We start from the raw sequence: 53,079 nt of genomic DNA on the forward strand, positions 1-53,079 counted from the left end.
CCGGCTGGAACGACATTTGCCGGAAGGGACTTTCACCCTCTCAAGAACCGCGCCTTTCCACGGCGCACCTTATACGCGATCTCCCCGGTGTTCGGCTTGATAGCCACCGTCGTCTCCGGGATCATCATCACCCAAAGACTTGGCGCCAGCATCGGGGCGCCAGGACCACGCGATTTCACGTCCGCAACCTGCCGTTCGTCCGCGTACATCGAGCACGCTGCGACACGATCGCGGCCACCGCATCCCATCCTCCACGTTCGTGACGATCGCGAAGCGCCCCTCTCATGAGGACGGGACCGTCATATAATTTCCGATTTTCATAAGAATAGCAAGCGAAATCTTGCGCCTCCCAAAGCGGTTTCGGTCATCCGACTGACATCGGTGCGAGACATGACGTTCGCTTGCTGTGGCGTTGAGGAGCACACGGCGACGGGACGTCGGTGTTGCAACCTGCCGCTCGTTCTTGCCAATTTGCCATCTTGGCGCACTGAGTCATCTTCGCGACGAGGGCGGCTGTCCGACAATGTGGGTGTTCGATGCAATGTCTGTCTGGTGTCTTCGTGGTGCTGTTGCTGTGCTTGCCGTGGGCGCATGCCGAACCGGGCCTGCACTGGCAGACAGCAAACCCCAGCGAAAAGCCTTGGACCGCGGCGATTTCGCAGGAGGTTCAGCAGTTCGCCGACGCGCAGAAGCCGACGGCGATCATGGTGGTCAGAGACGACGAGATCATTGCGTCGTCGGGTGACATCGGCGCCAAGGTCAATATCCGGTCCGAGCGCAAAAGCCTCATCAGCGCCCTGTACGGCTTGGCGGTCGAGGAGGGCCGGATCAACCTCGACAGCACCCTTGCCGAACTTGCGATTGACGATCGTCCCGACGCCCTGTCGCCGACCGAGAAGACCGCGACGGTTCGCCAATTGTTGATGGCTCGTTCCGGCGTCTATCATCTCGCGGCCTACGAGACGCCGCGGATGAAGGACCTCCGGCCTGCCCGCGGAAGCCATCCGCCTGGCAGCTTCTGGTACTACAACAATTGGGATTTCAATGCGCTCGGCACGATCTATCGGCAATCCCTGGGCGACGTGTTCAAAAGCTTCGAGACGCGGATCGCGCGGCCGCTCGGCATGGAGGATTTTTCGACGAAGGATGGTCACTACCAGAAGGAGGACTCGTCCTCTCATCCCGCCTACGTGTTTCACATGAGCGCACGCGACCTCGCGCGGTTCGGCGTGCTCTATCTCAACGGCGGACGCTGGAACGGGACCCAGCTGATCCCGGCTCATTGGGTGACGGAATCGACGACGCGGCTGTCGGATACCGAGCAGCCTGAACGCGGCTATGGCTATCTCTGGTGGACGTACACGAAGGGCAGTCCGGGCGTCAGCGCCTTCTTGGCCAATGGCTATGGTGGGCAATTGGTCGTCGTCGTTCCGTCGAAGCGCCTGGTGCTGGTCGAGCTGGTCGATCTCGCCGTCAACCCGCATGGCGTCCGAACCCAGCGCGTCCTCGATCTCGTGAGCAGGATCAGCGCGTCGGTGCCGTGAGGAGCATGCGATGGCGATCGCGCTCGATCTGAGATCGGATCACGTCTCAGCAGGTGAGATCGAGCGTCCGTGGGATCGGGTCGCAGCGCGCGACACAGGGCTCCTCGACAACCGCGACAGCTCAGCGCCAGGACGGCTTCGGCAGATGATCGGGACTGAATTTCGGCGTCGGCCGGGGCGTTTGCGGAGGTGCGGCGTCGTCGGACGCCGAGAACAGCAGCAGCGCCTCGAACGGCACGTCGGGAGCTTCCGCGGCATAGCCGGAGCACGTGACGGGCGTGCCTCTGCAGCACCCTTCGAGGCTGAGCGTCAGCTCGTCGGGGCCGAACAGCGACGGCTGTCCCGGCGCGTGACGCTTCGTCTTGATGATGGCGGTAAACCGATCGCCATGCGTCTCGTAGCTGCCGGCATAGCTCAGCACGGTATCGCCGCCGCAGACCTTGCCGCCCACCAGCTCGACGATGCCGGTTCCCTGGCCTTTGGGGGTCCTGAACCAGGCCGAATAGGTGCCTTCCTTCATCATCTGCCGCAGATCCCATCGTTGGGTCGTCCGCATCGTTGTGCGAGGCAAATTAAGAGAAGGTGAAAACAACCGTCAGAACAGGCCTGGAACCCAAATTTGTTCGTGTACGAACGGAGGGAGCGTCAGCGGCCGGTCTCCGCACACCCAGCCAGCCGTGCCGCGACTCGCGGAGTGCCTGGTTGCGCATCCCGTGGTCTTGCCATTCGTCTCAAGAAAATCATTCGGCTGGATGTCGGCCCGCGTATAAGGGCGCGTATAAGGGAATGAGAACTGGGCCAACTTTGAGGACTATCCGATGCCGTCCGAACCTCGCTCGCCGCGTCTTGCCGTTCTGATCGATGCCGACAATGCCTCGGCCAAGATCGTGGACGGGCTGTTCGAGGAGATCGCCAAGATCGGCGAGGCGAGCGTGCGCCGGATCTATGGCGATTTCTCCAGCCCGCGCTCCAGGCCCTGGGCCGACACGCTCGCCAGACACGCCATCGTGCCGCAGCAGCAGTTCGCCTACACCACGGGAAAGAACGCCTCCGACATCACGCTGGTGATCGACGCGATGGACCTGCTGCACAGCGGACGGTTCGACGGCTTCTGCCTGGTGTCCTCGGACAGCGACTTCACCCGGCTCGCGGCGCGCATCCGCGAGCAGGGCATCGACGTGTTCGGCTTCGGCGAGCAGAAGACGCCGGAGAGCTTTCGGCAGGCCTGCCGCCGGTTCATCTACACCGAGAATTTGCGCAGCGACGCCGCGACCAGCAAGGACGCCGATACGGCTGCGGCACCCAAATCTCTTTTGCCCATCACCGCGGCGACGCCGATGATCAAGAACGTCATCACGCAGATGGAGAGCGAGGACGGCTGGGTCGCGCTCGGCGAGGTCGGCAAGCAGCTCTCCAACCTGGTCTCCGACTTCGATCCGCGCACCTATGGCTGCCGCAAGCTGAGCGATCTCGTGCGCAAGACCGGCGCGTTCGAGATCGAGGAGCAGCCGAAAGGCGGCTCGGTGCGCATCCGCGTCAGGGCGTCGAGCGCGTCGCAGCCCAAGGCGAAGGCGCCGAGGGGACACCGCGAGGCGGCGGCCAAGGCGTGACGCAAGCTGAGCGTCGCCGTTGCTCGCAACATGACGGACACGTAGGGTGGGCAAAGCAGCCGCCGAAGGCGGCAGCGTGCCCACCGTCGGGCGGCGTGCTCAGCGGTGAGGTGGTGGGCACGGCGCCACTACCAGCTCTCCGGTGGCGAGAGCACGGCCGCGCCTTTGCCGACCCTACATTTCTTCGCTGCTAGCCGCCCTGCCTGAGCTTCGCCAGCACCTTCAAGCCGCCATAGCCGTCGGCCGGCTGGAGGCCGGCCTTGGCCTGGAAGTCGCGGATCGCCTTCATGGTGTCGTTGCCGACGCGGCCGTCGGTGCCGCCGGTGTCGAAGCCGGCGGCCGTCAGGCGCTTCTGCATCTCCTGCACCTCGGCAAGCGTCAGCGCGCGCTCGGAGCCGGGGAAGGGCTGCAGGAACGGCGGGGCGCCCAGGATGCGGTCGCCGAGATGGCAGATCGCGAGCGCGTAGCTCATCGCCGGATTGTAGGACTTCACCGAATAGAAGTTCGGGCCGAGCAGAAAGGCGGGGCCGCCCGCGACCGGAATCCAGAGCTGCGCGGTGGCATTGGGCTGTGGGAATGGCTGGCCGTCGGCGCGGGTGATGCCGGCTGCCTGCCAGGCCGCGTAGCTGCGGCTGCCCGACATGTTGCCGGACGCGCGCACCTCGTAGCCCCAATGCTCGCCGCGGTGATACTTGCCGCGGTTGACGAGATAGCGCGCGGTCGAGCCGAGCGCGTCGTCCGGCTTGCCGAACGGGTTGATCTTGCCGTCGCCGTCATAGTCGAAGCCGACATTGAGCCACACTTCAGGCATCCATTGCGTGTGGCCCATCGCGCCAGCCCAGGAGCCGCGCATCTCCTCCGGCGTGCTCCAGCCGCGGTCGACGATTTTCAACGCGTTGGTGAGCTCGGTCTCCCAATAGGCCTTGCGGCGTGGCTCATTCCAGGCGAGCGCGGCGAGCGCCGGAAACACCGGGCGCATGTGATTCTGCTGCACCAGGGGATCGCCGAACGCGGACTCGACGCCCCATAGTGCGAGCAGCGTGCCGCGCTCGACGCCAAAGTCCTTCTGGATGCGCGCGAACAGCGACTCGTTCTTCTGCAGCGCGATCTTGCCGTTGATGACGCGCCAGTCGGAGACGCGGCGGTTGATGTACTGCCAGAGCTGCTCCTTGAATTCCGGCTGGTTGCGCATCTCCTTGAACACGGTCATGTCGGGCTCGAGCCGCGCCATGACCCGGGTCCAGGTGGCCGGCGAGATGCCCTTGGCGAGCGCGCGGGCACGAAAGCCCTCGCGCCAGGCCTCGAACTCGGCCGGGGCAGCCGCTGCCGGCAGGGCGGGGCCGAGCAGCGCGACGGCACCGATGCCGGAGCGGAGCAGGGCGCGGCGGGTCATCGTATCGGGCTGTGAATCGGACTGGGTCATGGAGGGCAGTCTACCCGCTGATGCGGGCCGGCGGCAAAGGCCCGAACGGGCGGAACTTTCACGCTTGGTGGAGCTCGGCGGCGATGCGGGCCAGCCAACGGCGGATGGTCGCGAGGTCCCGCTTGCTCAGGTCGCCGGCGAGTCGCCGCTCCAGCGCGCTGGCGCGGCGCCGGGCCTTGGCGAGCAGAGCGAGGCCGTGCCGGGTCAGGGTCCATTGCAGCGCCCGGCCGTGCACGGGATGCGGCGCTCTCTGGATGGCGCCGTCGCGTTCGAGATTGCCGATGATGACGTTGACGGTCTGCGGCGTCAGCAGCGCGACGCGGGCGAGGTCGGCGCCGGACAGCCCGGGATAGGCCTTGAGCATCGTCAGCACCACGAATTGCGGATGGGTCAGTCCGGTGGCGATGAGCGCGCGGTCGAGCGACAGCCGCGCCGCGGCCTGTGCCTGGCGCAGCAAATAGGCGAGGTAGCCGTCCTCGCCGCGCTTGCCCTCGCCGGGCGATGGCGGGCGGGCCGCCGTCTTCGGCCGACGCGCGGGGCCGGCCTTTGCGGGGGCTGCCTTTCGCGACGCTCGCGAGGTCGTCAATTCCGGTGCCTTGCGCATATCATCAGAGCCCTGATAAGTTATCAGATATCTGATAACATGAGAGACAGACCATGTCACATGCGCGCAGCGAGTACACCACGTTCCGGAGGCAGGCGCCGGAGCTGTACGATGCCATCCTTGCGGTGAGTCAGCAGGCGGCCAAGGCCGGCCTCGACAAGCAGCTGCTCGAGCTCGTCAAGATCAGGGCGTCGCAGATCAACGGTTGCGCGTTCTGCGTGCAGCATCACGTGCTGCTGGCCGAGAAGCTCGGCGTCTCCGCCGACAAGATCAATCTCGTCGTGGTGTGGCGCGAGGCGCCGCAATTCTCGGCACGCGAGCGCGCGGCGCTGGCCTTCACCGAGGCGTTGACCACGCTGCAGGGCGGCGTCAGCGACGAGGTCTATGCCCAGGCCCGGGCGGAATTCTCGGAAACGGAGCTGGTGTTCCTGACGTCGGCGATCGGCGTGATCAATCTCTGGAATCGCTACGGCGTCGCGTTCCGCTGGACGCCGGCGGAGCGGCCGGCGCGGGCGGCGTCCTGAGTTGCCTGGAACCGCGGCACGGCCCGGCGGGTTATGCGCGGGAGGTAGAGGAGGCGCGCATGACCGGGACGGACGAACCGCTCAAGCCGGAGGATTTTCCGCTGGAAGCCGACAAGGAGCGCGTGCAGCGCCAGGACGGCAAGCCGATCGCCACGACCAAGAACGAGGCGATGGCGCAAGAGATTGCGGACCGCCTCAATGCCGAGGAGCATCGTCGCGAAGAGGACAAGTGGTCGGCGTGACTGTTGACTGTCTCCCCGTCTCGTATCTCGCTGAGAGTTGAGACAGATGCCGCTTGCAATCAGCTCGAACGAATAAGCGCGCGTGCCAGGCTCAAAACGGATTCGCCGGCTGCGCCGGCTTGGGGCCTTCCGGCTTCGGCTCGACCGCGAGGCTGGGGTCGGTCGGCATCACGCGCGCGCCGGCGGCGCGGGCGACCTGGCCGGTTGTCGAATGCCGTGCCGCCTCGGCGGACTTGATCTCCGGCGGATGCCAGCGGTCGCGCACCAGCATTGTCAGCGCCCCCACGCAGAGCAGCGCAATCGCGGCTGAAACGAGCGCCGGTCCGGCTCTGCGATGCGGGTTGGCTGTCATCATCTGCGATCCTCCGTGGCCAGACAACCCGGAGCGGTCGGCTCCGGTTCCGGGTCCGCCGGTGATCAGTTCCGGTCGCGCGCGGCGGCGGCGTCGGCCGCAGGTCCGAGCGGCGACGATCCGAGTGCCCCGGTGGTCGCCGGCGGCGACGCGGCGATCTCCTCCAGCCCGACCTCGCGGCCGCGGCCGCCGATCAGGCGCTCATAGGCTGTAATCAGCGTCACGTAGGGATTGACCCAGATCCAGCCATCGCGCGTGAACAGCTGGACGTCGAAATGCAGATGGCGCGTGGTGCCGTTGGGATGGTCGAGATAGTTCGAGACCACGCCGATCGGCTCGCCCTCGCGGAGGCTGCGGCCATTGAGCAGGCCGTCGGCATCCATCTCCGCGGGATTCATGTGCATGTAGCGGAAGCGGACGTGCTCGGTGCCGCTGTTGACCTGCACCGTCACGGCCTGCTGCCGGGTCGAGCGGATCACGACGCCGTCGCGCACGGCGAGCACGCGCTGCCGCCACGGGTTGCAGCCGTCGGCGCCGTCGCGGCGCACCGGGCAGGCGCCCGGCCTGAGATCCTGGCCCTGATGGCCGAAGCCGCTGGCGCATTGGCCGACGTTGAAGCTGCGCGCCTCGCAGAAATTGTCGCGCCAGGGATACTGGCTCCACGGCTGGTCGAATTTGTCGCTCGCGCGCCGGCGGCCGAACGACTGCGAATGCACATAGGCCGGCGCATCAAGAGGGTAGCGGATCTGGGAATAGACGGTGCGGTCGGCCCGCCCGCCCTGGCCGCGTCCGCCGCTGTTGGCGACGATGTCGCCAACGGGCCGATAGGTGAAATCGGCATCCAGCGTGACCGGGCGCTCGGCGGCGAGCGGCGCGATCTCCGGCGGGATGCGCGACGGCTGTCCGCCGGCGATGCGCAGTGCCTTGAGGAAGCGCTCGGCGATGGGATAGGCCTCGCGGCAGGCGAGCCGCCGCGGCCGCGGCGCGCTGTCGAGGCACTGGATCGAGATCACATAGGGCACGCCGAAGCGCGTGAAGGCGTAGCGGACATAGCCCTCGCGAATGAAGCGGCGCAGATCGGGATATTGCGCTGACAGCGCCTTGACGCCTTCGCCCTTGCCGCCGGCGGGATCGGCGACATCGTAGGTGAGGAGTGAGCCGGTGATCTGGATCTCGACCGGCTTTGCGAAGACGCGCGACGGCAGGCCGGAGGTCACCTCCGGCGGCAGCGAGAACACCGCGTCGTAGCCGGACGGGCCGGCATCGAACAGGTCGGTCTGGAAGTCGGCCTGATAGCGCGGCAGGCCGCGCGCCGCGATGGCGGCGCTGCGGCGCGCGGCGAGATAGGCGGTGGCGTCGAACGGCAGCAAAACGGGGACCGGACTGCGTCCGATCCCCGTGAAGATGGTTGAGGTCACGCCGTTGAGCTGGACCAGCGCGGGCCTGCGCCGCGCATCACCGGCCGAAACGCTGCTCCGGCGCGCCGGCGCGAAGTCGGCGGCGACCTCGGGCGCCGCGTTGAGCTCGGAGCGGAGCTGGTCCAGCGCCGCGCGCCAGTCGGCGCGATTGACGGTGACGGAGGGCGTCGTGAAACCATCCGCCGCGCGCGTTGGCGACGCGGCCAGCGCGATGACCGCCGCAAGGGCGGCGGCGATGATGGTGACCCGTGCCCCCAATTCCCCCCCCACGCCCCCCGGCGTCAGATCCTCGAGATGCCTCAGTCCTTGGCGCGCTCGCAGTAGGAGCCGTCCTCGGTCATGACGACGATGCGGGTGCCGACCGTGATGTGCGCCGGCACGCCGGTGCGAACGCCGTTGGAGAGCACCGCCGGCTTGTAGGACGACGATGCGGTCTGGCCCTTGGTGACCGGCTCGGTCTCGACCACCTCGAGCGTGACGCGCTGCGGCAGTGTGATCGCCACCGGGACCACGTCGTGCATCGACAGCTTGACCGTCATGTTCTCCTGGAGATAGGCGGCTTGGTTGCCGACCACGTCCTTCGGCACCTGGACCTGGTCGTAGGTCTCCGGGTTCATGAAGTGGAAGCCGTCGGCATCCTCGTAAAGATACGTGAAGTTGCGCTCCTCGATCGTCGCCTTCTCGACCTGGTCGGTGGTCTTGAAGCGCTCGGAGATCTTCACGCCGTCGCTGATTCGGCGCATTTCGATCTGGCTGACCGGAGTGCCCTTGCCGGGATGGATGTTCTCGGCAGTCACGACGACATAGAGCTTTCCATCTTGCTCAATGACGTTACCCTTGCGAATAGAGCTGGCGATGACTTTCAAAGCTGTTTTCCTGACACTGAAAAAGGGGCGCCGGACTGGGCCGGGGCGCCGCGCGACGCGGAATGCGGTTTCGGGCGGCAACATACTGATTTTGTCCGGGGTTGCCAGTCTTTTGCGGCCCGAACGGGCGATCCCCTGATGTCCCGGGAGCCAGAGCCTTCGCCCTGGTGGTCGCCGCAGCGGCACGCCGACATCAGGCCGTTCCTGCTCGCCCGGGCCGCCATCATCCGCGCGCTGCGGGCCTGGTTCGACGAGCAGGGCTTTATTGAGGTCGAGACCGGCATCCTGCAGGTGTCGCCGGGCAACGAGACCCATCTGCACGCGCCGGGCACCGACCTGACGAGGCCGGACGGAACCCGCCATCGGCGGTATTTCCGAACGTCGCCGGAATTCGCCTGCAAGAAGCTGCTGGCGGCCGGCGAGCGGCGGATCTTCGAGTTTGCCCGCGTGTTCCGCGACCGCGAGCGCGGCGGCCTGCATCTGCCGGAATTCACAATGCTGGAATGGTATCGGGCGGAGGCACCCTACGATGCGATCATGGCCGACACGGTCGTGGTGATCGCGCACGCGGCCCAGGCGAGCGGAATCCGGCAGTTCGCCTTTCGCGGCCGCACCGCCGATCCCTTCGCCGAGCCCGAGCTGTTGACGGTTGCCGGCGCGTTCGAGCGCCATGCCGGCATCGACCTGCTGGCGACCATCCGCGACGGCGCGGGCGACCGCGCCGCGCTGGCGCAGGCCGCCGCTGGCAAGATCCGGATCAGCGACGACGACACCTGGTCTGACCTGTTCAGCAAGGTGCTGGTCGAGCATGTCGAGCCGCATCTCGGGCAGGGACGCCTCACCGTGCTATATGAATATCCGGCGCCGGAGGCCGCGTTGGCGCGGGTGGCGGCGGACCCGCGCGTTGCCGAACGGTTCGAGGTCTACGCCTGCGGCGTCGAGCTCGCCAATGGCTTTGGCGAGCTCACCGACGCCGCCGAGCAGCGGCGCCGCTTCGAGCAGGAGATGGCCGAGAAGGAGCGGCGCTATGGCGACCGCTATCCGCTCGACGAGGACTTCCTCGCCGCCGTGGCCGCGATGCCGCAGGCGAGCGGCGTGGCGCTTGGCTTCGACCGCCTGGTGATGCTGGCGGCCGGCGCCACGAGGATCGACCAGGTGGTATGGACGCCGCCGGCAGGTGAGCGATGAACAGGGTCGAACGTCCGACGACATTGCGCAGCGCCGAGGATCTCGTCGCGCAGGGATTGGCTGACGCGGCGGACCAGCCGGCGCTGGCGCGCGTGGCGCAGCGCTATGCGGTGGCGGTGACGACGCATCTCGCCGACCTGATCGACGCTGACGATCCGAATGATCCGATCGCGCGCCAGTTCGTGCCCAGCATGGACGAGCTGAAGGCCGCGCCCGGCGAGCGCGGCGATCCGATCGGCGACGACGCGCATGCGCCGGTGCCCGGCATCGTGCATCGCTATCCCGATCGCGTGCTGCTCAAGCTGGTGCATGTCTGCGCGGTGTATTGCCGTTTCTGTTTCCGCCGCGAGATGGTCGGGCCCGGCAAGGACAACGCGCTGTCGGAGGAGGCCTATCGCGCGGCGCTGGACTACATCCGCGCACATGACGAGGTCTGGGAGGTGATCCTCACCGGCGGCGATCCGCTGATGCTGTCGCCGCGGCGGCTGAAGGAGATCATGGCCGATCTCGCCGGCATCGATCACGTCAGGATCATCCGTATCCACACCCGTTTGCCGGTCGCCGATCCCCAGCGCATCACGCCGGCGCTGGTCGAGGCGCTGAAGGTGCCGGGCGCGGCGACCTGGGTCGCGCTGCACGCCAATCATCCGCGCGAGCTCAGCCCTGCGGTTCAGGCGGCCTGCGCGCGGCTGATCGATGCCGGCATTCCCATGGTCAGCCAGTCGGTGCTGCTGCGCGGCGTCAATGACGATGCGGCGACCCTGGAGGCGCTGATGCGCGCCTTCGTCGAGATTCGCATCAAGCCGTATTACCTGCACCATGGCGACCTCGCGCCGGGCACGGCGCATCTGCGGACCACGCTGGCGCAAGGTCAGGCCCTGATCCGAACGCTGCGCGGCCGGGTGTCCGGCCTGTGCCAGCCCGACTACGTGCTCGACATTCCCGGCGGCTACGGCAAGGCGCCGGTGGGGCCGCAATACCTCACTGCCGATGAAACTGTTGAGCAGGATCATGCGGCAGGTGCGCAAACGCGCTATCGTGTGATTGACTATTGCGGCGAGGCGCACCTCTATCCGCCCGCCGCGGGATGAAGTGTCCTGCCGATTCCGCTGACACGGAGGAGCAACATGAAGAGACTTGCGATCGCGATGGGGCTCCTGATGGTCGTGACTGATGGCATCGCGCTGGCGCAGAGCGGCAGCGGCTCATCCGCCGGCACCGGATCGAAGAGCGGCATGCCGCCGCAGGCGCCGGTCGGTCACCGCCAGGTCCGCCCGAGCGATTTGCCCAAGGCCGAGCAGGCCGAAGAAAATTCATTCAGCGGCATGACCAAGGAAGACCGCGAGCTCGATCGCAAGATCAAGGGCATCTGCCGCGGCTGCTGAGCGCGACCTGCGGCGCGCCCGACGCGCGCCGCTCATCGGTCGTGAGTGCTACGCCGAGCGCTCACGCGGGGAGTTGCGATGCGCCGCACGCCGGGCGGCGACGGCTTCGGCGAGCTGCTCCAGCACCTCCACCGTCGTGTCCCAGCCGATACAGCCGTCGGTGATGCTCTGGCCGTAGGTCAGCGCCACGCCCGGCTTCACGTCCTGCCGACCCGCCACGAGATGGCTCTCGATCATCACGCCCATGATGCGCTGCTCGCCTGCGGCAAGCTGGCGTCCGACGTCGGCGGCGACCAGCGGCTGGTTCTCCGGCTTCTTGCTCGAATTGGCGTGGCTGGTGTCGATCATCAGCCGCGCCGGCAGTCCGGACTTGATCAGCTCGGCCGAGGCCTGCTCGACATGGGCGGCGTCGTAATTGGGGCCGCTGCCGCCGCGCAGGATGATGTGGCAGTCCTCGTTACCGGTGGTCGCCGCGATGCCCGAGCGGCCGCCCTTGGTCACTGCCATGAAATGATGCGGATGAGCGGCCGATTTCACCGCGTCGGCGGCGATGCGGATGTTGCCGTCGGTGCCGTTCTTGAAGCCGACCGGGCACGACAGGCCTGAGGCCAGCTCGCGGTGGATCTGGCTCTCGGTGGTGCGCGCGCCGATCGCGGCCCAGGCCACGAGGTCCGCGATGTATTGCGGCGTCGTCATGTCGAGGAATTCGCATCCCGCCGGCAGGCCGAGATTGTTGACGGCGGACAGCACGCTGCGCGCGAGCCGCAGGCCCTTGTTGATGTCGAAGGAATTGTCCAGGCCGGGATCGTTGATCAGGCCTTTCCAGCCAACGGTGGTGCGCGGCTTCTCGAAATAGACCCGCATCACGATTTCGAGGCGGTCGGCGAGGCGCTCGCGCAAGGTGGCGAGGCGGCCGGCGTAGTCGATCGCCGCGTCGGGATCGTGGATGGAGCAGGGGCCGACGATGACCAGCAGGCGGTCGTCGCTGCCGGTCAGGATGGCGTGGATCGCGTTGCGCGCCGCCATCACCACACGGGTCGCGGTGAGGGTGCGGGGGATTTCACCCATCACCTCCGCCGGCAGGCTCAATTCCTTGATTTCCTTGATACGAAGATCGTCTGTGGTGCTCAGCATGGCGGGCTCCTGGGTGTCTTGATGGGCACCTGCCGGCAACAAAAAAGCCGCCAGGTTCTGGCGGCTCGTTCGGATATCTTGCTGCAATGTGTCAGATTGAGCGCGATCCTCCCGCCGCCAGCGAGCTGTCGTAGCTAAAGTACCAATAGAAGCTGGTGGCGGCGTTGATCATGGCCATCCTATAGCGGCCGCGCGGCCGCTTGTCATCCCGAAAATCGAGCCCCCCGGCGTCAGCTGTTGCGCGCGGCGAGCGCCATGCCGATCATCGACAGCCCGCCGAACAGCAGGTTGATGCCGACCAGCAGACCGATCGCCCACATCGCCGTGCCCGGTAGCCCCGAAATGATGATGCCGGCGATCGCGATGTCGACGACGCCCGAGATTGCCAGCCACGACCAGCGCCCGGACAGCTCGCGGCGGTGCTCCAGCGCATACATGATGGTGGCGACGCCCTCGGCGAGGAAATAGACGCCGATTACGATGGTCAGCGTCACCGTCCCTTGAACCGGCTGCGCCACCAGAATGATTCCGGCGATGATGGCGAGAACCGCCGACAACAGCGACCACCAGAAGCCCGGCATGCCGCGGGCCCAGAAGGTGAGCGCGAGCCCCGTGATGCCCGAGATCAGGAACATCCAGCCGAGGAAGATCGTGACCGCAAGGCTTGCCAGCGGGGTGAGGATCATCGCAAGCAGGCCGAGCACGGCGAGCAGGATGCCCTCGATCAGGAAGGCCTTCCAATGCGTGCGCACGGCTGCGCCCATTTGCGACCTCATGCGCTCGAGCTCGGGCGGAATCGTATCCTGCGGAAGGGTCATGATCGTCACTCCGGGCAAGGTCACGGGCTGGATGCCGCGTCCGCCTTCCCACGCAGATGGTGAGGAACGACGGCCGGGACAAGCGCGTGATGCGCGTTTCGTTGCTCTGATGGCGCGGCGGGGCCGGGATTATGCCGTCGTCCGCATCCGGTTGCGGCCGAAAACATAGATCGTCGTCGTGACAATCAGAAGGGCCATCCCGACGATGATCGCGGTGAGGCCCAGCGGAACCAGAACGCCGGCGACGTTGCGGTCGGGGTTGAGCAGCCAATGCCGAATCGAGGTCAGCACGAATCCCAGCCCGACGAAGCCGGCGGCGCCGCCGAGCAGCAGCAGCGCCCACATCCTGCGCAGCTGGCTCAGTCTTGCCCGCGCCACCTCGGTGCGGGGCGTGTGGTGATGGGCGACCCGGCGCACCAGCCGTACGGCCAGGCCGATCGAGGAGAACCCGATCAGCACGCTGACGCCGCCGAGCCAGAGGCGCGCGGCGGTGTCGAGCGTCGACGCCCGCTGCAGCAACAGCAATGGATAGTCGAAGGCCGCATGCAGCATCACGGGAGCGGCCAGCACCAGCGCCCAGCTCGACAGCCGTGCCCCTTCGCGATTGTGGCGGTTGGCGCCGAGCGCCGTACTGGTGCGGGCGATCGCGAGATAGGCACCGGCAATGATGCCGAGCGCGCCGTGAAACGGCACGGTGAGCACGCTGCGCAGCACCGCGAGCGAGCGCCACATCTCGGCATGCTGGACGAGGTAAGCGAGATTTTCATAGGCAGCAAAGCCGAGGCCTACGGCCGCGCCATAGAACACCGTGTCCATGGCGTTGCCGACCTGCCGGCGCCGCGACCATAGCGCGGCGATCACCGCGACCTTGGCGAGCTCTTCCGGCAAGGCGACGCCGAACAGGGCCCGGACCGCCTGGGCGATCCAGGGATTCTCCAATGTCAGCCCGACATGCTGGAACGGCATCCTGACAATGCCGAGCAGCAGCACGCTGGCTGCCCCGAGCAGGAAGGCGGTCCAGATCTTGAGCGGGGGGCCTGAATTGTCACCGGCGGCGACCACCAGCCAGAGGATCAGCAGCGCGGGAGCGATCGCCGCGGTGCCGATCACGGTCGCGAGGGCTTCGAGCAGGTTCATTTGCGATGGCAAGTAAGCCATGGTCTCCGATCATCCAATGCGGCGGGGCCGAACCGGCCCTCCACCGCCCGCGCGGGGGTGGATTTGACATCGGTCCGTGGCCGCACGGCAAGATCTACATGTCGGCAGAATGAGCCGCCCTTCAAGGGAAAGAACCGCGCCCTGGCGCTCGATTGGGGAGAGACCGCCGCAGGGCCGAGTGCAGCCGCGGTCGGCTGCCGCCCGGCTGGCCTCAACGGGGCCGGGAGGTTCTCGGCGCCGTCGCATCGCCGCCGCGCACCGGGGCCTCCTGGCGCGGCTCGACCGGGGTCCAGGCGTCGGTGCGGGAGGTAGTTGGCGCCTGGGCGGTCGTCGGCGTTTCCACGCAGCTCAAGCGCGGCGTCGGGTCGGCCACACGCCGGCATTCCAGACCTTCAGCGAGAGCGGCCTGACTGATCGCGCACGCAACCAGAACAATCGAAAGAACTCTCATGGTGCCCCTCGGAGCAGGCGTGGGTCGCCCGTGATGCAGGCTCGACTCGGTCGTGCCGTTCGATGATGCCCAGCTTGGTCGCAAAAGCGTGCAAATATTTGACCATTCCCGCCGTCATTCAAAAGATTCTTCCGAAATTCACGCGTGCATTCCATGAGTTGCAAGCGATGCGAGCGTTTTCCGCTGATGCAAATGCGAAGCCGTTCGCTCCGTTGCGGCGCCAAGGCTCGCCGGCTGGCGCCGAACCGCTATTTGCCCCCAGCTTGCTCGGCATGGGCGGCCGGGCGGGCTTGATGTGGCGAAGGGATCATGGTCGGTTGCCGCGATGAATTCGCCGCCTTGGTCAGCTTCCGACAGAGCCCGTGGTCCACGCTATCGCCGTGGCTGGGTCGACGACGCCGTGGCGGCCATCGAGGCCGACCAGTGCCGGACCGCCGACACGCACTTGATCCGGCTGATCGTGCCCGCGCTCGCGGGCATCGACATCTACCTGAAGGACGAGTCGACCCATCCGACCGGGAGCCTCAAGCATCGGCTGGCCCGATCGCTGTTTCTCTATGCGTTGTGCAACGGCCACATCCGCGAAGGCACGCCCGTGGTCGAGGCCTCCTCCGGGTCGACAGCGGTATCGGAAGCCTATTTCGCGCAGATGATCGGCGTGCCGTTCTACGCGGTAATGCCGCGCACCACCTCGGCGGAGAAGATCGCCGCGATCACGCATTACGGCGGCAACTGCCATCTCATCGATGACGGCCGGTTTCTCTATGCCGAGGCGGCTGCGCTCGCGAGCCGGCTCGGCGGCCATTACATGGACCAGTTCACGTTCGCCGAACGTGCCACCGATTGGCGCGGCAACAACAACATCGCCGAGTCGATCTTCAACCAGCTGCAGGGCGAGCGCTGCCCGCTGCCGGAATGGATCGTGATGGGCGCGGGCACCGGCGGCACGTCGGCGACGATCGGCCGCTATCTGCGCTACCGCCGCCACCCGACGCGGCTGTGCGTCGCCGATGTCGAGCATTCCGCGTTCTTTGACGCCTTCTGCAACGGCGACAGCGCCCGGACGTGCGAACGGCCGTCGCTGATCGAGGGCGTCGGCCGTCCGCGCTGCGAGCCATCCTTCGTGCCGGGGGTCGTGGATCGCATGATGAAGGTGCCGGATGCCGCCTCCGTCGCGGCGATGAACGTGCTGACGCGGCGGCTGCGCCGGCCGGTCGGCGGCTCGACCGGGACCAATTTCCTGGCGCTGTGCCGGCTGGCGGCCGAGATGCGGCAGGATGGACAGAGCGGCTCACTGGTCACGCTGATCTGCGATTCCGGGGAGCGCTATCGCCAAACCTATTACGAGCCGCAATGGCTCTCCGCGCGCGGTCTCGACCCCGCGCCGTACGAGGCAGCTCTGTCTGCCTTCCTCGACACCGGTGCGCCGCTGCGGCTCGAGGTTGCCGATGCGGAGAACCCGCTGCGCGCCTGAACGCCTCCCGGGGGGCGTCGCGGACCGCGGCGAGCGGCATCCGGATGCCCGGCATCGTGCGCGATCCCTGATCTGGATCAACGAAGGACGCGCCGGATTGCGCTTTGGTCCGACCCCGAACAGGCCTCCAAGGGCGCGCCGGAACGCAGGTTCGGGACGCGGGCAGGGGAAGGACGGATCAGGTGATGAACTACGACAGCTATTTCGAGCGTGCCCTCGACCAGTTGCACCAGGAACGGCGCTATCGCGTCTTCGCCGATCTGGAGCGCCTCGCCGGCCGTTTCCCCCGCGCAATCTGGCATTCGCCGGAGGGGCCGAAGGACGTCGTGATCTGGTGCTCCAATGACTATCTCGGCATGGGCCAGCATCCGAAGGTGATCGGCGCCATGGTCGATGTCGCCGCGCGCATGGGCACCGGCGCCGGCGGCACCCGCAACATCGCCGGCACCAACCATCCGCTGATCGAGCTCGAGCGCGAGCTTGCCGATCTCCACGGCAAGGAAGCGGCGCTGGTGTTCACCTCGGGCTACGTCTCCAACGAGACCGGCATCTCGACCATCGCAAAACTGCTGCCGAACTGTCTGCTGCTGTCGGACGCGCTCAACCACAATTCGATGATCGAGGGCGTCCGCAAGGCCGGGAGCGAGAAGCAGGTCTGGCGGCATAACGACCTCGCCCATCTCGAGGAGCTGCTGCGGGCGGCCGATCCCGACCGGCCCAAGCTGATCGTCTGCGAGAGCCTGTATTCGATGGATGGGGATGTTGCGCCCTTGCACCGGATCTGCGATCTCGCCGAGCGTTATGGCGCGCTCACTTACGTCGACGAGGTCCATGCGGTCGGCATGTACGGCCCGCGCGGCGGCGGCATCGCCGAGCGCGACGGCGCGATGGCCCGCATCGACATCCTCGAAGGCACGCTCGCCAAGGCCTATGGCTGCCTCGGCGGCTACATCGCCGCCAATGCCAATCTGATCGACGCCGTCCGCTCCTATGCGCCGGGCTTCATCTTCACCACCGCCTTGCCGCCGCCGGTCTGCGCCGCCGCGACCGCCGCGATTCGCCACCTCAAGACCTCGCAGTGGGAGCGTGACCGGCACCAGGATCGGGCGGCCCGACTCAAGGCCGTGCTGAACGCCGCCGGGCTGCCGGTCATGCCGTCCGACACGCACATCGTGCCGGTGCATGTCGGCGATCCCGAGAAGTGCAAGACGGCGTCCGACCTGCTCTTGTCCGAGCACGGCATCTACATCCAGCCGATCAACTATCCGACCGTGCCGCGCGGCCTGGAGCGGCTGCGGATCACGCCATCGCCCTACCATGATGACGGCCTGATCGACGCCCTGGCCGAGGCGCTGGTCGACGTTTGGGACCGGCTCGGCCTTGCGCGGGCGCCGCAGGCGCTGGCCGCGGAGTGAGCCCGTCCCGCTGACCTGTCACATCGGCCAGTCAGTTTGATCTGCCGCAATGCCGCCCGCGCTCGCGCGGGCGTAGTCTTTTGTGTTCAGGGAAAATGCCGGTTCGGCAGGGCCCGGCCGGCGCACAGGCGAGGGCGGCCATGGCTAGGATCATCGAAGCGCTGCTGCAGGAGCACGAGAATCTCGAGAAGCTTCTGTCGGTGCTCGAGCACGAATTGGAGCTGTTCGATCACAATCGGCGGCCGGACTACGACATCCTGCAAAGCATCATCGCCTATTTCGAGGACTATCCGCAGCGCTGTCATCATCCCAAGGAGGAGATGATCTTCGACAAGCTGCGCGAGCGCGACCCTGCCGCGGCCGCAGCCTATGGCGACGTCGACGACGAGCACGAGACCGAGGCGCGGCGGCTGCGCGGCTTTGCCGACGCCGTGAACGCGGTGCTGTCGGACCAGGAGATCCTGCGCGAAAGCTTTCATGCCGCCGTGCACCAGTTCATCGACAGCCAGCGCGAGCATCTGCGCAAGGAGGAGACCCTGCTGTTTCCCGCGGCGCTGCGCACCCTGAGCGCGGAGGACTGGGCCGATATCGATGCCCGCATGTCCGACCGCAAGGACCCGCTGTTCGACGGCGACGTCGTCGAGAAATTCCACAATCTCGAGCGGACCATCCTGCGCTGGGAACAGGAGGCGGAGCAGGCGCGCGCCACCGCCGGCTGATGGCGTTTTGCCCAATTGCGCCCCGTGGCTGGTGGACTATAGTTCCAGCCGGGGCAGGCACTCTTTCGCGGAGCTGGCTATGGCCGCTTTGAACACTGGGCTCGATCCGGTCCGAGGTTCGTCGAATGCAGGGGGAGGGGCAGACGCGGCCCGGACGCCTGCGCAGGTCCCGATGGCGCAGCAGAGTGCCTTTGGCAGCCACGGCTACGACATGTATCCCCAGGAGCTCGTCCGGCTGTCGGGCTGCCAGGAGCAGGCGCTGCGCCGTGAGACGAAGCGCACCTTGCAACTGAGCTGACGGACTTGTCCGATCTCGCCGCTCGATGGTCCTCGCGCTGCTTCATGGCCGGAACGCAAACCCGGGATCATGGTTGTAGAGCTCAGGATCGTGGTTATTCCGGTATACGTGCGTTAACCTGTCATTAACCAGATCGCGCGACCCTGTTCGCATATTCCCCAGGAATGCGACGGAACCGGACGGCCGGAGCCGGCAGTCGCGACAAGAGGCCGGCGGCGTAACGCCCGCCGGCCTTTTTGCGTGGGCGGGTCAGCTGGAATTGACACCGCACCCTTGCGTCAGTTGCGCCGCGCCAGCGAGCGCAGGAACCCCTGATATTCCTCATTCAATTCCATATCGACCGCGGGCGCGAGCCTCAGCAGGACATTGGCGATGAACGCCTGGTCGTTTCGCGGCTCCTCCAGCACCTCGCGCAGCACCGGGACGTTGTCCTCGATGTGATGCAGAAAGGCGACGCCTTTCTCCGCCGTCTCGGTCCAGCGCGCCCGCGTCCATTTCGCCAGAGGATACATGATCTCGTGGACGAAGTTCGACTTGCGCGCCTTCTCGAAGAAGCGCAGTCCGGCGCTCCAATATTCCTTGGCGCGCAGTGGCGGTGGCGGCAGATCGCCCGTCAGCATCTTCTTGCCGGCCTGGCCGACGAAATCGTCGAGCGTGGTCGGTGCATCGATCGTGGCGCGAAAGTGCCACAGCGCGAACGAGCCGGGAAAATCCTTGCCCATGCCATCGAGCAAGGCGGTCTCGACCTTGTCGACCGCGGCCTTGTCGCCCTTCAGCGACGCCGTCATCGCGAAGGCGAACAGCGCGTCGTTGCCGACCTCGTGGACGCCGCCGTTCTGCAATTGCGCCGCCGACAATGCGGGTGTCTTGCCGTCTGCAGGCACCGTGGCCTCGCCGGCGCGCTGCGCCTTGATGAAGGCGGTGATCTCGAGCCAGCCCATGAGGTTGGCGATGAAGGCGTCGGGATCGACATGCACGATGGCGAGATTGAGCGGCTCCTTGCGTGTTCTCAGCTCGGTCATGTCGGTCATGTCGCACTCCGCCGCAACTCGCCGCCGAGCGGTCTGTCGCCTTTGCGACACGTCGGCTCGTTCGACCAGATCTGCAGGGCAGGCAGCAAGAAGGGTGCCACGGTCTTGTCGGGCTCGCGGGTACAGTGCGGTCCGCGGAACGAGTTTTGCTCGTGGTCCTTCGATTGCGATGGTCGCAATGGAGCACGAGGCCAGCGAATGTTCACCCGCGTCTGCAAGGCCGACACCATCGACGAAGGCGGCATGCGCCTCGTCATCGCCGACGCCCAGCTCATCATCCTTGCCTGGCCCGACGATGGCGAGCTCAAGGCGTTCCAGGGCGTCTGTCCGCACACGGCGGCGCCGATGGAGGAGGCCGGCTTCGACGGCCGCGTCCTCAGTTGCCCCGTGCACAATTGGACGTGGGATGCTTTCACCGGTACGCCGCTCCACCCGCCGGAGAGCGCGCTGGCGCAATATCCGGTCAAGGTCGAGGAGGGCGTGGTCTACATCGACACGGACGGCATCTCCCCGCTGTTTGCGGCGCGTTGAGCATGGCCGGAGGAGGCGCGGAAAGACCGCCGAGGGGTGGCTTGCCCGGCCGGCGAAACGCCTCTATACGTTCGGCGCGCGGCACGGAATCACCGTCGGTGGTTCAGCCGACCTCGCAGGTCACCGCCTCAAGCGACTGATTTGCTGAAGGTTTTACCGAAACGTGCAAGCGGCGATGGCACCGGGGCCTCGTGCCCTCTGGCATCGTGCGTATTGCTCCCTTCGTCTATCGGTTAGGACGCCACCCTTTCACGGTGGAGAGAGCGGTTCGATTCCGCTAGGGAGCGCCACTCCGCGCCGGCTTTCCTTACCCATCCCCCGATCTTGAAATCCACGGTCCGCGTCGAGATGCGGTCGGCGCGAGGTCTGCGCTCATGCACCGCAGGCGAGTACGTGGTCCGGTCAACCGTCCATTAGGGTCCTTGCCGTACTGCAGCGGGCGAAGCAGGAGCAGGATGATGGCCGCGCCCAAGAAGCGGGAAGCCCGCAAATCCATGAAGCAGCCGGCGTGGATCACGCTGGATGGCGGGTTCGCCGTGCGCCATTGCCTGGTTCAGGACATTTCCAGCGCCGGCGCCAAGCTGACCCTGCAGGACGCGGCGGCGCTGCCGGCGACCATCCGGCTCGCCTTCGCGCGCGACGCAAGAACGGGCCGCCAGTGCCAGGTGGTGTGGCGCCGCGGCGCCTCGGTCGGCGTCAAGTTCATCGGCAAGTAGACGTCGCTGTCGCATCCCTGCGGCAGACGCGCTAACAAGCGGCATGTGTCGATCTCTCATCCTGGGCGCCATCGCGGCGCTGGCCGCCGTGACCGTGGCAACCGCCGGCTCGCCGGGATCATCGCTTCTTGCGCCATCGCTTCCCGCGCCGAAGGCGGCTGGACCCAACAAGGCTGCACCCCGTTCAGGCGCCGCCAGCAACAATCCCTGCGCGTCTTACGGTGCCAACTTCGTACGCGTCGAGGGAACCGATACCTGCGTGAAGGTTGGCGGGGCCTTGCGCGTCGAGATGGGCACCTCGGCCAGCCGCTGAGGTGCTCACGACAGCGGCGGCGCGATGTGGCGGATGAAGGCCGGGCGTCGCGCGATCTCCCCGTACCAGCGCGCGAGACTCGGCAGCTCCGGCTTGACGACACCTTCAACTCCGAACCAGCGCCGGGCATAGGCGCCGAGCGCGATGTCGGCGAGCGTGAAGCGCTCGGCCTCGACATGGCTGCGCGTGGCCAGATGCGTGTCGAGGATGCGCCACATCGCCGCGGCGTCGTCGGCCGCCTTCTGCAAGGCGGCCATGTCGCGCTGCTCCGCCGGCGTTCGCACCAATCCCCAGAACAGCGGACGCTCGATCGGCTGCACCGTCGACAGCGTCCAGTCCAGCCAGCGCTCCACCGCGGCGCGGTGCCGCGGCGTCGTTGGATAAAGCGGCGTGCCATCGCCATAAGCGAGGCAGAGATAGCGCATGATCGCGTTGCTCTCCCACAGCACGAAATCGCCCTCGACCAGCGTCGGGATGCGGCCGTTCGGATTCATCGCGAGATAGTCCGCTTCGTTGTTGCGGCCAAACTGCATGCCCGCGTCGATACGGTCATAAGCGACATCGAGCTCGGCGAGACACCACAGCACCTTCTGCACGTTCACCGAATTGGGGCGGCCCCAGATCGTCAGTCTGTTGTCGGCGGACACGTCCGGCTCCTGTCTGGGCGAGCGGCATTGCTAGCGCATGTTACGCAAAAAGCCCCGCTCGAAGCGGGGCTTTTCCGTCGAACGCGTCGTTCGCGGCGATCAGTGGCCGAAGAACAGCCACAGCAGAATGATCACCGGAATCGGCACGCCCAACAACCACAGTAGAATTCCTCGACCCATCTCGGCCTCCTCGAATCCTCTCCATCAATCGGAGCGACAACGCGAGGATGGCCTCGATGTTCCGGCAGGTGGACGAGTGCGAACGGCTCACCAATGTCCGGTGTTCGGCATCGACAGCCAGGGCTCGGCCGGCGCCTTCGGCTCGCCCTTCTGCAACAGCTCGATCGAGTGCAGATCGGGCGAGCGGATGAAGGCCATGTTGCCGTCGCGCGGCGGCCGGTTGATGGTAATGCCGAGCTTCATCAGCCGGTCGCAGGTGGCGTAGATGTCGTCGACCTCATAGGCGAGATGGCCGAAGAAGCGGTCCTCGCCATAGCTCTCCTCGTCCCAATTGTAGGTGAGCTCGACCAGCGGGGCGCCGCGCGTCGGCGGCAGGCTCTTCAGCAGGTGTTCATCTTCGGGTGCGCAGAGAAACACCAGTGTGAAGCGACCCTTGTCGTTGTCGATCCGGCGCACCTCCTTGAGGCCGAGCGCATCGGAATAGAATTTGAGCGCGGCGTCGAGATTGCGCACGCGCAGCATGGTGTGGAGATAACGCATCGTTTCTTCTCTCCCTGAACTCGAAGCGGATGCTCAACGGCCGCCTGCGGACGCCGATCCATAGCAGCAATTCGTTCGCCCGTGTATCGAGCCTGATGCTGCGGCGATGCCGGCTCGCGCGGATGTGCAGTGCGCGTGGCGACGCATTCGACGGGGCCGCGCGGTGTTGCGAGAGCCTCTCCGTATGCCAGCGAATCGCTGTTTTGGCAGTGATTCGGGGCAGGGATGAACGGGCGCGATGCGACCGCATGCAGGGATTTCAGCGTGTTTCGCCTGCAATGTGAGGCCAAAATCACGCAGGACCATCGAAAATGCCTGGAAATATAGGGGAAAATGAATCGCATGCTCCGTTCGATCGCCATCGCTGCTTGACTTCTGCGCGCTCCGTTGGAATTTTGGCGCCGCTGTGGGTGCTTCGGGGCCCCTTGAAATGCAGGAGAATCCCGAAAAATCGCGGGGTGATACGCCACCAGACGACTGAAGTCCCGGCTGTGCAATGCAGCCAGAAAGCCCCGACCAGTCTGCGCAGCAATGCGCTGATAGCCGCGCAGTCGTCACGTCATTCACCGGTACCAATCACAAGGAGATACGATGGCTACCCAACTTTCCAAGTCGCAGCTGATCGAGAAGATTGCGACCTCGACCGAGCTGTCCAAGCGCGACGTCAAGAACGTCATGGAGACGCTCACCGACGTCGGCCACAAGGAGCTGAAGAAGAACGGCGTGTTCCTGGTGCCGGGCTTCGCCAAGTTCGTCGTCGTCAAGAAACCCGCCGTGAAGGCGCGCAAGGGCACCAACCCCTTCACCGGCGAAGAGATGATGTTCAAGGCCAAGCCGGCCCGCAAGATCGTGCGCGCGCGCCCGGTCAAGGCCGCCAAGGACGCGGTTGCCTGATCTGACCGTCAGTCACGGTCGTGATCACGTCAGAGGCCCCCTGAGAAGGGGGCCTCTTTCGTTGCGGAATGTGTAGGCTGCAGCGGGCCTGAGTGTCGCGTTCGCGGATCGCGAAGTCTCGCGCGGGGAGAGCGGAAAACGACAGCAGCGCCAGCGCGACGGAATATCTTCGTCGCGTGGCGCCACCCTCGAGCACTGGGCCCTGAAATCCCCAGTACTGATCTGTCTCGGCGTGCCGCAGGAAGGTTCAAGGGTTTTTCCGGGAAGATTGACCGGCCCGTGCGGCCTCCGCCCAAGCGGGCAGCGTCGTCGCGCGCGCCGGGGACAAGCTGGTGGATATTGCGCAGCAAGCCGTTGATCCGGGAGCCAAAAGACACAGGCTGGGAGCTGTGGACAGGCGTTGGATCGATTGTGGATGAGCCTCCGGCGTGATCGCCACGCGGCTCGGCGTCAGTCGCGGTCCAGATCCGCTCCGTCTTCCGTACCGGCCGCCTCGGTCCCGGGATGAAGGAACGCAAGCACGACGAAGCCGCCATAGCCGATGATGTTGAATAGAAGTTCCAGCCAGGATGCCATCGCGGGCTCCCCCTAGAGGGTTGAACGCATGACTAGCGTTACCGTTCCCGCCGCGCGCGGGGGCGACCAGCCTGCAACCAATTCCCCCGCATCTGCGTTGTTTGGACGCATCGGAATTGGAGGACAACGATCATGAGAAAGGCATTGGCAGTTCTGGCAACCGCAGGTGCCGTCGCCGTCACCGCATTGGCGGCACCCGCGCCGGCACAGGCGCGCGGTCTTGGTCCGGGTCTCGCATTCGGCCTCGCGGCGGGCGCGCTGACCGCCGGCGCGATCGCGGCGTCGCATCCCTATTATTATGGTCCGGGCTACGACTACTATGACTACGGCCCGCGTTACGTCTACGCGCCCGGCCCGTATGCCTATTACGGCGGACCGTACTATCATCGCTACCACCACTGGCGTCATCACTGGTAGACGTCAGTCGTGAGAAGGAGAGCCCGGATGGCGAAAGCCTCCGGGCTCTCGTTTCATCCCTGCTATTCCGCGGCCTCGCCGCGCTGCGCCTTCTTCCACGCCGAGCGGGCATATTCCTCGCGTTCGCGCGCGAACTTCTCCTGGGTCGACTTGAACCGTGCAATCCTTGCGGTGATGTCGGCGCGCTCCTTCGCGCGGCGGTCGTCCTGCGTCTCGTTCTGCCTCACGGATCCTCTCTGCTCCGGTTGCTATCCGGCGAGCCTCGCCGTGAGACGCGTGACAAACTTCCTGGCGAATCGCTGGCGCGATGTGGATGTCCGATTGAGGCGTGATTGCGGACGCACGGCCCGGCTGCAGGCGGGCCGCGCGTTTTGCCGGGGACAGACCGCGGGAGGCGAGCAGCGCCAACGTCTTCAGGTAGACACGGAACAATCCGACTCGTTTTGCTTGTAGCCGCGTCGTTCACGGCCGGTTCCGGTGGAGACGGAGTGGCACGACGACGCAGCCGGGCCGGACACGCTTGGAGGCGGGAGCCAGTTTGTCGTGCTATGAAGGGAGGACAATGATGATGCGAGGTCTCATGGTTCGGGGCAGCCGCTGATGATTGCATCCGATCTGCACGACGGGGTGAATCGCCTGGGAGACATGATCGCTGCGGCGCGTGCGATCGTGCCCTTCACCGGCGCTGGACTATCGACCGAGACGGGCATTCCGGATTTCCGTTCTCCCGGCGGTCTATGGACGCGCAACCGGCCGATCCATTTCGACGAATTCGTCGCTAGCCAGGAGGCGCGGGACGAGGCTTGGCGGCGGCGCTTCGCGATGCAGGAGACGTTTGCCGCGGCGCGGCCCGGCCGCGGCCACCTGGCGCTTTCGTCGCTCTACCGTGCGGGGAAAATTCCGGCCGTCATCACTCAGAACATCGACAACCTGCACCAGGACTCCGGTTTCGCCCCGGATCACGTCATCGAACTGCACGGCAACACCACCTACGCGCGATGCATCGGATGCGGGCAGCGCTATGAGCTCAACTGGGTGCGCGAGCGCTTCGAGGCCGACGGTGCCGCGCCGGATTGTCCCGAATGCGCGGAGCCGGTGAAGACGGCGACGGTATCCTTTGGTCAGTCGATGCCCGAGCATGAAATGCAGCGTGCCACCGAACTCGCGCAGCACTGCGATCTGTTCGTCGCGATCGGCTCATCGCTGGTTGTGTGGCCGGCCGCGGGCTTTCCATTGATGGCAAAGCGGGCTGGCGCGCAACTCGTGATCATCAACCGGGAACCGACCGATCAGGACGACGTTGCAGACCTTGTTATCCACCACGACATCGGCGAAGTACTCGGATCGTTCGTCCGTAATTGAACGGAAATTGATGCATTTTTGTCGGCATCTCTGTTCATATGCCTCACTGAAACCGATTTTTATCTATGCGCGGCACGAGGGAATGTTATCTTTGATTCGAGAGATTCGCGTGACTCATCGTGGGTATAGGTGGTGAGCACGTGTATGAGGGCGCCGTTGCAGGGGTGGCGGCTCACAATTCATATGTGAGGTCCGGGGTTATGGGGTCGGACGGATTTGAGTCCAAGAAGCTTGGGATGCCGGTCGTTGGTGTATCGACACCAACCCGGCTCGGGGCGGAATATCAAACCGGCGTCGCGCGCGACTCGGCAATCGATGCGATGACCGGTCTTGGCGAGAACCTCGTCGAAATCAGCGGTGTCATCAAATGGTTCGACGCCTCGAAGGGATACGGTTTCATCGTTCCCGACAATGGCTGGCCGGACGTGCTGCTGCACGTCACGGTGCTCAGGCGCGACGGCTACCAGACCGCCTATGAAGGTGCTCGCCTGGTGGTGGAGTGCGTGCAGCGCTCCAAGGGCTACCAGGCGTTCCGCATCGTCTCGATGGACGAGTCGACGGCGATCCATCCGGCGCAGATGCTGCCGCCGCGGACCCATGTGACGGTGACGCCGACCAGCGGGCTGGAGCGAGCCCAGGTCAAGTGGTTCAACCGGCTGCGCGGCTTTGGCTTCGTGACCTGCGGGGAAGGGAGCCCGGACATTTTCGTCCACATGGAGACCCTGCGCCGCTATGGCATGACCGAGCTGCGCCCCGGCCAATGGGTGCTGGTCCGCTACGGGCCCGGCTCCAAGGGCATGATGGCGGCCGAGATCCACCCCGAGACGGGCTCGCCGGCATTGTCCTCGCACTGAGCGGATGCTTCCTGCGACCACGGTATTTGACGGCCCCCGGAACGGCGCTTCCTGGGGCCGTTTTCATGTCGGCTCCGCTTCACGGACCGGGCCGCGGTCTTGCTGCGGAGGCCGCGACCGTGTAGTGACGGGTCCTCCAGGACAATGGTCCTTGAGAACATCGGGGTATAGCGCAGCCTGGTAGCGCGGCAGTTTTGGGTACTGCAGGTCGTTGGTTCGAATCCAGCTGCCCCGACCATCTCCGCAGCGGCGCGGCTTTCTCAGGCGGGGCCTGATAGCTGGCGCGATACTCACGATAGCGAGAAAGATTTCGGCTAGGCCGAGAAAGATTTCGGCCAGGCCGCCAGCGGTCAATCGGCCGAGCGAGCGCGGCTGGGCCGATAAAAAAATTCGGATGCTCCCGCAGCGGCAAAACCCGGGAGCATCCGAAGTGTGCGGGTGAATCCGGGGAAGGAACATCCGCTGGTCGTCAGCATCCTCTGAATCGAAATCTCGCGTCTTTGCGCTAAATCAAATCAGGCGCAGGAGGCCCTCGGCCGTGCCCGAGGTCGCGGCGGGCGGATCAGCGCGCCAGCTCGTCCTGCGCCAGGCGGCCGTCGATGATGTGCACGCGCCGGTGCATCTGAGCGGCGAGGTTGAGATCGTGCGTGACCGCGACGACGGTCTTGCCGCGCAGCGTGACGAGATCGCGCAGGATGCCGAACACCTGCGCGGTCGCGGCGGTGTCAAGGCTGCCGGTCGGCTCATCGGCGAGGATCACCGGCGGATCGTTGGCGAGCGCGCGCGCCACCGCAACGCGCTGACGCTGGCCGCCGGACAATTTGTCCGGCGTCTTGCGCAGATGATCGGCGAGGCCGAGCGACGCCAGCAGCTCCTCGGCGCGCTGGGTGACGGCGCGCGGCGACAGCCGGGCCAGCGCGCGCATCGGCAGCGCGACGTTCTCGGTGATCGAGAATTCCGGCAGCAGGAAATGAAACTGGAAGACGAAGCCGAGCCGCGACAGTCGCACCTCGGCGCGCTCATCCTCGTTCATGCCCGTCGTCGAGCGGCCGTCGATCAGCACGTCCCCCTGGCTCGGCAGGTCGAGCAGGCCAAGCAGATAGAGCAGGGAGGATTTTCCCGAGCCCGACGGTCCGGTGATGGCGATGAGCTCGCGCGGATGGATCACGAGATCGATGTCGGCCACCAGCGTCACCGGCACCTCGCCGGGCAGCACCTTGGTCACTTGCCGCGCCTCGATCAGGGGCGGGCTCACGTCGCGCCCCGGATGATGTCGACCGGATGCAACCGCGCCGCGGCCCGGGCCGGAAAGTAGCCGGCGACGGCGCTGGAGACCAGCGCGACCGCGCCCGCCAGCAGATAGTGCTTCAGCGAATACAGCACGGGCAGATGATTGTAGTCGGAAAACGGCGTCTTGAACTCGAGCGAGGCGAGCCCGCGGGTAAGCAGGTAGCCGAGCGCCCAGCCGAGGGCGGCACCGGTGAGGCCGATGAACAGCGCCTCGACGATGAAGATGGCGCGGACCGTGCGGTCGCGGAAGCCGAGCGACTTGAGGATGGCGATGTCGCGGGTCTTCTCGTGGGTGATGGTCGAGATGATGTTGTAGGTGCCGAAGCTCGCGACCAGCAGGATGGCGCCGACGATGGTGTACATCAGCACGTTGCGCAGCGTGATCGCCGCCAGCAGATCCTCCTGCGCCTCCTGCCAGGAGACCGCCTTGTAGCCGGTCTGCTCGCCGATGCGCTCGCTGATCAGGCGCGCCTGCATCGGATCGTTGGTGCGGACGCGGATCTCGTTGATGATCCCGGTCTGGCGCTCCAGGATCTGCGCGGTGCGCAGCAGCACGTAGCCGGTGGTCTCGTCGGTGCCGCGGAAGCCGGAATGGAAGGTGCCGACGACGGTCGCGTTCATGCTGATGCCCTGGGCCGAGGCGAGCGTGATGTTGGAGTTCACCCGCGCGCCGATCTTGGCCGCGAGCCGGTCGCCGAGCAGGATCGCGTGCGAGGACCGGTACAGCGAATTGAGATTGCCCTGCCGCATGTGGCTCGGCAGCGTCGAGACTTGGCCCTCCGTGCGCGGATCGATGCCGATGATCGCGACCGTCAGGTTGCGGCCGGCGAAGCGCAGCACGGCCTTTGACTGCACCGACGCCGTCAGCGCGCCCGGCACCCAGCCCTGCAGCGAGGCAATGGTGGCCATCGGGTTCTTGATGCCGGGGCGGCGGACGTTCGGGGTCAACCGGTGGAATTCGGCCGCCGCATAGACCAGGTCGGCCGGCTGGCGGGTCGGCTGGCGCAGCTCGTCGGTGATCGAAATGTGCGGCAGCGCGTCGACTAGCGTGCGGATGAAGTCGTCCTGGGAGCCCTCCATCATCGCCGCCATCATCACCGAAAACGCCACGCCAGTCATCACGCCGGCGATTGCGACCAGCGTCTGGCGGGCGCGATGGCGCACATGGGTCCAGGCGATGGTTAGGACGAGGCTCATGGCGCGGACGTCTCGGGCTCGATCACGCGGATCCGCTCGCCGTCCGTGATGTCGGCGGTCGCGGGCGCCGCGACCAGCTCGCCTTCGCGGGCGCCGTCGAGGATCTCGACCGCCGCGGAGCCGCGGATGCCGATCCGCACCGCGCGCCGGTGCACACGGCCGCCTTCGATCACCATGAGGCTGTTGTTGACGACGGCATTGGCCGGCGCGAGCAGCGTGTCTGCCGTCTCGCGGCTGACGATGTTGGCCTCGACGCTCATGCCGACGCGCAGCGGCGTGTTGTCGGGCAAGCCGATCCGCACGCGGAACGTCTTCGCCACGGGATCGCCCGCCGGCGTGATCTGCTTCACCGTCCCGGGCAGCGCCTGGTTGCCGAACGCATCGGCGCGCAGCAGCGCCTTCTGGCCGACCTGGACACGGGGGATGTCCTCTTCGTTGACGTCGGCGACGACCCAGAGCGGCTTCTCCAGGCCGACGCGGTAGAGGATGGTGCCGGGATCGACCATGTCGCCGACCTCGCCGTCCTCCTTGAGGACGACGCCGTCCATCGGCGCCACCAGCTTGAAGTAGTCGAGGCGCTGGGTCTGGGCCGCGATCTGGGCGCGGATGCGGGCGAGATCGCTTTCGGAGCGCTGGTACGCTTGCGAGGTGGCCGCGCCGCGCGCCAGTAGCTGCGTCTGCCGCTCGAATTCGAGGCGCTGGAATTCCTCCTGTGCGCGCAGATCGTTCAAGGTGGCCAGCGCCTCCTTGTCGTCGAGCCGCGCCAGCACGTCGCCGGCCTTGACCAGCTTGCCCTCGCAGCGGCAGCGCTCGACGATGCGGCCGCGAACCAGCGGCGTGCTCCGCGACCACGTCTCCGGCTCCACCGCGCCGGTTGCATAGACGATCTCGGCCGCCGTGCCGCGAGTGATGCGGGCGGTCGCGATGAGCGGTCCACGCGTCCACCATACGGCAAACCCAGCCAGTGCGCCGAACAGCAGGATGATCGAGAGCAGGCCGCGCCACGGAAAACGACGCCGGCCGCGATCGATGGCCGGCGTGGCAGCAATGGCATTGGATTGGTCCGGCGTCAGCATGTCCATGATCGAACGGACTCTGCGACGGGAGAAAGGCTATACTTAGCCCGCAGTGCCAGTCGCCACGCGGGGCGGAGCCATCTTGAAGTGCTGTTTGGCATAGGCGACGATCTGGCGATCGGTCGGGTGATCGGCAACCTCGACGCCGACGATGCGCTTTCCGACCGCAGGATGCTTCTCGTGCAGGTACTTGGCAAGCTCGGTCTTGGCGCTGGACGGGCCGATGATCAGGATCTCGCCGGCGTCATCGAGCGCGTGCGCGACCTCCTCTAGGAAATTCTTGTCGGGCGCCGCGTGGCCGCTGCCGATCTCGTTGGCCTTGTGGTGCAGATGCTTGGTCTGCAGGTGTGGATGCAGCGTCAGCTCGTCGGCACCGGTCAGTCCGATATGGAACACCTTGGCCTCGCTGTGATCGAGCCACACGACGGCATGGAAATGAGTCGGCATGTTCTGGTCCTTGTCAGCAAATTGCCGCGTGGCGGCCTTGTGCGTTCGCCAGGGAACGCGCACCGCGGAAGGCGGCACCCCTTGTGATGCAAACCTTAGCGAGCCCGATCGTGGCCGGCTTGATGCAGGTCAACGGACGCGGGAACCACCCCCGCGCCCCTGATGTGCGGGGGTTACTTCGGCGCAGGCGGCTTCGGCAGCGGCTTGTCCTGCCTCTTCGACCAGGAGATGTAGTAGGCCACGGTGGTCATGATCGCGATGCCCGCGGCGCTGACGAGGATCTGCGCCAGCAGCGAACCTGAACTCAGCATCAGGGTGAAGTGGCCGATGAAGGACAGGAACACGCCGACGCAGAACACCGCCAGCGACTGTTGGCCGCAGACGACGAGGGGATCGAGCGCCTTCCACTCCAGGCCCGGCCATTCCTTCGGCACGAAACGGATGACCAAAATGACGATCACCACGAAATGCAGGAAGCGGTACGGCGCGAGATTGGTCTTGTCGTTGGGATTGAAGGCCGAATAGAGCCAGTTCGGAAACATCGATCCGAGCTCAGGGAAGCGGCCGGCCATCGTCATGACCAGTGCGAGCACCATATAGGCGATGCAGAAATAGAGCGTGGCCGGCGCCATGATGATGCCCATCGAGCGGCGGGCGCCGCCGAGCGCGCACCATGAGCCGAACACGAACAGCACCTGCCAGCAATACGGATTGAAGTACCAGGTGCCGGCCGGGTAGGCCGCAAAATTCCAGCCCATCTGCCGCGCCACGAGCCAGAGCACGATCGAGGCGATCATGGTCAGGTCGGGCTGGCGCAGCATCATCCACAGCACCGGCGGGAAGAAGCCCATCAGCACGATGTAGAGCGGCAGCACGTCGAGATTGACCGGCTTGAACTTCAGGATCAGCCCCTGGGCCAGCGTATCGCTGGCGTGGTCGACGAGGCCCGCGACGTTGAACTCGTCGATGATCTCGGAGACGCCGAAGCGCGTCGCCAGATAGCTGATGGCCACAATATAAATCACGAACAGCACGATGTGGGCGACGTAGAGCTGCCACACCCGCTTGAACAGCCGGGTGGCGCCGACGATGAAGCCGCGGTCGATCATCATGCGCGCATAGACGAACGAGGCGGTATAGCCGGAGATGAAGACGAACAGGTCGGCGGCGTCGCTGAAGCCGTAATTCCGCGTGGTGATCCAGTTCACCACATTGTCCGGGATGTGATCGAGAAAGATCGCCCAGTTGGCGATTCCGCGAAACAGGTCGAGCCGAAGGTCGCGCCCTCGCTCGGGCAGCGTGGCATTGATTTTCATGGCCGCTTCAACGCACTGTTTTGAATGGAAAACGTCGGGGGGCAGAGGCGCCGTGGCAGTCGACCGAGATTGTCACGGGACGGCAGAATGACTATACGGAGCACGATAAACGGTCATGTCCAGGATGGGAATCACCGTTCCGTGCTGAAGCTTGCCTGTAACCCATCCCGGCCGTTTCCGCCAAACGCATGACGACCGCAGCTTCCAGGGGCTCTACCAGCCATGACCGCACGCATTTTCAAGCCCGCCAAGAACGCGATGCAATCGGGCAAGGCCAAGACCCGGGACTGGCAGTTGGATTATGAGCCGGAGCAGCCGCGTTCGGTCGAGCCGCTGATGGGCTGGACGTCGTCCTCGGACATGAAGCAGCAGGTCACCTTGCGCTTCGACACCAAGGACGAGGCGATCGCCTATTGCGAACGCAAGGGCATTCCCTATGAGGTGATCGAGCCGAAGGAGCCGGTGAAGCGGCAGATAGCCTATGCCGACAATTTCTCGTTCCGCCGCGGCGAGCCTTGGACGCATTGAGGGGCCGACACGGCCATCATCCGTTCAGCAGCCCGCCGGGGATGGGCAGCGGCGCGTCCTTGGACAGGCCAAGCACCGGGAAGCTCCTGATGGCCCGGACGCCGGGCAGGGCGGCGAACTGGCGGAGTTGGCGGCTCATGCCTTCGACCCCGGTCGACACGCATTTCAGCAGAAAATCCGCATCTCCCGACAGCCGCCAGCATTGCTGGACCCAGGGCAACGGCACGATCGCGGCCTCGAACGCCTCCAGCGCCGTCTGGTGCTGGCTGTCGAGCTGAATCGACACGAACGCTACCACCTCATAGCCCAGCGACCGCTCGTCGATGCTGGCGCGGATGGACTTGATCACGCCGCTATTGCGCAGCGTCCGCACGCGGCGCAGGCAGTTCGGATGCGAGATCCCCACCCGGCCGGCGAGCTCATTGATGCGGATCCGGCCGTCGGCCTGGAGCTCCGCCAGGATCCTGCGATCGATCGCGTCGAGCTCCGGGCTGCCAGCCATCGGCGCGGCCCGTTCAGCCGGTCGGGTGATCAGGCCGGCCGCCGCCGGCCTGCGCAGGCCCGGCGGTGCGCGGCATGACGCCGGAGAGGACGAGCTTCTCATGGGCCGCGATGATCGTCTCCTTGCTGAGCCGGCCGCCCGGACGGTACCAGCTGCACAGCCCGGTCAAGAGCGCGATGATGGCAAAGGTCGCGACCTGGATGTCGTCGACGTCGAACACGCCTTGCGCCACACCCTCGCTGAGGATGTCGGCCAGCCGGCGCTCATAGGCGCCGCGCAGCGCCACCACCGCCTCATAGTTGCGGGAATCGAGACTGCGCAGCTCCGAGTTGGCGATGAAGACTTCGCGCTTTCGGGTCATGTGATAGCCGACGTGGAAGGCGACGAACGCCCTGAGACGTTCGACCGGACCCTGGGTGTCGCGCAGCGCCTGTTCGAGCTCGCGCAGGAGGTTGTTGATGTGGTCCTGGATCAGCTCCGCCAGCAGCTCCTGTTTGGTGCTGATGTGATTGTAGAGCGAGCCTGGCTGGATGCCGACCTCGGCGGCGAGCTGGCGCAGGCTCATGGCCTCATAGCCGTGCTGGAAGATCAGCCGCAGGCCGGCCTTGCGGATCGCCTCCATCGTCGTCGGACCATGTGACCCGATCGTGCGCGCCATCTCGTCCTCGCTGGACCGTCCCGGTGCCGATCGCGGCGGATCTGCCACGGTAGGGGGTCCCGTAGTGAAGTCTGAAAATTCCGTGGTCTCAAGCAAATGCTGCTCGCCCCGGACCCTACAACAATCCGCTTGAGAATAGAATTTAAAAACGTATGATCGTTTAATTCGAGAGGGACGGATGGCCGCAAACCGGGCCGCCGGCGGGCAGGGAGGACAGCATGCGGGCAAAGATGGTACACCCGGGCTCGCAGCGGCCGGGACGGCCGCGACCGCTCTGACGCGTGCTCCCACGGCTTCCCCCTCCAGCCTCGCAACGAAGACGCCGGTCATGACGCTTCATTCCACGATCGATCCATCGTCCTCCGATTTCGCCCGTAATGCCGACGCCATGCGCGCGCTGGTCGCCGACCTCAGAACAAGGCTGGCGCAGGTCGCCGAGGGCGGCGGCGAAGCCTCGCGCAACCGGCACCTGTCGCGCGGCAAGATGCTGGCGCGCCAGCGCGTCGACCTGCTGCTCGATCCCGGAACGGCGTTCCTCGAACTGTCGCCATTGGCCGCACACGGGCTCTATGGCGGCGACGTCCACTCGGCCAGCATCGTCACCGGCATCGGCCGCATTGCCGGCCGCGAATGCGTCGTCGTTGCCAACGACGCCACCATCAAGGGCGGCACCTACTACCCGATGACGGTGAAGAAGCATCTGCGTGCCCAGGACATCGCCCGGCAGAACAATCTGCCCTGCGTCTACATGGTCGACTCGGGTGGCGCGTTCCTGCCGCTGCAGGATGAGATCTTCCCCGACGAGCGGCATTTCGGCCGCATCTTCTACAACCAGGCGCAGATGTCGGCGGCCGGCATTCCGCAGATCGCGATCGTGATGGGCTCGTGCACGGCGGGCGGCGCCTATGTGCCGGCGATGTCGGACGAGAGCATCATCGTGCGCAACCAGGGCACAATTTTTCTGGGCGGCCCGCCGCTGGTGAAGGCGGCAACCGGCGAGGTGGTCAGCGCCGAGGAGCTGGGCGGCGCCGACGTGCATTCGCGGCAGTCGGGCGTCACCGACCACTATGCGCAGAACGACGCGCACGCGATCGGCATCGCGCGGCGCATCGTCGGCACGCTGAAGCCGCCGGGCGCGCGCAGCGCGCTGAACATGCGCGAGGTGCGCGAGCCGCGCTATGCGGCGGAAGAGATCTACGGCGTCGTGCCGGTCGACGGCCGCAAGCCGTTCGACGTGCGCGACATCATCGCGCGGGTGGTCGACGGCTCGGAGTTCGACGAGTTCAAGAAGCTCTACGGCCAGACGCTGGTGTGCGGCTTCGCGCATATCTGGGGCCATCCGGTCGGCATCATCGCCAACAACGGCATCCTGTTCAGCGAGAGCTCGCTGAAGGGGGCGCACTTCATCGAGCTGTGCTGCCAGCGCAACATCCCGCTGGTGTTCCTGCAGAACATCACCGGCTTCATGGTCGGCAAGAAATACGAGGCCGGCGGCATCGCACGCGACGGCGCCAAGCTGGTCACGGCGGTCGCGACCGCCGCGGTGCCGAAGTTTACCGTCGTGATCGGCGGCTCCTATGGCGCCGGAAACTACGGCATGTGCGGCCGCGCCTATGCGCCGCGTTTCCTCTGGATGTGGCCGAACGCGCGCATCTCGGTGATGGGCGGCGAGCAGGCGGCGATGGTGCTGAGCCAGGTCCGCCGCGATGGCATCGAGGCTAAGGGCGAGAGCTGGCCCACGGAGGAGGAAGAGAAATTCCGTAGCCCCATCCGTGCGCAATACGAGGCCCAGGGCAATCCTTACTACGCGACGGCGCGGCTGTGGGACGACGGCGTGATCGATCCCGCCGATACCCGCCTCGTGCTCGGGCTCGGATTGTCTGCCGCCGCCAATGGCCCGGTCGAGCCGACCAGGTTCGGCCTGTTCAGGATGTGATCATGGTTCGTCCCGGATTGTATCGCCGTTTCCGCAAGCTCCTGATCGCCAACCGCGGCGAGATCGCCGTGCGCGTCATCCGCACGGCGCGCGCGATGGGGTTGAAGACCGTCGCCGTCTATTCGGAGGCCGACCGCAACGCGCTGCATGTCGCGCTCGCCGACGAAGCCGTGCTGCTCGGCCCCGCGCGTGCCCGCGATTCCTATCTCAACATCGAGCGCTTGATCGAGGCTGCAAGGCAGACAGGCGCCGAGGCGGTTCATCCCGGCTATGGCTTCCTGTCCGAGAGCGCCGAATTCGCGCAGACCTGTCTCGACGCGGGCCTGGTGTTCGTCGGGCCGACGGCCGCGATGATCACCGCGATGGGCTCCAAGTCCGGCTCCAAATTCCTGATGGAGCAGGCCGGCGTGCCGCTGGTGCCCGGCTATCACGGCGAGGCGCAGGACGAGGCGACGCTCGCCAATGAAGCCGCGCGGATCGGCTTTCCCGTGCTGATCAAGGCCTCCGCCGGTGGCGGCGGCCGCGGCATGCGCGTGGTCAATGCAGCCGGCGATCTCGCTGATGCCGTCACCAGCGCCAAGCGCGAGGCCAAGGCGGCGTTTGGCGACGACCGTGTGCTGATCGAGAAATTCGTCCAGAACCCGCGCCACATCGAGGTGCAGATCATCGGCGACAGCCACGGCAATCTGGTGTCGCTGTTCGAGCGCGAATGCACCTTGCAGCGTCGGCATCAGAAGGTGATCGAGGAGGCGCCGTCGCCGACGCTGACGCCGGAGCAGCGGGAGACGGTCTGCGCGGCGGCGAGGCGCGCGGCGGGCGCGGTGAACTATGTCGGCGCCGGCACCATCGAGTTCGTCTCCGACGGCCGCGACGTGTTCTTCATCGAGATGAATACACGCCTGCAGGTCGAGCATCCCGTCACCGAGTTGATCACCGGCGTCGATCTCGTCGAATGGCAGTTGCGCGTCGCCTTCGGCGAAGAGCTGCCGCTGACGCAGGACCAGATCCGGTTGCATGGTCATGCCATTGAGGCCCGCGTCTACGCGGAAAATCCCGCCAAGAACTTCATGCCCTCAGTCGGCACGATCAAGACCTGGCGGCTTCCTGCTGAAACCGGCGGCCTGCGCATCGATGCCGGCTATCGCGAGGGCGATGCGGTCTCGCCCTATTACGACGCGATGCTCGCCAAGATGATTGCCTGGGCGCCGACCCGCGAGGTCGCGATCGAGCGGCTCAACCGCGGCCTGGAGGACACCGACGTCCGCGGCATCGTCAGCAACATCCCGTTCCTGTCGGCGCTGCTGACGCATCCCGACGTCGTGGCGAACGCGATCGACACCGGTTTCATCGAGCGCCATCTGACGCATCTGACCCAGTCGGGGGCGGTGGCCGGCGATGTCGAGCTCTGTGCCGCCGTCGCGGCCATTCTCATCGACGAGCAGACCGTGGCCGTGAAGGAGCAGGGATCGCCGTGGCGCGCATCCGGTTGGATGCCGGTGGGACTGCGGCAGCGCATGTTCTCGTTCCGTCAGGGCGCCGGAGCGGAGTCGCGGACGGTGACGCTGGCCTATGGTCCGGGCGTGCAGCGCCTGTCGATCGAGGGCCGCGAGAGCTCGTTCTCGGTCACTCCGACCGACGACGGCGGCTTCGACCTTGTGCGCGACGGCGTCAAATCCCATGTGGTGGCCGTCATCGAGGGCCACGAGCTGTACCTGCGAACCCGCAACGGCCGTTTCGATCTGCATTGGATCGATCCGTTCGGCGGTGACGACGAGGAGCAGGCCGGCGAGGACAAGATCGTGGCGCCGTTGCCGGGGACCGTGGTGGCGCTGCTCGCGCAGGAAGGTGCGGTCCTGGAGAAGGGCGCGGCGATCCTGACGCTCGAAGTCATGAAGATGGAGCAGACCCTGCGGGCGCCGTTCGCAGGCCGGCTCAAGGCGATCAAGTGCAAGGTCGGCGACATCGTGCAGGAAGGCGTCGAACTGGCGGACCTCGAACCGTCCGCCTGATCCTCGAACCCGAAGAGGTCGGCATGAGCGAAAGCGTGCGCATCATCGAAATGGGCCCGCGGGACGGCCTGCAGAACGAGAAGATGCCGATCAGCGTGGCCGATCGCATCGCCTTTGTCCGTGCGCTGGTGGACGCAGGGCTGACCACCGTCGAGGTCGGCGCCTTCGTCTCGCCCAAGGCAATCCCGCAGATGGTGGGATCGGACGAGGTGATGCGCAGTGTCGCCGCGTTGCCCGGCGAATTCCACGTGCTGGTGCCGAACGTGAAGGGCTATGAGGCGGCGCGCGCCGCGGGCGCCAAGGTGATCTCGGTCTTCACCGCGGCCTCCGAGAGCTTCTCCCGCGCCAACATCAATTGCTCGATCGAAGAGTCGCTGGAGCGCTTCAAGCCGGTGATCGCCCACGCCAAGGCCGACGGCATCCGGGTGCGCGGCTACGTCTCCTGCGCGCTGGGTTGCCCCTATGAAGGCGAGATCAGGTCGCAGGCCGTCGCCGATGTCGCCAAGGCGCTGTGGGACCTCGGCTGCTACGAGATATCGCTGGGCGATACGATCGGCGTCGGCACGCCGCTCAAGGCCAGGCAGATGCTGCGCGCTGTCTGCGACGACGTGCCGGTGACGCATCTGGCGATGCATTTCCACGACACCTACGGCCAGGCGCTGGCCAATCTCTATGCGGGCATGGAGGAGGGCGTCCGCGTCATCGATGCCGCGGCCGGAGGCCTCGGCGGCTGCCCGTTCGCGCCGGGCGCGACCGGCAATGTCGCGACCGAGGATGTCGTCTACATGCTCGAAGGCATGGGCATCCGCACCGGCGTCGACATGACGAAACTGCTGGCCGCCACCAACGAAATCAGCCGGCTGCTCGGCCGGCCACCGGTCAGCCGTGTTGCAGCGGCACTGAATGCGAAGAACAGGCGAGCAGCGAATGGCTGAAGGGACGAACAGCGAGTAGGGAATAGCGAATCGGGGAAGGGCAGAATCGCCGTATTCCCTATTCGCCACTCCCTATTCGCCATTCGCCGCCGCGTCAGCGGCTCAGATCCGGCCCCATCACGAGATCCGGCAGCGCCGTCGAGATCTGCGGCACGAAGCAGAGCAGCAGCACGGCGGCCATCATCAGCAGCACGAACGGCAGCGTGCCCCAGATCACCTCCCGCAGCGGGATGTCCGGCGCGACGTTTCTGATGACGAAGATGTTGAGACCCACCGGCGGATGGATCAGGCCCATCTCCATGACGATCGTCATCACCACGCCGAACCAGATGATGTCGAAGTTCGCCGCGCGCAGCGGCGGCAGGATGATCGGCGCCGTCATTAGGATGATCGACACCGGCGGCAGGAAGAAGCCGAGCACGATCACCATCAGCAGGATCGCGGCGAGCAGCTCCCAGCGTGGCAGATGCATCGCGACGATGTATTCCGCCACCGACTGCGAGATGTGCAGGTAGCTCATCACGTAGGAGTACAAGAGCGACATGCCGATGATCAGCATCAGCATGGTCGACTCGCGGAGCGTCGCCTTCATGATCGGCGCGAGATCGGTCGGGCTCCAGACCCGGTAGATGATCGCAATCAGCACCAGCGCCAGGATGCCGCCGAGACCTGCCGTCTCCGACGGCGTGGCCAATCCGCCGTAGAGCGCAACCATGACGCCGGTCAGCAGCAGCACGAACGGGATCACGCGGGGCAGCACGGAGAAGCGCTGCGCCATCGTGTATTCGTCCTTGATCAGGATGTCCGACCAGGTGCCCGACTTCTCATAGACCGTTTTTGCGCGCGCGTATTCCTGGCGGAAGCGCACGACGGCATAGACGCCGAACAGCGTGACCAGCAGCAAACCGGGGCCGATGCCGGCCAGGAACAGCCGTCCCAGCGATTTCTCCGCGGCGATCGCGAACAGGATCATCGTGATCGACGGCGGCAGCAGGATGCCGAGCGTGCCGCCGGCGGCGATGATGCCGGCTGCGAAGCCGCCGGAATAGCCGCGCTTGCGCATCTCGGGAATGCCGGCCGAGCCGATCGCCGAGCAGGTCGCGGGCGACGATCCCGCCATTGCCGCGAACAGCGCGCAGGCGAACACGTTGGCGACGCCCAATCCGCCGGGCACGCGATGCAGCCAGGCATGCAGCGCAGAATAGAGATCCTGTCCGGCGCGGGAACGGCCGATCGCGGCACCCTTGAGGATGAACAGCGGGATCGACAGCAGCGTGATCGACGCCATCTCCTCGTAGACGTTCTGCGTGACGGTATCGAGCGACGCGGCCGGCATGTAAATGGCCATGAATACGACGGCGACGGCGCCGAGCGCGAACGCGATCGGCATGCCCGCGAACATCGCAAACAGGGTCGAGAGTCCGTAGGCAACCCCAATTCCGAACACGCTCATCGACGCGCTCCGGTCAGCGGGGCCACGATCTGCAGCAGCATCTGCAGGCACAGCAGGGTCATCCCGGCGGCCATCAGGCCGTAAGGAATCGCCAGCGGCGGCGACCACATCGAATTCGAGACCTGGCCATCGACCCAGGCCTCGTGTGTCAGGGTCCAGGATTTCCAGGTGAAGAAGGCACAAAACAAGAAGCTCGCGACGTCGACCAGCCAGAGCCTGATCTTGTTGGCGAGCGGAGACATCAACCCAACGAAGGCTTCGATGCTGACGTGGCCGCGATGCTCCTGCACATAGGCCGCAGTCATGAAGGTGGCGCCGACGAGCAAGAATACGGCGGCTTCGTCCTGCCAGTAGTTGGCGGCCTTGAACAGTGCACGGCCCGCCACGCTGTAGCTCAGGATGACGCAGGCCGCGACCAGTGCAAACGCAGCCAGAACGACGATGATGCGATTGAGTAGCGAGACAACACGCTGGAGCGGCGCCAGCGGTCCGCTGGCGCCGATGGCTGTCGTGGCCTCGGTATCGATAACGGGCGCGTGCATCAATCAGGCCGCGACGTCGGAGGCGAGCTTGAGGAGCTTGGCGCAGTTCGCAGACTTGCCGCCATAGTCCTTCCAGGCCGTGTCACGGGCAATGTCGCGCCATTTGTTGACGGTCCCGACATCGAGTTCCACAACCTTGGCGCCCGCCTTTTCGTAGACCTTGGCAACTTCGATGTCGTCGTCCTGCGCGCCCTTGCGCCCGAACGCCTCCATCTCCGCGCCAACCGCGAGGAGGATGTCCTGCTGGTTCTTCGGCAGCTTGTCGAACGAGGCCTTGGACATCATCAGCGGCTCGAGCATGAACCAGTACGACGCCTTGGCTCCGGAGGTGAGGGCCTTCGACACCTCTTCCAGGCGGAACGAGATCAGGCTGGTCGACGAGGTGATGCCGGCATCGCAGGCACCGGTCTGCATCGCGGTGTAGATTTCGTTCGATGGAACCGACAGCACCGAGGCGCCGGCGGTCTGCAGCACCATGTCCATCTCGCGCGAGCCGCCGCGCACCTTCATGCCCTTGGCATCGTCGGGTGTCACCAGCGGCCGCGATCGGCTGGCGACTCCGCCCGCCTGCCAGACCCAGGTCAGCAGGATGATGCCCTTGTCGGCCAGAAAATCGCTCAGCGTCTTGCCGACCGGCTCGTTCTTCCAGCGCATGCCCTGGTCGTAGGTCGTGACCAGACCCGGCATCAGCGCGATGTTGGTCTCGGGAACTTCGCCGCCAGCATAGGGCATCGGATAGAGGCTGATGTCGAGCGCGCCCTTCCGCATGGCGGAGAACTGCGCGACGGTCTTGATGAGCGAGGAGTTCGGATAGATCTCGGTCGCGATCTCGCCGCCGGAGCGCTTCGCAACCTCCTCCGAGAACACCCGGCAGAGCCGGTCGCGGAAATCGCCCTTGTCGATGGTGCCGCCGGGAAACTGGTGGGAGATCTTCAGCGTCGTTGCCGCGTGGGCCGTACCGGTTCCAAAACGCAGAATGGCCGGCGCAGCGAGCGCGGATGCGATGACATGACGGCGTGATAGCATGAGATTTCCCCTGGACAACTTTTGGTTGGGTTCCCGACCCCGGTTCGTTGGCGTGACCTATACCAGCCAATTTACCGGACTTACCTCTAGCCGAACTAGACAGTTCGTTCGAGGCCAAATGCATGGGAAGCGACATAATGCTGCGGCGCACGTGCCGGCCTGTGAATCCCTTGCGCTGGTTGTACTAACATGGTTTTGCCGGGCAAAATTGTGTCGTTGATTCCAGAAGAGGGCGCATTCGAGTCAAATTTGATCGAACAAAGATTCTCGTCCGCGCTCGTAACAATCGCCTTCATCGGAACGTCGATGTCCAAGAACGGCGCGTCCGTCGCCGTCGAACCCGTCATACGAAGGAGCGATCATCATGACCAATCGTAGCCGCCTCATCCTCGGAATCTCCGCTGCCGCACTCGCGTTCAACGTGGCCGTCGCGCCGGCGGCATTCGCGGAGGACAAGATGAGCAAGGACGATGGGATGAAAAAGGGCGCGATGTCCCACGACGGCATGAAGAAGGACTCGATGGCGAAGGACGCCGTGAAGAAGGACGATGCCATGTCCAAGGACGGGATGAAGAAGGACGACGGCATGATGAAGAAGAACTGACGCGTTTCGCACGTCATCGTGCGATGGGACGACCGTATCAGTCCCATCGCCGATGAATGAGGAATCGCAGCGATGCCGGCTGCGACGACACGCAGGTCTCGTGGTGGCAGCGTCGCTGCTTACTTCTTCTTTCCACGGGCCTTGCGCGCGGCATAGCGCGCATCGCGCTTCGCCTTCTGCTCGGCTTCCATCTCGGCCAGGCGGGCGGCTTGTTCTTCCGCCTCGCGCGCAAGCCGGGCACTCTCGGCGGCCTTGGCCTCTTCCTCGAGACGCTTCTGCTCGGCCTTGGCGGCCTCGCGCTCCAATCGCTGCTGCTCGCGGCGGGCGGCGGCGGCTTCGCGCTCCTGCCGTCGCTTCACGACTTCGGGATCGTCCGGTCCCGGCTGCGATTTGAACTTCTGCACGATGCTCTGGCGGGCCTGCTGTGCGGCCTTCTGCCGATCGGCAAATCCAGGTTCCTTGAATCCTCTCATGGAGACGTCGTCACTTCGCTAGTTGGGTGTTCGGTCAGGGGCTGCACGCGCCGCCAGGCAATTCTTCCACGATGTCGTGAACACGAGCGGAGGCCGACGCGAGCCCGTGTGTATAGGATCGCATGCGTCGATGACAAATGCTTTATCGCCGCTCCTCCACATCCGACCTGCCCGGCGCTTGCATGGCATTCGCCGGAGGCTATGTAAGCAGCCCCGTCGCTGACGCAGGTCGGCGGGCTGTGAGTCGCTTCACGCCTCGCGGCACCAGCGCACCGCCCGGGTGCGACATCCAACGGAGTTGACCGGCATGACCTCTGTTCGCCGTGGGCGCATGGCGCTCGGCCTCGCGCTCGTCGCTCTCGTGGTCAGCGCATGCGTGATGACCGCGGTCCTCGCCCGCCCGAGGCCCGTTTCGGCCGGTGTGCTGGGTTCCGAATGGGAATGCGGGCAGCTGTTCTGGGTGACGAGCTGCACGCGGATCGAGTCGATCTCGCCGGCATCGCGCCAGCAGCAGCAGCAACCGCACGGTGAGGCCGCTGGCCTGCGGGCCGCCTAGGGCACCGATGAGTACGCAGGGGCCGGATAACGGGCGACGCGGCGCCGTGGCGGGACTCGTGTTCGCGGCGGTCGTGGTGGCCTTCGGCTTGTGGTTGGCCCGCAGCCTGACCTCCGCGAGCCGGATGCAGGATTGTCTGATGTCGGGACGAACCAACTGCAACGTGATCGTGCCCGACCGGTGACCGCCGATCAGCTCGAACCGGACCGGCAAGACCGCGCAAGCGAGGTTGCACGATCGGAGCGGCGAATCAGCGTGCGTCTCGGTTAACCTGACGCGGCAGGCTGACTTGGCCGCAAAATAGTCGGGATTTTACCCGTTTGTCGCGCAAATTATGGTGTGTCCGGACCGTACACGCGGAAGCCGGCGAGCCGGAGTCATCAGTCCGCATCGCACCCCGCCCTGTGCGGCAACCAACGCAGACGGCGGGCGATCAAAGGGGTAGGGGAGAATGACGTTGTCCAACCAGAGCACACGGTGGCTGCCCGCGATCGCAATCCTGACCGCGGTCGCGATCCCCGCCCAAGCCGGGGCGCAAACCCAGGACCAGGCTGGTCCTGGCGCCGGGCATTCGCCCCAGGCCCGCTCGCCGGGTGTCATCCGCCAAGCGCCAGCCCAGGGTGGGCAACCGGGCGGCCAGCCCCATGTCCCGATTCCGCGGCAAGCCGGCCCCATGGCCGGCCAGCCGCAGGGAGCACAGCCGGCCGCACCGCCGCGGGCTGCCGTTGCCCCCCAGGGACGTCCGCCGGGAGCCAGCCATGGCTACGCCGCAGGCCCGGGTCCGGCGGCGATCGGGCGGGGACCGGATGCGCGCTATGCGCACGGCCGGGTCGCCGTGCGCGACTATGGTGGGCAGTCTTATCGCGGCCGGGTCGGCTGGGAGGGTGGCCGATGGCGGCACGAGGTTCACAACGGCCGTCCCGGCTGGTGGTGGGACGTCGGTGGCGTCTGGTACTATTATCCGGAGCCCATGGAAGGACCGCCGACCTACGTGTCGGAGGACTATGCTGACGATGTGGTCTATGCACCGTCGGCGGCCTACGAGGAGCCCCCGCCGGTCGCCTACGAACCGGCGCCGCCGCCTCCGGCCGAAGTCGATCCGGGCGCCAGCGCGCTCGGGGGCGCGATCATCGGCGGGGTGCTCGGCGGCATCCTCACCGGCAAGGCGGGCGGTGCCGCTGCGGGCGCCGTGCTCGGTGGTGCCACCGGCGCTATCGCCGGCGCGACGGCTGCGGCGCGACCAGGCTATTATCTGTCGCAGGGCAATTGCTACTATCGCTATCCGTCGGGAGAGTATGTCGCGGTCGATCCGCGCTCCTGCTACTGAGCCACTGCCGACGGGGAGCGCTGCGGTCGAGCCTGCCCGGCGGACGCGCGGTCCTGGCCGAATCTCCGCAAAGCTCCGGAGCAGGAGTGGGAGCGAATCTTGATAGACTCCGCTTCATTGTTCGAGAGGTGAGAGCTTCGGGGCCATGACCAAGGCGTCCAAGCTGGTTGCCGCCAAGGGCGGAAGGGTTCTCCTGGTCCGACGCCGGGCCGACGGACGCTGGATGTTTCCGGGCGGCCGCAAACGCGCGCAGGAAACGGCGAAGGATTGCCTGAAGCGCGAGATCAAGGAGGAGCTTCCGAAGCTCAAGCTCGGGCGCCTGCGGCTGTGGAAGGAAGTCACCGCCAAGAACAAGCGCTCGGGCCGCAAGATGAGCGACGCCATCTTCATCGCCAAGCATGCCAAAGGGCGCCTGGAGATCGGAGACAAGAAGGAGATCGACCGCGCGGTGTGGCAGAAGCCCTACGGACTCAGCCTGACGCCGACGTCGCGCTACATCCGCGACCAGCTGTTTCCACGAAAGTCGGACTGAACCATCGTATGCTGGGAACATCCCGGCCGCTTGGGCGTTATCTGCCCATGCCTTACGATAGCACAGACAGACAGCCTCGCGTCCTCACGCCGGAAGAGCGTCGGGCGCGTGACGCCACCCGCAGGGCTGATGCCGAGCAGGCCATGCGCGATCACGAGGCGGCCCAGCGGGCCTTTTACGCCAACCGCGAGCGGCTCAGGGCCGAGCGTCTGGCGCGGGAGGCCGCCACCAAGTCGGACTGATGGGAGCTCCGGTCAGCTCGCCTGGCGGCTCCGGAATGCGTTCGCCATCCGCAGGAACGCTTGATCAAGCAATGCATACATGTCGCCGGTGATGTCGCAATCGAACATCGCGCGGCGCATGCATGTCATCCACTCGTCGCGCTCGGCATCGCCGATCGGATACGGACGGTGCGCCGACATGATGCAGCGATGCTCGGCCCGCTCGAAATAGAGCGCCGGCCCGCCGAGCCATCCGCTGAGAAATTCGAACAGCAACTGCTTGATCGGACCAAGATCGGCGTCGTGCATCGCCCGGATGCGGCTGGCGCCGGGCTCTTGGTCCATGATGGTGTAAAAGCGCTCCGCCAGACGGCGCACGCCAGCCTCGCCGCCCACGAGCTCATAGGGCGTCGCTTCGATCACAACTGCTTCTGCTTCGTTGGCTGAATTCGCTGCCGTCATCGCATCTCGTTTCCGCTCGTTCCTCTGCAGCCAACAAGCGGCAGAGGTATGGCGCCTTGATCTGGATCAAGCGGGAAAACGAGGGGGCGTTCGGGCTAGCGAATGCTCGCTTTGACGCGGCGCTGCCGGTCGGTATCGGCAGCGATCTGGCGCAGCGTCTGTCGGAGCAAAGCGAGGTCGACCGGCTTGGAGAACGGCGGATAGATGTTGAGGCCGAGGATCTTGCCGGCGCGGACCGTGACGTCCCGGGTCTGATCGTCGGAACCGCTGATGATCAGCACCGGCGTGCGGGATTTGATGTCCGCCAACAGCTGCAACACCTCCGTGCCGGAGCGCTCGCCCAGATTCAGGTCGAGCGTGATGCATTCGAAGCTGCGCCGGCGCAGCACGTTCATCGCGCCGTCGACCGAGTTCACGCCGGTCGTCGCAAAGCCCGCCTGCACGGCGATCTTGCGCAGGATCGATAGATGAACGTCGGCATCTTCGATCACGAGAAGTTCGTTGAGCATGGTCCCCGCGCGGCTGTGTGTCGGCTTCTGATGGACCGGCGGAGCTTAAGAGGGGGGTTCTGATTTCCTCGTAAACATCCAGTCCCGTAGAACAACGGGAGGATCAGCTGCACGCTATCCACCATTGCCGGCGCGGCTCAGAACGGCCGCCGGCCCGGCATCGCGTTGGAGGAGCCCGGCAGATTGGTCGTCGGCGCCGAAGCGGGCGGTGGCGACCGGCCGCTCGATTGGCGCCAGTGCTGAACGTGCAGGAGGATCCCGGCCACCAGCAGCGGCGCGACGGCGGCAACCGCCAGCAGCGGCGACAGCGGCTTGGGGGTGATCATCTCCATCGTCATCTCGCAGACCATCCAGATAGCTGCGGACGCCAGCACGAAGTCGCGGGAGGGGATGCGAAGCCAGTACAGGAAGCCGGTGATGATCGCGGCCGGCGCAATGATCGGGCCGATCATGTAGAAGTTCAGCTCGGGCGGCGTCACGGCGTCGAGGACCATCGATGCCAGCAGCCACAGACTGAGGAACATCACAGCGCCGTCGACGTATCTCATGGCCAATCTCCGCCGCGACATTTTGGCGCAATCTTTGTCCGGTTTATGGCTGTTCCGTCAAGGGCCATAGCGTCCCAGCCGATTTGCAGCCCGTTTTGGCGGATTTTCGCCCGCCATCCCGGCCGCCGACCAGCTCCTTGTTCCATTGCCGGCCCATGCTCAATCCGCCGAGAAGCCGAACGGAACCGACGACGTCCGGAAATCGTCCGGCAGGATCTCGCGCCCGATCGGCGGCGCCGAGCGCGCGGCGCATTTCGGGCGGTGGCAGACCCGGCAGGCGACGCCGATCGGCGTCGGCGCGTTGGCATCAGGCCCGTGGCCGTCGCGGGTGTAGATCAACTGGCCCGCGTGCTCGGCGGCGCAGCCAACCGCAATCGCCCGCTCGACGCGGACGGCGCCGTAGGAGCCGCCGCCGGCGGTCACGGTGCGCGCGATCGAGAAGAAGCGGCGCCCGTCCGGCAGCTCCAGCCATTGCGTCACGATCTGGCGCGGCGTCTTGAAGATGCCGTGCACCGACCACAGCGGGCAGGCGCCGCCGTGGCGCGCGAACGGGAAGCCGGCGCCGTCGAGCAGTTTTGAGACGTTGCCGGCGGGATCGACGCGGATCAGGAAGAACGGAATCCGCTCGGCGCCCGGCTTCTGCAGGGTCGTGACGCGATGCGCCGTCTGTTCGAAGCTGGTGCCGAACTGGCGCGCCAGCGCCTCGATATCATAGGCCCGCGCATCGACGGCCTTCGCGAAGATCGAATAGGGCATGATGATCGCGGCCGCCACGTAGGCCGCGAGCGCGCGGCGCGCCAGCAGCTCGGCGGTCTTGCTGGCGAACTTGCCGTCCTCGAGCGCTGCGCCGATCTCGGTATCGAGCTCGAGATAAGCGAGCTGCCGGGCGAGCTCGAATTTCAGGCTCGCGCTGTCCAGGGAGTCCTCGATCAGGAGCTGCCGCCGGTGCAGGTCGAGCCGCCGCAGCGAGCCGAGCATGACGTTCGGCGGCATGTAGCGGACCTGGAGATTGTGCCGCGCGCGAAAGCGCTCGATGAAGCCGGCCGGCCCCGCCGAGACCTGCGGGGACCCGGTCGGCGGCCCCTGGAAGATGGCCTGGGCGAGGCGCTCGGCGGCATCGTCGAGCTGGGCAAAGTTGTTGCGGCGGGCGGCCAGGAAGCGGCGGACGTCGGCAACGGGATCGTTGGCGTCGAAACCGTCGTTGCCCGGCCGCGGCGCAGTGCCGGCCAGCGCCGGCGCGCGCTGCTCGGCCAGCGCCAGCTGCTCCTCGCGATACGCGGTGTAGAGGCGCAGGAAGGCTTCGGTCATGCCGGGATAGCTGACGGCGAGGTCGGAAATCTCCAGCGCGGGGATGTCGATGTCGGAGAACATCGGGTCCTTCAGGACCGACTGCATCCGCGCGGTGTGGTCGGCACCGCCGTCGCCGGCGAGATCGGCCAGGTCGATCTTGTAGGTCCGGGCGAGGCGCAGCAGCATGTCGGCCGTCACCGGCCTCTGGTTCCGCTCCAAAAGCGCCACGTAAGGCGCTGAGATTTCGAGGTCGGCGGCCATATCGGCCTGGGTCAGGCCGAGCTCGCGCCGCAGGCGGCGCAGGCGCGGGCCCATGAAGATCGATCGTGCCGTGGCGGTGGTCATGGCCAAATCCCGGTCTTGTAATCTCCTTACAGCTATACACGAGATGTCTGTAAAGTGTGACAAGTTTTCCGCGCAATGTCTGGTCCGCGGGCCGGGCGTGCTTACAACAGGTCCCAGGTTGTCCTTAGCCAAGGGATCACGGACATGAATTTCCAACCGCGTGGATTGAGCGATCAGGCCATCCAGGGGCCGGCGTCCTATCAGGCCGAAGTCGAGGCGGCGCGTGCGCTGCTCGAGACCCAGCCGACCTGGAACGGCGTCACCGCCGAGGCCGTGGCGCGCATGCGCCTGCAGAACCGCTTCCGGACCGGCCTCGACGTCGCCCGCTACACCGCCGCGGTGATGCGCGCCGACATGGCCGCCTATGATGAGGACAGCACCAAGTACACCCAGTCGCTGGGCTGCTGGCACGGCTTCATCGCGCAGCAGAAGCTGATCTCGATCAAGAAGCATTTCGGCAAGACCGACCGCCGCTACCTCTATCTCTCGGGCTGGATGATCGCGGCGCTGCGCTCCGAGTTCGGCCCGCTGCCGGACCAGTCGATGCACGAGAAGACCTCGGTGCCCGCGCTGATCGAGGAGCTCTACACCTTCCTGCGCCAGGCCGACTCGCGCGAGCTCAATGATCTGTTCCGCACGCTGGACGCAGCCCGCAAGGCCGGCGACAAGGCGAAGGAGACGGAGATCATCGCCAAGATCGACGGCTTCCAGACCCACGTCGTCCCTGTCATCGCCGACATCGATGCCGGCTTCGGCAATGCGGAAGCGACCTATCTGCTCGCCAAGAAGATGATCGAGGCGGGCGCCTGCGCGCTGCAGATCGAGAACCAAGTCTCGGACGAGAAGCAGTGCGGCCACCAGGACGGCAAGGTCACCGTGCCGCATGACGTCTTCCTGGCCAAGATCCGCGCCTGCCGCCACGCCTTCCTGGAGCTCGGCGTCGAGGACGGCATCATCGTCACCCGCACCGACTCGCTCGGCGCCGGCCTGACGCAGCAGATCGCCTTCTCGAGCCAGCCCGGCGATCTCGGCGACCAGTACAACAGCTTCCTCGACTGCGAGGAGGTGACGCCCGCGAACGCCCGCAACGGTGACGTCATCATCAACCGTGACGGCAAGATGCTGCGTCCGAAGCGGCTGCCCTCCAACCTCTACCAGTTCCGTCCCGGCACCGGTGAGGACCGCTGCGTGCTCGACTGCATCACCTCGCTGCAGAACGGCGCCGACCTGCTGTGGATCGAGACCGAGAAGCCGCATATCGAGCAGATCGCCAAGATGGTCGACCGCATCCGCAAGGTGATCCCCAACGCCAAGCTCGCCTACAACAACTCGCCGTCGTTCAACTGGACCCTCAACTTCCGTTGGCAGGTCTACGACGCGATGAAGGAGGCGGGCCAGGACGTCAGCAAGTACAACCGCGCCGAGCTGATGAAGGCGGAGTACGACGACACCCCGCTGGCGAAGGAAGCCGACGAGCGCATCCGCACCTTCCAGGCGGATTCGGCCAAGCGCGCCGGCATCTTCCATCACCTGATCACGCTGCCGACCTACCACACGGCCGCGCTCTCGACCGACAACCTCGCCCGCGAGTACTTTGGCGAGCAGGGCATGCTGGGCTACGTCAAGAACGTCCAGCGCGCCGAGATCCGCCAGGGCATCGCCTGCGTCAAGCACCAGAACATGGCCGGCTCCGACATCGGCGACGACCACAAGGAATATTTCGCCGGCGACAAGGCCCTGAAGGCCGGCGGCGCGCACAACACGATGAACCAGTTCGGCTGATACAGTCCTGCTGAATTGTTGAACTAACACGACCCGTCTGGAGCGGCACCGCTCCGGGCGGGTCTTGTTTTTGCGCAGGCTTTCCAAGGCGCAACTCGATACTCCCATCATAAGCGCGCTACTCGTGGTCAACGTGCAGCGGCGGCCTCGGACCCCCACCCCTCATGGTGAGGAGCGCCGCCCTTGCGGCGCGTCTCGAACCATGAGGCCACAGCGCGGGCCTCGCCCTTCGAGACGCCCGCCTGCGGCGGGCTCCTCAGGGTGAGGAGCGAAGGTCGTATTCCCGTCGCCATGAGCCGTCAGCCCCCCTTGATCGGCCGCCCTCACCGCTCGCTCAGCGCCAGCCGGGCGCCAAGCAAAGCAAAGCCGCCGGCGAACGCCCGGCGCAGCCACGCCATCACCCGGGGGCGGCTGACGACCCGATCGCGCACCGCTGAGGCGAACAGCCCGTAGACAACGAACACCGCGAACGTCATCGCCATGAACGTGGCCGACAGCTCGAGCATGGCGGCGAGCGGATGCACTTCGTCCGCGGCGATGAATTGCGGCAGGAAGGCGAGGAAGAAGATCGACAGCTTGGGATTGAGGATGTTGATCAGAAACCCGGTCAGCACCACTCGCCCGGCCGAGCGCGCTGCGTCCTTCGCGTCATCCTTGGCCTCCACCGAGAGCGCGCCACGCTCCCCGAGCGTCTGCCAGGCCATGTACAAGAGATACGCAACGCCACACCATTTCAGCGCGGCAAATGCCAGCGCGCTGGTGTGCAGCACCGCGGCAAGCCCGATGATCGCGGCGAGCATCGCCGGGATGATGCCGAGCGTGCAGCCGAACGCCGCGGCGACGCTCATCCGCGACCCCTTCGTCAGCGCCACCGCGAGCGTGTAGAGCACGCCGGTGCCGGGCGAGGCCACCACGATCAGCGAGGTCAAGAGGAAGGCGTAGGACATCGGGAAAGCTCCTTGGGCGAGACGTGGCGCATCAGCCCGCAAGGCGCGGCAGCAGCCTCAGCGCGTCGCCGCGCTCGATCTCGGCGGGCTGCTGATCGCTGAACACGGGTGACGGCCACGATGTCAGGGAGCCTTCGCCATTTCAACCGGCTCGGGCGCCCGATGCGGCCGCCGCATCGCCTCGAGGTGAGGACCAGCGGCGTCGGCCTCGCCGCAGCCGGCGAGCATGACCGCGCCGATCGTGAGCCGTGGGCTCGTGCCGCAATGCGACGGCCAGGCGATGATGGCGGCGATGTTGCCGAGGAGGAGAACGGCGAGCAGGACGAGCATGGCCCGCCGTCCTGTTGGCGTGGGTGACGACATCGGGGCTTCCTCACGATACGGTTGACGCGATCGCGGCTGCACCGCGAGGAGCGCCATCGGTTCGATCGCGTGCGGCCACAGATGCGAACACACGCCGCGTCAGCGGCGCTTTTGCGCAGGTCTGATGTCGTCATGTAAGATCTTGTTGCTGTTCGTGCGCGCGCTCCCGGCAGCCGGTGATTGAAAGCCGCGTGCGTCCGCACCGCGGGGACGCAACGGGCGACTGCGCTCAGTCCCGTCGTAGGACGACCAATCGGCCGGGCCATCTGAACCTCATCACGACGCAGGCGGTTGCCGGGCAGGGGGCGCGTTCAACCATCGTCGCGACGCATCTCGCGCCCGAGCTTTGCTGGTCGTCTCGCCCCCATCAAACAGAGGGCGCGGGGAATGCCGGGCTGCAGGCCGCAACCCATGGCCCGCCTGCAGAAGAAAAAGCAGGCGGCAGTCACCACAGATCCTATGGGGCGGCGGGTGGTCAAGAAGGGTTAGGATTGGATTTCCGAACCATCCGGCCCTCGGAGGATCAAGATGATCAAGCTCGATCGCACTGACACACCCGCCGCGGCGGAGCATGCCACGGTTTACCTCGCGTTTGAACTGAGCAAAGCGAAATGGAAGCTCGGCGTGCTGCTTCCTGGCTCGCAGAAACTGAGCCGGTACACGATCGGCGGCGGTGACTTGGCCGCCTTGGCGGCCCGGCTTGCGGACATGCGCAAGAAGGCTGCGGCTGCCGCGGGCGGCCGGCCGGTGCGCATCCTGTCATGCTACGAAGCAGGCTTGGATGGCCACTGGCTGCACCGATGGCTGAGCGGACAAGGCATCGTCAATCATGAGGTCGACCCTTCCAGCATCGAGGTGAACCGTCGTGCCCGGCGCGCCAAGACCGACCGGATCGATCTGGAGAAGCTGATGCGGGCGTTCCTCGCCCATTTGCGGGGCGAGCCTCGGGTCTGCAGCATCGTCCACGTGCCAAGCGTCGAGGATGAGGATCGCAAGCGCCGTACCCGTGAACGTGATCGCCTGATCCAGGAGTGCACGGCTCACAGCAACCGCATCAAGGGACTGCTGCACGGCCAGGGCATTCGCGACGTCCACCCGCTCGATCGCTCGTTCCTGGAAAGCCTTGCCAGCCTGCGCACTGGCGACGGTCGTCCACTGCCGGTGCGGCTCAAGGAAGAGATCGTGCGCGAACACGAGCGACTGTGCCTGGTGGCACGGCAGCTCAAGGAGCTCGAGGCCAAAAGCAAAGCCGAGCTGTGCGCCGCTCGGCCCGGCTCGCCGGAAGCCAGGATCATGCAGCTCATGGATCTCAGGAGCATCGGCCCGGTCGGCGGCCAGAAGTTGGTCAACGAGGTGTTCTATCGCGACTTCGACAACCGTCGTCAGGTCGGCAGCTACTTTGGTCTCACCGGCACGCCCTATGACAGTGGCGAGCGCAGCCGTGAGCAGGGCATCAGCAAAGCCGGCAACCGGCGCGCCCGTGAGCTCGCGGTCGAGCTGGCGTGGCTATGGACCGTTCAT

At 66.0% G+C, this 53,079-nt stretch carries 61 protein-coding genes, 2 tRNA genes and 1 pseudogene (1 of these 64 only partly in view); 33 read left to right on the top strand and 31 right to left on the bottom strand.

Translation table 11 applies throughout. From position 1 onward, the window contains the following. Positions 1–288: pseudogene (locus QX126_RS28155) on the top strand (hypothetical protein); the annotation flags it as partial. A 248-nt stretch (positions 289–536) separates the two neighbouring features. Further along, positions 537–1,544, top strand: a complete 1,008-nt coding sequence (locus tag QX126_RS28160) for a serine hydrolase (protein ID WP_315785256.1) — start codon at positions 537–539, stop codon at positions 1,542–1,544. A gap of 121 nt (positions 1,545–1,665) precedes the next feature. Here QX126_RS28160 and QX126_RS28165 read toward each other — a convergent pair whose 3' ends face one another. Continuing rightward, positions 1,666–2,067 carry a hypothetical protein gene (locus tag QX126_RS28165; RefSeq protein WP_315737835.1) on the bottom strand — a complete coding sequence of 134 codons (402 nt, stop codon included), beginning with the start codon at positions 2,065–2,067 and terminating at the stop codon, positions 1,666–1,668. Between the two features lie 295 nt (positions 2,068–2,362). Between QX126_RS28165 and QX126_RS28170 the strand changes: the two genes are divergently transcribed. Further along, entirely contained in the window at positions 2,363–3,154 is a 792-nt protein-coding gene (locus QX126_RS28170; protein ID WP_315737836.1) for an NYN domain-containing protein, read from the top strand. 190 nt (positions 3,155–3,344) lie between these two features. Here the strand turns inward: QX126_RS28170 and QX126_RS28175 are convergent, their stop codons facing one another. Both QX126_RS28175 and QX126_RS28180 read right to left on the bottom strand, forming a co-directional pair. After that, positions 3,345–4,577 carry a lytic murein transglycosylase gene (locus QX126_RS28175; protein ID WP_315785259.1) on the bottom strand — a complete coding sequence of 411 codons (1,233 nt, stop codon included), beginning with the start codon at positions 4,575–4,577 and terminating at the stop codon, positions 3,345–3,347. 58 nt (positions 4,578–4,635) lie between these two features. Continuing rightward, positions 4,636–5,181 (bottom strand): MarR family winged helix-turn-helix transcriptional regulator, encoded by a 546-nt coding sequence (locus QX126_RS28180; protein ID WP_315737838.1) that lies wholly within the window; start codon positions 5,179–5,181, stop codon positions 4,636–4,638. A 53-nt stretch (positions 5,182–5,234) separates the two neighbouring features. Between QX126_RS28180 and QX126_RS28185 the strand changes: the two genes are divergently transcribed. Both QX126_RS28185 and QX126_RS28190 read left to right on the top strand, forming a co-directional pair. Further along, a complete protein-coding gene (locus QX126_RS28185; RefSeq protein ID WP_315785262.1) occupies positions 5,235–5,705 on the top strand; it encodes a carboxymuconolactone decarboxylase family protein in 471 nt (156 codons plus the stop codon). 59 nt (positions 5,706–5,764) lie between these two features. Next, positions 5,765–5,947, top strand: coding sequence for a hypothetical protein (locus QX126_RS28190; RefSeq protein WP_315712101.1), 183 nt, complete (start codon positions 5,765–5,767; stop codon positions 5,945–5,947). 91 nt (positions 5,948–6,038) lie between these two features. Here QX126_RS28190 and QX126_RS28195 read toward each other — a convergent pair whose 3' ends face one another. The 3 genes from QX126_RS28195 to efp form a co-directional block, all read right to left on the bottom strand. Further along, a complete protein-coding gene (locus QX126_RS28195) occupies positions 6,039–6,302 on the bottom strand; it encodes a hypothetical protein (RefSeq protein WP_315785265.1) in 264 nt (87 codons plus the stop codon). A 62-nt stretch (positions 6,303–6,364) separates the two neighbouring features. Then, positions 6,365–7,975, bottom strand: coding sequence for a M23 family peptidase (locus QX126_RS28200; protein WP_315785268.1), 1,611 nt, complete (start codon positions 7,973–7,975; stop codon positions 6,365–6,367). Between the two features lie 41 nt (positions 7,976–8,016). Next, positions 8,017–8,583 carry an elongation factor P gene (gene efp, locus QX126_RS28205; RefSeq protein WP_315712097.1) on the bottom strand — a complete coding sequence of 189 codons (567 nt, stop codon included), beginning with the start codon at positions 8,581–8,583 and terminating at the stop codon, positions 8,017–8,019. Between the two features lie 138 nt (positions 8,584–8,721). On the opposite strand from efp, the gene epmA reads away from it, so the two are divergent. Genes epmA through QX126_RS28220 form a run of 3 tightly spaced genes read left to right on the top strand, consistent with a single transcriptional unit; the run spans position 8,722 to position 11,156 of the window. Further along, a complete protein-coding gene (epmA, locus tag QX126_RS28210; protein WP_315785271.1) occupies positions 8,722–9,771 on the top strand; it encodes an EF-P lysine aminoacylase EpmA in 1,050 nt (349 codons plus the stop codon). Beyond that, complete coding sequence (locus QX126_RS28215) at positions 9,768–10,862, top strand: lysine-2,3-aminomutase-like protein (protein WP_315785274.1); 1,095 nt, start codon at positions 9,768–9,770, stop codon at positions 10,860–10,862. Before epmA ends, QX126_RS28215 begins: the two co-directional genes overlap by 4 nt. Before the next feature lie 36 nt (positions 10,863–10,898). Then, a complete protein-coding gene (locus QX126_RS28220) occupies positions 10,899–11,156 on the top strand; it encodes a hypothetical protein (protein WP_315737845.1) in 258 nt (85 codons plus the stop codon). A gap of 48 nt (positions 11,157–11,204) precedes the next feature. On the opposite strand, the gene QX126_RS28225 is transcribed toward QX126_RS28220, so the two are convergent. The 3 genes from QX126_RS28225 to QX126_RS28235 form a co-directional block, all read right to left on the bottom strand. Further along, entirely contained in the window at positions 11,205–12,290 is a 1,086-nt protein-coding gene (locus QX126_RS28225) for a 3-deoxy-7-phosphoheptulonate synthase (protein ID WP_315737846.1), read from the bottom strand. Between the two features lie 230 nt (positions 12,291–12,520). After that, positions 12,521–13,108, bottom strand: a complete 588-nt coding sequence (locus tag QX126_RS28230; protein WP_315785277.1) for an HdeD family acid-resistance protein — start codon at positions 13,106–13,108, stop codon at positions 12,521–12,523. A gap of 129 nt (positions 13,109–13,237) precedes the next feature. Next, a complete protein-coding gene (locus QX126_RS28235) occupies positions 13,238–14,266 on the bottom strand; it encodes a PrsW family intramembrane metalloprotease (RefSeq protein WP_315737848.1) in 1,029 nt (342 codons plus the stop codon). Positions 14,267–15,042: 776 nt separating this feature from the next. On the opposite strand from QX126_RS28235, the gene QX126_RS28240 reads away from it, so the two are divergent. The 4 genes from QX126_RS28240 (at position 15,043) to QX126_RS28255 (ending at position 18,623) form a co-directional block, all read left to right on the top strand. Then, complete coding sequence (locus QX126_RS28240; RefSeq protein ID WP_315755545.1) at positions 15,043–16,191, top strand: PLP-dependent cysteine synthase family protein; 1,149 nt, start codon at positions 15,043–15,045, stop codon at positions 16,189–16,191. Between the two features lie 185 nt (positions 16,192–16,376). Then, positions 16,377–17,606 (top strand): 5-aminolevulinate synthase, encoded by a 1,230-nt coding sequence (gene hemA, locus QX126_RS28245; RefSeq protein WP_315737850.1) that lies wholly within the window; start codon positions 16,377–16,379, stop codon positions 17,604–17,606. Between the two features lie 140 nt (positions 17,607–17,746). Then, on the top strand, positions 17,747–18,325 hold the full coding sequence (locus QX126_RS28250) for a hemerythrin domain-containing protein (protein WP_315785280.1): 579 nt from the start codon (positions 17,747–17,749) through the stop codon (positions 18,323–18,325). Positions 18,326–18,497: 172 nt separating this feature from the next. Then, positions 18,498–18,623 (top strand): hypothetical protein, encoded by a 126-nt coding sequence (locus QX126_RS28255; RefSeq protein WP_315737852.1) that lies wholly within the window; start codon positions 18,498–18,500, stop codon positions 18,621–18,623. 278 nt (positions 18,624–18,901) lie between these two features. Here QX126_RS28255 and QX126_RS28260 read toward each other — a convergent pair whose 3' ends face one another. Then, positions 18,902–19,654: a hypothetical protein gene (locus QX126_RS28260; RefSeq protein ID WP_315737853.1), complete on the bottom strand. Its 753-nt coding sequence runs from the start codon at positions 19,652–19,654 to the stop codon at positions 18,902–18,904. A gap of 198 nt (positions 19,655–19,852) precedes the next feature. Between QX126_RS28260 and QX126_RS28265 the strand changes: the two genes are divergently transcribed. From QX126_RS28265 to QX126_RS28280, 4 genes are all read left to right on the top strand, one after another. Beyond that, positions 19,853–20,185, top strand: coding sequence for a Rieske 2Fe-2S domain-containing protein (locus QX126_RS28265; protein ID WP_315772165.1), 333 nt, complete (start codon positions 19,853–19,855; stop codon positions 20,183–20,185). A 215-nt stretch (positions 20,186–20,400) separates the two neighbouring features. Further along, positions 20,401–20,475: transfer RNA gene (locus QX126_RS28270), tRNA-Glu, on the top strand. A gap of 168 nt (positions 20,476–20,643) precedes the next feature. Then, positions 20,644–20,901 (top strand): PilZ domain-containing protein, encoded by a 258-nt coding sequence (locus QX126_RS28275; protein ID WP_315712079.1) that lies wholly within the window; start codon positions 20,644–20,646, stop codon positions 20,899–20,901. 43 nt (positions 20,902–20,944) lie between these two features. Continuing rightward, complete coding sequence (locus tag QX126_RS28280) at positions 20,945–21,214, top strand: porin (RefSeq protein WP_315785283.1); 270 nt, start codon at positions 20,945–20,947, stop codon at positions 21,212–21,214. 5 nt (positions 21,215–21,219) lie between these two features. On the opposite strand, the gene QX126_RS28285 is transcribed toward QX126_RS28280, so the two are convergent. Both QX126_RS28285 and QX126_RS28290 read right to left on the bottom strand, forming a co-directional pair. Further along, positions 21,220–21,861: a glutathione S-transferase family protein gene (locus tag QX126_RS28285; protein ID WP_315785286.1), complete on the bottom strand. Its 642-nt coding sequence runs from the start codon at positions 21,859–21,861 to the stop codon at positions 21,220–21,222. Between the two features lie 267 nt (positions 21,862–22,128). Continuing rightward, entirely contained in the window at positions 22,129–22,581 is a 453-nt protein-coding gene (locus QX126_RS28290) for a VOC family protein (protein ID WP_315737857.1), read from the bottom strand. A gap of 591 nt (positions 22,582–23,172) precedes the next feature. Here QX126_RS28290 and QX126_RS28295 point away from each other — a divergent pair. Then, positions 23,173–23,475: an HU family DNA-binding protein gene (locus QX126_RS28295; RefSeq protein ID WP_172109121.1), complete on the top strand. Its 303-nt coding sequence runs from the start codon at positions 23,173–23,175 to the stop codon at positions 23,473–23,475. 450 nt (positions 23,476–23,925) lie between these two features. Here QX126_RS28295 and QX126_RS28300 read toward each other — a convergent pair whose 3' ends face one another. After that, positions 23,926–24,051, bottom strand: coding sequence for a hypothetical protein (locus QX126_RS28300; RefSeq protein ID WP_315737858.1), 126 nt, complete (start codon positions 24,049–24,051; stop codon positions 23,926–23,928). A gap of 132 nt (positions 24,052–24,183) precedes the next feature. On the opposite strand from QX126_RS28300, the gene QX126_RS28305 reads away from it, so the two are divergent. Beyond that, the gene (locus QX126_RS28305) at positions 24,184–24,468 is read left to right on the top strand and encodes a hypothetical protein (RefSeq protein ID WP_315737859.1); all 285 of its coding nucleotides are present in this window, start codon (positions 24,184–24,186) and stop codon (positions 24,466–24,468) included. A 62-nt stretch (positions 24,469–24,530) separates the two neighbouring features. On the opposite strand, the gene QX126_RS28310 is transcribed toward QX126_RS28305, so the two are convergent. Further along, a complete protein-coding gene (locus tag QX126_RS28310) occupies positions 24,531–24,695 on the bottom strand; it encodes a hypothetical protein (RefSeq protein WP_315737860.1) in 165 nt (54 codons plus the stop codon). A 373-nt stretch (positions 24,696–25,068) separates the two neighbouring features. Here QX126_RS28310 and QX126_RS28315 point away from each other — a divergent pair, with 373 nt between their 5' ends. The 3 genes from QX126_RS28315 (at position 25,069) to QX126_RS28325 (ending at position 26,922) form a co-directional block, all read left to right on the top strand. Then, complete coding sequence (locus QX126_RS28315; RefSeq protein ID WP_315772155.1) at positions 25,069–25,830, top strand: SIR2 family NAD-dependent protein deacylase; 762 nt, start codon at positions 25,069–25,071, stop codon at positions 25,828–25,830. Between the two features lie 200 nt (positions 25,831–26,030). Continuing rightward, a complete protein-coding gene (locus QX126_RS28320; protein WP_315737862.1) occupies positions 26,031–26,684 on the top strand; it encodes a cold-shock protein in 654 nt (217 codons plus the stop codon). Between the two features lie 161 nt (positions 26,685–26,845). Next, positions 26,846–26,922 (top strand) — tRNA-Pro (locus tag QX126_RS28325). A 324-nt stretch (positions 26,923–27,246) separates the two neighbouring features. Here the strand turns inward: QX126_RS28325 and QX126_RS28330 are convergent. From QX126_RS28330 to QX126_RS28350, 5 genes are all read right to left on the bottom strand, one after another. Then, complete coding sequence (locus QX126_RS28330) at positions 27,247–27,939, bottom strand: ABC transporter ATP-binding protein (protein WP_315785289.1); 693 nt, start codon at positions 27,937–27,939, stop codon at positions 27,247–27,249. Next, a complete protein-coding gene (locus QX126_RS28335) occupies positions 27,936–29,171 on the bottom strand; it encodes an ABC transporter permease (RefSeq protein WP_315785292.1) in 1,236 nt (411 codons plus the stop codon). The genes QX126_RS28330 and QX126_RS28335 overlap by 4 nt, the downstream gene beginning before the upstream one ends. Continuing rightward, complete coding sequence (locus QX126_RS28340) at positions 29,168–30,247, bottom strand: efflux RND transporter periplasmic adaptor subunit (protein ID WP_315785295.1); 1,080 nt, start codon at positions 30,245–30,247, stop codon at positions 29,168–29,170. The genes QX126_RS28335 and QX126_RS28340 overlap by 4 nt, the downstream gene beginning before the upstream one ends. 42 nt (positions 30,248–30,289) lie before the next feature. Further along, positions 30,290–30,694: a translational machinery protein gene (locus tag QX126_RS28345; RefSeq protein ID WP_315737866.1), complete on the bottom strand. Its 405-nt coding sequence runs from the start codon at positions 30,692–30,694 to the stop codon at positions 30,290–30,292. A gap of 173 nt (positions 30,695–30,867) precedes the next feature. After that, positions 30,868–32,010: an OpgC domain-containing protein gene (locus QX126_RS28350; protein WP_315737867.1), complete on the bottom strand. Its 1,143-nt coding sequence runs from the start codon at positions 32,008–32,010 to the stop codon at positions 30,868–30,870. A gap of 222 nt (positions 32,011–32,232) precedes the next feature. Here QX126_RS28350 and QX126_RS28355 point away from each other — a divergent pair, with 222 nt between their 5' ends. Beyond that, a complete protein-coding gene (locus tag QX126_RS28355) occupies positions 32,233–32,538 on the top strand; it encodes an ETC complex I subunit (RefSeq protein ID WP_315737868.1) in 306 nt (101 codons plus the stop codon). A gap of 16 nt (positions 32,539–32,554) precedes the next feature. Here the strand turns inward: QX126_RS28355 and QX126_RS28360 are convergent, their stop codons facing one another. Further along, positions 32,555–33,040 (bottom strand): Lrp/AsnC family transcriptional regulator, encoded by a 486-nt coding sequence (locus QX126_RS28360; RefSeq protein ID WP_315737869.1) that lies wholly within the window; start codon positions 33,038–33,040, stop codon positions 32,555–32,557. 13 nt (positions 33,041–33,053) lie between these two features. Further along, positions 33,054–33,698: a TetR/AcrR family transcriptional regulator gene (locus tag QX126_RS28365; protein ID WP_315785298.1), complete on the bottom strand. Its 645-nt coding sequence runs from the start codon at positions 33,696–33,698 to the stop codon at positions 33,054–33,056. A gap of 328 nt (positions 33,699–34,026) precedes the next feature. Between QX126_RS28365 and QX126_RS28370 the strand changes: the two genes are divergently transcribed. The 3 genes from QX126_RS28370 to QX126_RS28380 are packed head-to-tail and all read left to right on the top strand — an operon-like array spanning position 34,027 to position 38,578. Further along, complete coding sequence (locus tag QX126_RS28370) at positions 34,027–35,634, top strand: carboxyl transferase domain-containing protein (protein WP_315785301.1); 1,608 nt, start codon at positions 34,027–34,029, stop codon at positions 35,632–35,634. Positions 35,635–35,636: 2 nt separating this feature from the next. After that, entirely contained in the window at positions 35,637–37,643 is a 2,007-nt protein-coding gene (locus QX126_RS28375) for an acetyl/propionyl/methylcrotonyl-CoA carboxylase subunit alpha (RefSeq protein ID WP_315785305.1), read from the top strand. A gap of 23 nt (positions 37,644–37,666) precedes the next feature. Beyond that, a complete protein-coding gene (locus QX126_RS28380) occupies positions 37,667–38,578 on the top strand; it encodes a hydroxymethylglutaryl-CoA lyase (protein ID WP_315785307.1) in 912 nt (303 codons plus the stop codon). 94 nt (positions 38,579–38,672) lie between these two features. Here QX126_RS28380 and QX126_RS28385 read toward each other — a convergent pair whose 3' ends face one another. From QX126_RS28385 to dctP, 3 genes are read right to left on the bottom strand one after another with little or no spacing between them, the layout of a single operon-like run. Continuing rightward, positions 38,673–40,031 (bottom strand): TRAP transporter large permease, encoded by a 1,359-nt coding sequence (locus tag QX126_RS28385; RefSeq protein ID WP_315737874.1) that lies wholly within the window; start codon positions 40,029–40,031, stop codon positions 38,673–38,675. After that, a complete protein-coding gene (locus QX126_RS28390) occupies positions 40,028–40,573 on the bottom strand; it encodes a TRAP transporter small permease (protein ID WP_315737875.1) in 546 nt (181 codons plus the stop codon). Before QX126_RS28390 ends, QX126_RS28385 begins: the two co-directional genes overlap by 4 nt. Positions 40,574–40,576: 3 nt before the next feature. After that, positions 40,577–41,599: a TRAP transporter substrate-binding protein DctP gene (dctP, locus tag QX126_RS28395; protein WP_315785311.1), complete on the bottom strand. Its 1,023-nt coding sequence runs from the start codon at positions 41,597–41,599 to the stop codon at positions 40,577–40,579. Between the two features lie 364 nt (positions 41,600–41,963). On the opposite strand from dctP, the gene QX126_RS28400 reads away from it, so the two are divergent. Beyond that, the gene (locus QX126_RS28400; RefSeq protein WP_315737877.1) at positions 41,964–42,203 is read left to right on the top strand and encodes a pentapeptide MXKDX repeat protein; all 240 of its coding nucleotides are present in this window, start codon (positions 41,964–41,966) and stop codon (positions 42,201–42,203) included. A 119-nt stretch (positions 42,204–42,322) separates the two neighbouring features. On the opposite strand, the gene QX126_RS28405 is transcribed toward QX126_RS28400, so the two are convergent. Next, complete coding sequence (locus QX126_RS28405) at positions 42,323–42,676, bottom strand: DUF6481 family protein (RefSeq protein WP_315737878.1); 354 nt, start codon at positions 42,674–42,676, stop codon at positions 42,323–42,325. Positions 42,677–42,983: 307 nt separating this feature from the next. Between QX126_RS28405 and QX126_RS28410 the strand changes: the two genes are divergently transcribed. From QX126_RS28410 to QX126_RS28430, 5 genes are all read left to right on the top strand, one after another. Beyond that, positions 42,984–43,232, top strand: a complete 249-nt coding sequence (locus tag QX126_RS28410) for a hypothetical protein (RefSeq protein WP_315755520.1) — start codon at positions 42,984–42,986, stop codon at positions 43,230–43,232. Positions 43,233–43,239: 7 nt separating this feature from the next. Beyond that, positions 43,240–43,416: a hypothetical protein gene (locus QX126_RS28415; protein WP_315785314.1), complete on the top strand. Its 177-nt coding sequence runs from the start codon at positions 43,240–43,242 to the stop codon at positions 43,414–43,416. A 267-nt stretch (positions 43,417–43,683) separates the two neighbouring features. Beyond that, positions 43,684–44,559 (top strand): hypothetical protein, encoded by an 876-nt coding sequence (locus QX126_RS28420; RefSeq protein ID WP_315785316.1) that lies wholly within the window; start codon positions 43,684–43,686, stop codon positions 44,557–44,559. Positions 44,560–44,704: 145 nt separating this feature from the next. Further along, positions 44,705–45,091 carry an NUDIX hydrolase gene (locus QX126_RS28425; RefSeq protein WP_315712048.1) on the top strand — a complete coding sequence of 129 codons (387 nt, stop codon included), beginning with the start codon at positions 44,705–44,707 and terminating at the stop codon, positions 45,089–45,091. Positions 45,092–45,138: 47 nt separating this feature from the next. Further along, positions 45,139–45,333: a hypothetical protein gene (locus QX126_RS28430; RefSeq protein WP_315737880.1), complete on the top strand. Its 195-nt coding sequence runs from the start codon at positions 45,139–45,141 to the stop codon at positions 45,331–45,333. A gap of 12 nt (positions 45,334–45,345) precedes the next feature. Here QX126_RS28430 and QX126_RS28435 read toward each other — a convergent pair whose 3' ends face one another. The 4 genes from QX126_RS28435 to QX126_RS28450 all read right to left on the bottom strand — a co-directional run bounded on the left by QX126_RS28435 (position 45,346) and on the right by QX126_RS28450 (position 48,466). Continuing rightward, positions 45,346–45,774 (bottom strand): group II truncated hemoglobin, encoded by a 429-nt coding sequence (locus QX126_RS28435; protein ID WP_315737881.1) that lies wholly within the window; start codon positions 45,772–45,774, stop codon positions 45,346–45,348. A gap of 95 nt (positions 45,775–45,869) precedes the next feature. Then, positions 45,870–46,283 carry a response regulator gene (locus QX126_RS28440; protein WP_315785319.1) on the bottom strand — a complete coding sequence of 138 codons (414 nt, stop codon included), beginning with the start codon at positions 46,281–46,283 and terminating at the stop codon, positions 45,870–45,872. Positions 46,284–46,420: 137 nt separating this feature from the next. Beyond that, positions 46,421–46,831 (bottom strand): hypothetical protein, encoded by a 411-nt coding sequence (locus QX126_RS28445; protein WP_315737883.1) that lies wholly within the window; start codon positions 46,829–46,831, stop codon positions 46,421–46,423. Between the two features lie 159 nt (positions 46,832–46,990). Further along, positions 46,991–48,466, bottom strand: coding sequence for a short-chain fatty acyl-CoA regulator family protein (locus QX126_RS28450; protein ID WP_315785321.1), 1,476 nt, complete (start codon positions 48,464–48,466; stop codon positions 46,991–46,993). A 144-nt stretch (positions 48,467–48,610) separates the two neighbouring features. Here QX126_RS28450 and QX126_RS28455 point away from each other — a divergent pair, with 144 nt between their 5' ends. After that, entirely contained in the window at positions 48,611–50,248 is a 1,638-nt protein-coding gene (locus tag QX126_RS28455; protein WP_315785323.1) for an isocitrate lyase, read from the top strand. A gap of 323 nt (positions 50,249–50,571) precedes the next feature. Here QX126_RS28455 and QX126_RS28460 read toward each other — a convergent pair whose 3' ends face one another. Further along, positions 50,572–51,195, bottom strand: coding sequence for a LysE family translocator (locus QX126_RS28460; RefSeq protein ID WP_315785325.1), 624 nt, complete (start codon positions 51,193–51,195; stop codon positions 50,572–50,574). A 123-nt stretch (positions 51,196–51,318) separates the two neighbouring features. Further along, on the bottom strand, positions 51,319–51,525 hold the full coding sequence (locus tag QX126_RS28465) for a hypothetical protein (RefSeq protein WP_315774708.1): 207 nt from the start codon (positions 51,523–51,525) through the stop codon (positions 51,319–51,321). Between the two features lie 561 nt (positions 51,526–52,086). On the opposite strand from QX126_RS28465, the gene QX126_RS28470 reads away from it, so the two are divergent. After that, positions 52,087–53,079, top strand: partial view of an IS110 family transposase gene (locus tag QX126_RS28470; RefSeq protein WP_315778738.1) — the 5' portion only. The gene runs 171 nt beyond the window's last position; the window shows 993 of its 1,164 coding nt (coding positions 1–993); it begins with the start codon at positions 52,087–52,089; its stop codon lies beyond the right edge, outside the window.

This window comes from Bradyrhizobium sp. SZCCHNPS1003 (assembly GCF_032381555.1).
GTDB lineage: Bacteria > Pseudomonadota > Alphaproteobacteria > Rhizobiales > Xanthobacteraceae > Bradyrhizobium.

Coding starts and splice junctions, on each gene's coding strand:
- QX126_RS28375 (WP_315785305.1), top strand. CDS start 35,637: ATGGTTCGTCCCGGATTGTATCGCCGTTTCCGCAAGCTCCTGATCGCC.
- QX126_RS28315 (WP_315772155.1), top strand. CDS start 25,069: ATGATTGCATCCGATCTGCACGACGGGGTGAATCGCCTGGGAGACATG.
- QX126_RS28290 (WP_315737857.1), bottom strand. CDS start 22,581: ATGCGTTATCTCCACACCATGCTGCGCGTGCGCAATCTCGACGCCGCG.
- QX126_RS28460 (WP_315785325.1), bottom strand. CDS start 51,195: ATGTCCTACGCCTTCCTCTTGACCTCGCTGATCGTGGTGGCCTCGCCC.
- QX126_RS28295 (WP_172109121.1), top strand. CDS start 23,173: ATGGCTACCCAACTTTCCAAGTCGCAGCTGATCGAGAAGATTGCGACC.
- QX126_RS28225 (WP_315737846.1), bottom strand. CDS start 12,290: ATGCTGAGCACCACAGACGATCTTCGTATCAAGGAAATCAAGGAATTG.
- QX126_RS28165 (WP_315737835.1), bottom strand. CDS start 2,067: ATGATGAAGGAAGGCACCTATTCGGCCTGGTTCAGGACCCCCAAAGGC.
- QX126_RS28440 (WP_315785319.1), bottom strand. CDS start 46,283: ATGCTCAACGAACTTCTCGTGATCGAAGATGCCGACGTTCATCTATCG.
- QX126_RS28215 (WP_315785274.1), top strand. CDS start 9,768: ATGAACAGGGTCGAACGTCCGACGACATTGCGCAGCGCCGAGGATCTC.
- QX126_RS28320 (WP_315737862.1), top strand. CDS start 26,031: ATGGGGTCGGACGGATTTGAGTCCAAGAAGCTTGGGATGCCGGTCGTT.
- QX126_RS28400 (WP_315737877.1), top strand. CDS start 41,964: ATGACCAATCGTAGCCGCCTCATCCTCGGAATCTCCGCTGCCGCACTC.
- QX126_RS28415 (WP_315785314.1), top strand. CDS start 43,240: ATGAGTACGCAGGGGCCGGATAACGGGCGACGCGGCGCCGTGGCGGGA.
- QX126_RS28230 (WP_315785277.1), bottom strand. CDS start 13,108: ATGACCCTTCCGCAGGATACGATTCCGCCCGAGCTCGAGCGCATGAGG.
- QX126_RS28185 (WP_315785262.1), top strand. CDS start 5,235: ATGTCACATGCGCGCAGCGAGTACACCACGTTCCGGAGGCAGGCGCCG.
- QX126_RS28260 (WP_315737853.1), bottom strand. CDS start 19,654: ATGACCGACATGACCGAGCTGAGAACACGCAAGGAGCCGCTCAATCTC.
- QX126_RS28360 (WP_315737869.1), bottom strand. CDS start 33,040: ATGGCTGGCAGCCCGGAGCTCGACGCGATCGATCGCAGGATCCTGGCG.
- QX126_RS28465 (WP_315774708.1), bottom strand. CDS start 51,525: ATGCTCGTCCTGCTCGCCGTTCTCCTCCTCGGCAACATCGCCGCCATC.
- QX126_RS28335 (WP_315785292.1), bottom strand. CDS start 29,171: ATGAGCCTCGTCCTAACCATCGCCTGGACCCATGTGCGCCATCGCGCC.
- QX126_RS28255 (WP_315737852.1), top strand. CDS start 18,498: ATGGCGCAGCAGAGTGCCTTTGGCAGCCACGGCTACGACATGTATCCC.
- QX126_RS28390 (WP_315737875.1), bottom strand. CDS start 40,573: ATGCACGCGCCCGTTATCGATACCGAGGCCACGACAGCCATCGGCGCC.
- QX126_RS28455 (WP_315785323.1), top strand. CDS start 48,611: ATGAATTTCCAACCGCGTGGATTGAGCGATCAGGCCATCCAGGGGCCG.
- QX126_RS28425 (WP_315712048.1), top strand. CDS start 44,705: ATGACCAAGGCGTCCAAGCTGGTTGCCGCCAAGGGCGGAAGGGTTCTC.
- QX126_RS28350 (WP_315737867.1), bottom strand. CDS start 32,010: ATGAAAATCAATGCCACGCTGCCCGAGCGAGGGCGCGACCTTCGGCTC.
- QX126_RS28430 (WP_315737880.1), top strand. CDS start 45,139: ATGCCTTACGATAGCACAGACAGACAGCCTCGCGTCCTCACGCCGGAA.
- epmA (WP_315785271.1), top strand. CDS start 8,722: ATGTCCCGGGAGCCAGAGCCTTCGCCCTGGTGGTCGCCGCAGCGGCAC.
- QX126_RS28175 (WP_315785259.1), bottom strand. CDS start 4,577: ATGACCCAGTCCGATTCACAGCCCGATACGATGACCCGCCGCGCCCTG.
- QX126_RS28370 (WP_315785301.1), top strand. CDS start 34,027: ATGACGCTTCATTCCACGATCGATCCATCGTCCTCCGATTTCGCCCGT.
- QX126_RS28305 (WP_315737859.1), top strand. CDS start 24,184: ATGAGAAAGGCATTGGCAGTTCTGGCAACCGCAGGTGCCGTCGCCGTC.
- QX126_RS28190 (WP_315712101.1), top strand. CDS start 5,765: ATGACCGGGACGGACGAACCGCTCAAGCCGGAGGATTTTCCGCTGGAA.
- QX126_RS28300 (WP_315737858.1), bottom strand. CDS start 24,051: ATGGCATCCTGGCTGGAACTTCTATTCAACATCATCGGCTATGGCGGC.
- QX126_RS28385 (WP_315737874.1), bottom strand. CDS start 40,031: ATGAGCGTGTTCGGAATTGGGGTTGCCTACGGACTCTCGACCCTGTTT.
- QX126_RS28365 (WP_315785298.1), bottom strand. CDS start 33,698: ATGGCGCGCACGATCGGGTCACATGGTCCGACGACGATGGAGGCGATC.
- QX126_RS28380 (WP_315785307.1), top strand. CDS start 37,667: ATGAGCGAAAGCGTGCGCATCATCGAAATGGGCCCGCGGGACGGCCTG.
- QX126_RS28450 (WP_315785321.1), bottom strand. CDS start 48,466: ATGACCACCGCCACGGCACGATCGATCTTCATGGGCCCGCGCCTGCGC.
- dctP (WP_315785311.1), bottom strand. CDS start 41,599: ATGCTATCACGCCGTCATGTCATCGCATCCGCGCTCGCTGCGCCGGCC.
- QX126_RS28170 (WP_315737836.1), top strand. CDS start 2,363: ATGCCGTCCGAACCTCGCTCGCCGCGTCTTGCCGTTCTGATCGATGCC.
- QX126_RS28280 (WP_315785283.1), top strand. CDS start 20,945: ATGTGTCGATCTCTCATCCTGGGCGCCATCGCGGCGCTGGCCGCCGTG.
- QX126_RS28180 (WP_315737838.1), bottom strand. CDS start 5,181: ATGCGCAAGGCACCGGAATTGACGACCTCGCGAGCGTCGCGAAAGGCA.
- hemA (WP_315737850.1), top strand. CDS start 16,377: ATGAACTACGACAGCTATTTCGAGCGTGCCCTCGACCAGTTGCACCAG.
- QX126_RS28195 (WP_315785265.1), bottom strand. CDS start 6,302: ATGATGACAGCCAACCCGCATCGCAGAGCCGGACCGGCGCTCGTTTCA.
- QX126_RS28235 (WP_315737848.1), bottom strand. CDS start 14,266: ATGGCTTACTTGCCATCGCAAATGAACCTGCTCGAAGCCCTCGCGACC.
- QX126_RS28435 (WP_315737881.1), bottom strand. CDS start 45,774: ATGACGGCAGCGAATTCAGCCAACGAAGCAGAAGCAGTTGTGATCGAA.
- QX126_RS28420 (WP_315785316.1), top strand. CDS start 43,684: ATGACGTTGTCCAACCAGAGCACACGGTGGCTGCCCGCGATCGCAATC.
- QX126_RS28275 (WP_315712079.1), top strand. CDS start 20,644: ATGGCCGCGCCCAAGAAGCGGGAAGCCCGCAAATCCATGAAGCAGCCG.
- QX126_RS28410 (WP_315755520.1), top strand. CDS start 42,984: ATGACCTCTGTTCGCCGTGGGCGCATGGCGCTCGGCCTCGCGCTCGTC.
- QX126_RS28250 (WP_315785280.1), top strand. CDS start 17,747: ATGGCTAGGATCATCGAAGCGCTGCTGCAGGAGCACGAGAATCTCGAG.
- QX126_RS28405 (WP_315737878.1), bottom strand. CDS start 42,676: ATGAGAGGATTCAAGGAACCTGGATTTGCCGATCGGCAGAAGGCCGCA.
- QX126_RS28445 (WP_315737883.1), bottom strand. CDS start 46,831: ATGAGATACGTCGACGGCGCTGTGATGTTCCTCAGTCTGTGGCTGCTG.
- QX126_RS28265 (WP_315772165.1), top strand. CDS start 19,853: ATGTTCACCCGCGTCTGCAAGGCCGACACCATCGACGAAGGCGGCATG.
- QX126_RS28340 (WP_315785295.1), bottom strand. CDS start 30,247: ATGCTGACGCCGGACCAATCCAATGCCATTGCTGCCACGCCGGCCATC.
- QX126_RS28355 (WP_315737868.1), top strand. CDS start 32,233: ATGACCGCACGCATTTTCAAGCCCGCCAAGAACGCGATGCAATCGGGC.
- QX126_RS28160 (WP_315785256.1), top strand. CDS start 537: ATGCAATGTCTGTCTGGTGTCTTCGTGGTGCTGTTGCTGTGCTTGCCG.
- QX126_RS28220 (WP_315737845.1), top strand. CDS start 10,899: ATGAAGAGACTTGCGATCGCGATGGGGCTCCTGATGGTCGTGACTGAT.
- QX126_RS28240 (WP_315755545.1), top strand. CDS start 15,043: ATGAATTCGCCGCCTTGGTCAGCTTCCGACAGAGCCCGTGGTCCACGC.
- QX126_RS28345 (WP_315737866.1), bottom strand. CDS start 30,694: ATGCCGACTCATTTCCATGCCGTCGTGTGGCTCGATCACAGCGAGGCC.